We start from the raw sequence: 57,671 nt of genomic DNA, 5'->3' as shown, positions 1-57,671 counted from the left end.
ATTCCTGATGACGATGGTGGTGGACGTAGCCGATGCCAGGATTTTGTTGGGCAGGGGGTGCGTGCGCAAACGAAGAATCTTCAGGACTTCATTCTGCAAATGAATGAGATGACGTGAATATGACAAAAAACCGCCAACGAAGAATTTCATTTTCCGACGGTTTTCCTAACTAATTCTTCACGGAGTCGGCCCCATCCGGCATGAAAGAATCGTCACGTTCGCAGGGATGAAAACGCCGTTTCGCACATCACACACATAAAAAAATGTTCAGGGGCCGTCGTTAATGAAAATTTCTACACTGGCGTTATCCATCACCGCCGCCGTTCTTGCACAACAGGCTTGGGCAGATGATTTCGGGCTCGGTTCGCTGGGCACCGGCAACGGACACAGCGGTTTCCTTGAGGACAGCCATGCGTCCGTGAGTTCGCGGACCATGTACTACAGCGCCGATAACCGTTCGGGGACCAACAACGATCTGCGTGAAGCCGCCACCGCGCTGCGCTTTGACTACAAGTCCGGTTTCACCCAGGGCACCGTTGGTGTCGGTTTCGACGTGATGGCCTTTGGCGCCCTGCGTCTGGACGGTGGCGATGGCCATACGGCGGGCGCAGGCCTGGCGGGCAATGGCAACAGCTTCTTCCCGACCAAGAACAACGGCACCGAACCCGCCGATGCGTTTGGACGCGCGGCAGGCAATGTGAAGTTCCGCATTTCCCAGACCGAGTTGCATGTCGGTGGCGGCCTGGCGCCGGTGTTGCCGATCCTGGTGTCCAACGATAGCCGTGTGGCCCCGCAAACCTTTGACGGCGGCATCCTCACCTCCAGCGATATTCCCAACGTCACCTTCACCGGGGGTGAACTGAACCGCGTCGAAGGCCGTGCCTCCAGCAATTCCACAGGTTTGAGCGTGGCGGGTGGCCAGCGCGACAGCGACAGCTTCAAGTTCGGTGGGGTGGACTACAAGCCGTTTGGTTCCTCCGACAACGTCATCGCGAAAAACCTGACGCTGCAGTACTACTACGCCCAACTCCAAGACTTCTACAAACAGAACTACTTCGGCCTGGTCCACGTATTGCCGCTGGGCAATGACCAATCGTTCAAGACCGACCTGCGCTACTTCGACAGCAGCAGTGACGGCAAGAACGGCCAGAGTGGCTACCAGTTCAACAACAACGGTGGCTACGCCAAGCACGCCAATGAAGTGGACAACAAAACCTACAGTGCGGCCTTCACCTACCAACTGGGCGGCAGCAGCCTGATGCTTGGCCATATTGGCGTGGGCGACGACGGCGGCTTTGTGTGGGTGAACCAGGGCAGCCTGGCCGACCCGCATGCGCAGGGTGCTGGCGGCAGCGATTTCTACCTGTTCACCGACGCCGTGGTCGGCCAGTTCTCCCGTGCGGGCGAGCAGGTCAACTTTGGTCAGTACTCGTATGACTTCAAGGCCTACGTGCCCGGCCTGAAGGCTTCCGTGGCTTACCTGGATGGCCGGGACATCAAGTCCAAGGTGGCTGGTGGCCCTGACCAGAAAGAAAACGAAGCCGACTTCCGTCTGGACTACGTTGTGCAGGCCGGTCCTCTGAAAGGTTTCGGGACGACTTTGCGGACTGGCACCTACCACGGCAAGAACACTGGTACTGCCGATCAGGATCAAACCCGCCTGATCTTCAACTACACCTACGCGATCTTCTAAACCTTCATGTGCACACGGGTGTGGATGGGTCCTACACTGCTCCCTACCTTGTAGGCGCCGGAGGACCGCATGACGGCCACGCCCGTAACCCGAATAACCGACACCACCGAAGGCCAGCGCCTGGCGACTCAGGACGCCGAGCGCTGGCGCGAGTGGGGCCCGTATTTAAGCGAGCGCCAGTGGGGCACGGTACGCGAGGACTACAGCGCCGACGGCGACGCCTGGGCGTATTTCCCACACGAACATGCGCGCAGCCGCGCCTACCGTTGGGGCGAGGATGGCCTGGCCGGTTTCAGCGACAACGCGCAACGCTGGTGCCTGGGCCTGGCGCTGTGGAACGAGCGCGACGCGATCATCAAGGAACGTCTGTTCGGCCTGAACAACGCCGAGGGCAACCACGGCGAGGACGTCAAGGAACTGTACTTTTTCGTCGATGGCGTGCCGAGTCATGCCTACATGCGCATGCTGTATAAATACCCGCACGCGGCCTTTCCCTACGCCGACTTGATCGCCGAGAACGCCCGCCGTGGGCTGGGCGATGCCGAATACGAAATCCTCGACACCGGGGTGTTTGAAGACAACCGTTACTGCGATGTCAGCGTCGAATACGCCAAGCATCAGCCCGACGATATTTTCATGCGCGTCACCGTGCACAACCGTTCGGATCAGCCGACACGCTTGCAGGTATTGCCCCAGGTGTGGGCGCGCAACGACTGGAGCTGGACCTTTGATGCGCCAGTGCCGCGCCTGGTACTCGACGGCGAACAGGTGCTAGCGCGTCATCATGAGCTGCCGGATCGTTACCTCAGTGCCTGGGGCCAGGATGGGGTGGAGTGGTTGTTCTGTGAGAACGAGAGTAACCACCCACGTTTGGATGGGCTACCGGCGCCGGGGCCGTTCAAGGACGGGATCAACGATTATGTGGTGGGCGGCGTCCAATCGGCGATCCGGCGGGACAGCGGCACCAAGGTCGCTGCGCGGTTCGTCCTCGAATTGGCAGGCTTGCAAAGCACAACCCTCTACCTGCGTTTTGCGCCGGTGGCCGCGCCTGAGGTCAATGCGCGCAAGCTGTTTGAGCTGCGGCGCCAGGAGGCCGACGATTTCTACGCAGCCTTGCAACAGGGCATCGCGTCTGAGGATGCACGCAACGTACAGCGTCAGGCATTGGCCGGTTTGTTGTGGTCCAAGCAGCTGTATTATTTCGACGTCAACCAATGGCTCGACGGCGACCCAGCCCAGCCCGCGCCGCCGGCCGAGCGGTTGCATATCCGCAACAGCCATTGGCGGCACCTGTCCAACTTCGACATCCTGTCCATGCCCGACACCTGGGAGTACCCCTGGTATGCCTCCTGGGACCAGGGCTTCCAGGCGGTGGCGATTGCGCTGATTGATCCGGCCTACGCCAAGAAACAATTGCTGCTGCTGGTCAAAGACCGCTTCATGCACCCCAATGGCCAGTTGCCGGCGTATGAGTGGCGCTTCGACGACGCCAACCCACCGGTACATGCCTGGGCCAGTTGGCGCGTGTATCAGCAGGATAAGGCGCTGACCGGCGTAGGCGACATGGACTTCCTGGAGCGGATCTTCCACAAGCTGCTGTTGAATTTTTCCTGGTGGGTCAATCGCAAGGATGCCGAGGGGCGCAACCTGTTCCAGGGTGGTTTCCTCGGCTTGGACAACATTGCCTTGTTCGACCGCTCGGCCGCGCTGCCGCCGGGGTATCAGCTGGATCAGGCGGATGGCACGGCGTGGGTCGCGGCATATGCCCTTGACTTGATGCGCATGGCTCTGGAGCTGGCCAGGCGAAATGTGGTGTACGTCGACATCGCGGTGAAGTTTTTCGAGCACTTCCTGTATATCGCTGGCGCCATCAATCGCGTGGATGACAGCGCCGAAGGTCTGTGGGATGAGCAGGACCTGTTCTTCTACGATGTGCTGCGCCGCCCAGACGGCAACAATGAACCGGTGCGCCTGCGTTCGATAGTCGGGCTGATGCCGCTGTTTGCGGTGCTGGTGCTGGAGCAGCGCGAGCATGAAGGTCTGGAAGGGTTGCGCGAGCGTTTGTTGGGCTTTATGAAGCACCGCCCGGACCTGGCCAAATTGGTCTCGCGGTGGAACGAGCCGGGGCAGGGCAATCGCCTGTTGCTGGCACTGCTGCGCGGCGAACGTACCAAGGACCTGCTGCGGCGCATGCTGGATGAACGTGAGTTTTTGTCGGCGTTTGGTGTGCGCTCCCTGTCCAAGGCGTTTGCCGAGCAACCGCTGGCCCTGAAGATGAATGGCAACACCCTGTGTGCCAGCTACCAGCCTGGTGAATCCGATTCGCGGTTGTACGGCGGAAATTCCAACTGGCGCGGGCCGTTGTGGATGCCGGTGAATTACATGCTGATCGAATCGCTGCGGGAATTTCACCGCTACTACGCCGACAACTTCTCCGTGGAGTACCCCACGGGCAGTGGTTATCTGGCGTCGCTTGAGGACGTGGCTGACGGGCTCAGTGAGCGGCTGACGGGGTTGTTTCTACGCGATGAAAATGGCCTGCGGCCATCGATGGCGGGGTATGCGCAGTTGCAGGCGGACCCGGCGAGTTGTGACCTGGTGTTGTTCCATGAGTATTTCCATGGAGAGACAGGGCGCGGCCTGGGGGCGTCGCATCAGACGGGGTGGAGTGCGTTGGTGGCGTTGTTGCTGCAACCGAAATCCTAAGGTCTGTGGTGGAGCAAAATGTGGGAGCGGGCTTGCTCGCGAAGGCGGTGTATCAGTCACAGATCGATCAACTGATAGTCCGCATTCGCGAGCAAGCCCGCTCCCACACAAGCACGCCCGCACAGGGATTCAGGGTTGCCCGTGAATCAGGAAGGGAACAGCTCGCTCAACTTCATTGCCAGCATCATGTCGCCTTCGGTGCGCAGCTTGCCACCCATGAAGGCCTGCATGCCGTCGGTGGAACCGTCAACGATGCCTTCCAGGGTTTCGCTGTCCATGACCAGCGTTACTTGTGCGTCTGGGTTTTCGCCTTCCTGCAGTTCGCAGGTCTTGTCTTTGACGATCAGCGAGAAGTTCTTGGTGTCGTCGATGCGGAAACCGAATACCAGGTCCAGGCCGTCAGCGGCGCTTGGGTTGAATTTGGCTTTCATTGCTTCTACAGCTTTGGCTACGTCAGTCATGGTTTCGATCCTTTTATGGTGAGTCCAGTGACCTTGGGGTCACGGTTGGCCGCAGCTCATCGGAAGGTGATGAGTTGCGGCGCCTTCAACAGTTGCAAGTGGGAGTGGCTGTTGAAGGAAGCCAGGGCCACCTCGCGACCGCGGAATTTCAGCTGGTTGAGCGAGGTGTTAACAATTTGCCAGTTCAGTTCGAAGGCCTGGGCAGCGGGCATCCGGGTAATCAGGTGGAGCAGGGCGGTGATGGTGCCGCCGGAGGTGAACACGGCGATTTTCTGCGCGTTGTCCGCCGCTTCAAGAATGCGCTGCAGGCCACCCTGGACCCGCTCGACAAACCCCAGCCAGCTTTCCAGGCCCGGCGGATCATAGGTGCCGGCCAGCCAGCGCTCGATGATCAGGGCGAAGATGCGCTGGAATTCGCTGCGGTTCTGCGCGGCATTGCGCAGGATCTCCAGGGCTTCGGGTTCGGTGGTGAGCAGGTCGGGGAGCAGGGCGCGGATGATCGCATCGGCGTCGAACTCGTTGAAGGCGCTGTCTACCTCCAAGGCCGGCACCGGCAGGCCGAGGGCGCTGTATTGATCGAACGCGGCGCTGGCGGTGTGCTGCTGGCGACGCAGGTCGCCGGCGATGCAGCGGTCGAACGTCAGGCCCAGTTCGGCCAGGTGGCGCCCGAGCACTTGCGCTTGTTCCACGCCGACGGGCGACAGGACGTCATAGTCGTCTGCACCGAAGGAGGCTTGGCCATGTCGAATCAGATAGATGCTGCCCACGTCCGTTTTCCCGGTACGTTGAAAGTCTGGCGAGGTTATGGGGATGCCTGCGAGCTGTCAATGGAAAAACATACGCTTGTTTTAAAAGCTCGTTGGAACGCTCCGTTGCTGGCGGTTTGATCACTGGCTCGAACGCGGTGCCGCCGGTATGCTTGGGCAATCCGCGCCTGGCGCACTGCACTTGTAAGGAGAAACATGGATTTCCTGGCCGAATACGCGAGCTTTCTGGCGAAGACCGTCACCCTGGTGGTCGCTATTCTGGTGGTACTGATCAGCTTCGCGGCATTGCGCAGCAAAGGTCGTCGCAAGTCCGCCGGCCAATTGCAGGTCAGCAAACTCAATGATTTCTACAAGGGCCTGCGTGAGCGCCTGGAATCAACCCTGCTCGACAAGGACCAGCTCAAGGCCCTGCGCAAGTCCGAAAGCAAAGCCGAAAAGAAGAACAGCAAGAAAAAGCCCGAGGCCAAGCCACGGGTGTTCGTGCTGGATTTCGACGGCGACATCAAGGCCTCGGCCACCGAGAGCCTGCGCCATGAAATCACCGCGTTGCTCAGCCTCGCCACGCCTAAGGACGAAGTGGTCCTGCGCCTGGAAAGCGGCGGCGGCATGGTGCACAGCTACGGCCTGGCCTCGTCGCAACTGGCGCGGATCCGCCAGGCGGGCGTGCCGTTGACCGTGTGCATCGACAAGGTTGCGGCCAGCGGCGGCTACATGATGGCGTGCATCGGCGAGAAAATTATCAGCGCCCCGTTTGCCATTCTCGGTTCGATTGGCGTGGTGGCGCAGTTGCCCAACGTCAACCGCCTGCTGAAAAAACACGACATCGACTTTGAAGTGCTGACCGCCGGCGAGTACAAGCGCACCCTCACGGTGTTTGGCGAAAACACCGAGAAGGGCCGCGAGAAGTTCCAGGAAGACCTGGACATCACCCATCAACTGTTCAAGAACTTCGTGTCGCGCTATCGCCCACAGTTGGCGATTGATGAAGTCGCGACCGGAGAGGTGTGGCTGGGTGTTGCAGCGCTGGACAAGCAACTGGTCGATGAGCTGCAAACCAGCGACGAATACCTGGCGACCAAGGCCAAGACCGCCGAGGTGTTCCACCTGCACTATGCCGAGCGCAAGAGCTTGCAGGAACGTGTCGGCCTGGCGGCCAGCGGTTCCGTGGACCGGGTGCTGCTGACCTGGTGGAACCGTCTGACCCAGCAGCGGTTCTGGTAACCCGACCCCTCGGATCCAAGTGATCCCTTGTGGGAGCGGGCTTGTGTGGGAGCGGGCTTGCTCGCGAAAGCGGTGTACCAGTCACCGGATTTAGCGACTGACACTCCTCATTCGCGAGCAAGCCCGCTCCCACGCACGCCCGCTCCCAGATTGATCGGGTGTCGCATCAACATGCCCACCACCAGCGCCCCTAGCAACCCCAATAATCCTGCGACCCACAGCACCCCGCCAAACCCACCGACAAACGCCTGCCGGGCCAACGGTTGCACACTGGCGCGTGCTGGCTCCGGTAACAGCGCCATCGCCGCCGGCATATCGCCCGCCACCACCCGCGACGCTATGCCGGCCACTTGCGCCTGCCACTGCCTACCGATGCTCGTGCTCAACAACTGCTCGCTCTGACTATTGAGCAGCGCGCCATATACCCCAATGGCCAGCATGATCGCGCTGAAACGCATGGTGGTACTCATCCCCGAGGCCATCCCGGCGCGGTCGCGCGGCACGCAGGCCATGATGTTTTTCTGGGTGTCGCCATTGAGCAAACCCGCGCCGGCGCCAGTGATGGCAATCGCCAGGGCGAAGGGCAGGTAGCCCCCCACATTCACCGCCCAGGCGCTGAGCAGGTTGCCGCAGCCCACCAGGGTCAAACCGATGGCCATCATGGTCGCAGGCGCAAAGCGTCCGGCCAGGCGTGCGCCGATGCGTGGGCACACCAGCATAGTCAGGGCAAATGGCAGCATGCCCAGGCCCGAAGTGATTGCGGAGAAACCCAGGCCGTTCTGCAGGTAGAACGGCAGTAATGTCATCATCACCTGGGCACAACCGGCGTAGGCAAACATCCCCAGCAACGCGCCGATAAAGCGCGGATGACGAAACAGTTGCAAGTCCACCATCGGTCGCTGTTGCAAGCGTTCGACCAGCACAAACACGCCCAACAGCACTGCACCACCCAGCAGGCGTGCATAGGTCAGCGGACTGTCCCAACCTATGCGGTTCGCTTCGATCAGTCCCCAGATCAGGCACAACAGGCTGGCACTGAAGGCCAGGCTGCCCCACGGATCGAGCCGGGCCGATTGGGTATCGCGGGATTCCGGGATCGCGCGCAGCACCAGAGCCATCAGCGCCAGGCCCACAGGCAGGTTGAGGTAGAAAATCCAGCGCCAGCCCAGGTACTCGGTGATCAAGCCGCCCAGGGTCGGCGCGGTGGTCATCGCCACTCCCATGCACGCACCCCAGAACGCCCAGGCCTTGGCACGCTCCACTTCATCGTGGAAGGTATGGCCGATGGACGCCAGGGCCGCGGTCAGCAACAGCGCGGCGCCGACGCCTTTGACAGCACGTGCGACATCCAGCAGCAACGCGGTCGGGGCGGCGCCACAGCCTAGGGAGGCGAGGATAAAAATACCCAGGCCCCAGACCAGCGAGCGTTTGCGCCCGAAACGGTCGGCGAGGCTGCCGGCCGGCAACAGCAGCGCGGCGAAGGCGAGCATGTAGGCGCTGACCACCCATTCGATGTCGGCGAAGTTGGCCCCAAGGTCGCGGGCGATACTCGGCAGGCTCACGGCGACGATATTGGTGTCGAGCACAATCAGCGAGCAGACGCCGGAAGCGGTCAACAGGGTCAGGCGCGGGCTGACCGGGTTCATGATCCGATTACCTTGCAGGCAATGAGTGGTTTGAAGTGGATATGCATCGCAAAGGCTCTGTGCTGTTAGGATAGTCCCAGCTTATCGCCAGCACTTGGCGCCTTTGTTAGGCGCCAGGTACAACTTCATTACCTTTGAGCTAACCCTGCGATGGACATCCGCCATTTCCGCTATTTCCTGGCTGTTGCCCGGCACTGCAACTTCACCCGCGCCGCCGAACAACTGGGGATCGCGCCGCCGACCTTGAGTCGGCAGATCCAGGACATGGAAACCGCTCTGGGTACGCGCTTGTTTATCCGTCAACAGCGCGAGGTCAGCCTGACCGAAGCGGGCGCGGCCCTGATGCCGGAAGCCGAAGCTACCGTGCGCCAATTCGAGCTCGCTCAGCGTAAGGCCCAGCGAGCCGGGCGTGGTGAAATCGGCCATATCGAGTTGGGCTATGTGGCGTCCGCGGTGTATAGCGGGCTGTTGCAACGGCAGATGCAGGCGTTCGGCCAGGCATTTGCCGATGTCAGTGTGAATGTGCGCGAGTGCGCCATGGCTACGCTGCCGGGCGCGGTGGCGGATGGGCGCTATGACATCGGCTACGTTCGTTCGCCCATGACCCTGCCCGATGGCGTAGAAGCGGTGCGCCTGGACAGTGAAGGTTTTGTCCTCGCACTGCCCCAGGATTCCTGGCTGCTGGGCCTGAAGGCCATCGGTTGTGAACACCTGCAAAATGAAACCTTCATCTTGCCCGAGCAGATCAGCGGCACGCTGCATGTCGCGACCCAGGGCGGTTTTGCGCCACGCCTGGGCCCGCAGCCAGGTGGTTTGGTCGCGGTGTTGGCGCTGGTTTCGCTGGGGCAAGGGGTGGCGGTGGTGCCGTCATCGGTGGTGGGGCATGTGGCCTTGCCGAACGTGGTCTACCGGCCGATTCAAGGCAGTGAGGCGTCTTCGTGGTTGTCGCTGATCCACCGGCGCTTCGAAAAAGCCCCCGCCGTGGCGCGGTTTATCCAGTTGGCCAAGGCGGCCGGCCGGACATGATTACAGATCTTGTAATAGTTTTGCGCTGTAGGAAATTTGCTTTGCGGTTGTACGATTCAAGTCCTTTTCTTGTCGCAGGACTTGCATGAACACCCTCTCGGAGCCCCCCAGTCGTCTTTCCCCAAGACATCCGCTGCCGCCGTTTCCGCTCAAGCACCCCGTATTTCGACTGCTAGTCTTGTCCCGGTCCACTGACCGCGCATTGCCGTGTCCGGCATTCTGATAATCGAACAAAGAGACTCTATAAATGGAATGGTTAGCGGATCCAACGGCCTGGCTCGGCCTGTTGACTTTGATTGTGCTGGAACTGGTGCTGGGTATCGACAACCTGGTGTTTATCGCCATCCTGGCAGACAAACTGCCGCCGGAGCAGCGTGACCGTGCGCGGTTGATCGGTTTGTCCCTGGCGTTGCTGATGCGCCTGGGCTTGCTGGCAAGTATTTCGTGGTTGGTGACGCTTACCCAGCCGTTGTTCGAAGTGTTCGACAAGAGCTTCTCCGGTCGCGACCTGATCATGCTGTTTGGTGGTGTGTTCCTGTTGTTCAAGGCCACCATGGAATTGCATGAGCGCCTCGAAGGCCATGTGGCCCAGCGTACGGGCAATGTGGCCTACGCGATGTTCTGGCCGATCGTGGCGCAGATCGTGGTGCTCGACGCGGTGTTCTCCCTCGATGCGGTGATCACCGCCGTGGGCATGGTCGATGAGTTGGCAGTGATGATGATCGCGGTGATCATTTCCATCGGCCTGATGATCGTCGCGAGCAAGCCGTTGACCCGCTTCGTCAACGCGCACCCGACGGTGATCATGCTCTGCCTGGGCTTCTTGATGATGATCGGTTTCGCTCTGACCGCCGAAGGCCTGGGCTTCCATATTCCCAAGGGCTACTTGTATGCGGCCATCGGTTTTTCGATCCTGATCGAGGTGTTCAACCAGATTGCCCGTGCCCGCCGCAAGAAGTCGGCGCAAGGCGTGCTGCCGGTGCGTGAGCGCACCGCCCATGCGGTAATGCGTTTGCTGGGCGGTCGCAGCCTGGCGGTGGAAGAGGTTGGTGAAGAGGTGGCCGACTTGCTTGGTGAGCCCGATACCGCCCAGGGCCCGCTGTTTGATCGCCGCGAGCGCGTGATGATCAGCGGTGTGCTGCAATTGGCCGAGCGGCCGATTCGTACGCTGATGACGCCGCGCGCCAAGGTTGATTACATCGATCTGGCGGACGATGCAGAGACGATTCGCCTGAAACTGATGCATTCGTCCTACTCGCGTCTGCCGTTGATCCGCAACGGCGCGGTGGATGAACCGCTGGGTTTTGTGCACAAGAAGGAACTGCTCAAGGAATACCTGGCCGGCAACCAGCCGAACCTGGAACACCTGGCACGCCGGGCGATCAACCTGCTGGAGAGTTTTTCGATCCTCAACGCCCTGGAGCAGATGCGCCAGGAGTCCACCCACATCGCCTTCGTGATCAACGAGTTCGGTGACTTCATGGGCGTGTTGAGCATGACCGACATCCTTGAATCCATCGCCGGTGAATTGCCGGATGCCAGCGAAATCGAGGGGCCGGATATTGTCGAGGAGGGCGCCGGGTTCCGTGCCAATGGCGCAATGAACCTGAACCAACTGCGCCAGCGTACCGGCTTTCAGGCAGTGGCGACCGAGGATTACCAGACCCTCGCCGGCCTGGTGATGAGCCTGCTGGACCGCTTGCCAATGGTCGGCGACAGCCTGGCGTACGAAGGCTGGCGCCTGACCGTGGCCGCGGTCGAAGAGCGACGGGTCACTCAGGTGACGATGGTGCGTGAACCGTAAAGCAGTCCTTGCCTGCGTGTGTTGACACATACAGCGCCCGGTTGGCCTTGAACGGCACCGGGTTGAGGATGTCGCCATCCTTACCCGGGTTCGGTCGAGACTGCCTTGAGCCGCGTAGATGGCCATCAGGGGTGTGCAAGGACTAGCAGGCGTAGCGGGCGAACGTGTCTTCAACGAATTGGTCTTGACCTTCTGGGGCGCCTAAACCCTTGAATGCCTCTTTCAACTCTCCGTTGAGGTAGATCAACCAGGTCGGGGTGCCCTTTACCTCCGGGTGGCGAGGAGTGTTTTCACAGTCAAGCACCATGCTCACGACCTCGGGGTAGTTGGCGGCAACCCTTTCAAACAGCGGCACGGCCTGAGAACAAGCGGGGCAGCGGGCTGAAACAAACAGCAAAAATACTGGGCGTGAGCTGCTCAGTACCTGTCGGTAGTCCTCGGCATTGGCAATCGTCGCAGTGGCAAGTCCCATGACAGCCTTCCTCTTGCGCGGCGGTAGTTGTCGCCAACGCTAAATCGAGGATTGAGCAGCGTCTACTGTCAATCTTCACAGGTCCCGGTCACGCTCCAAGCGCTCGCGGGCCTTGCGCGCCTGGCTCGCGCATTTCTTGTATTCCAGATTGTCCCGCGAGGCCTTGGCCTGGCGATAGCCGTGGTGGTTCTGGCTGGTGTAGTTGGTGCTCAAGGTGTCCTTGAGCTTGCGCAGTTCTTCCTTGCAGTCGCGGCGATCGTTGCTGGCGCAGGCGCTGCCGGCCACCAGCAAGGAAAGCAAAACCAGGGTAAGACGAAACTTCATCAGGGCACGGTCCTTGTAGGCGGGCATGTGCAAAGGCTAGCCGAGCATGGGGATTTTTCCACGGTGCGCGCGCACCGCAACGGTGCGCGGTAACGCTGTTTTGGCGCGCCCGACTGGGGCCTGTCACCGCAGTGTGTGGCCTGGGGTAGCACGGTGGGCGCAGATGCTGGCGTATCGCCGTATTGCCCGCGACGATTTATCTGGCTGATTTATAAAGAATTTATTCCCCGCGTATTTTTCTATTTCGGCGTGTGGCACACTTTCTGCTGTCTATTCCGTTGTTACATACTAAGTTCCGGTATAGCGGAATACACAACTCCTGGAGTGCTTGTCATGCATCACCGACCTTCCGTATTCAAAGCGTGTGTTTTTCTCTTCGCCGCCTCGGCGTCCCTCGCAAGCCAAGTGCAGGCGGCGGACAGCAAGCTCGATGATGTGCTCAAGCGTGGGCACTTGATCGTGGGTACAGGCAGTACCAATGCGCCGTGGCACTTCCAGGGAGCGGATGGCAAGTTGCAGGGGTTTGATATCGACATCGGCCGCATCGTGGCCAAGGGGTTGTTCAACGACCCGAGCAAAGTCGAATTTGTGGTGCAGTCGTCCGACGCACGGATTCCCAACCTGCTGACCAACAAGGTCGACATGAGTTGCCAGTTCATCACCGTCACCGCCAGCCGCGCTCAGCAGGTCGCGTTTACCCTGCCGTACTACCGCGAAGGCGTCGGCCTGCTATTGCCGAACAACAGCAAGTACAAAGAGATTGAAGACCTGCAAGCCGCTGGCGACGGCGTTACCGTGGCGGTGCTGCAAAACGTCTACGCCGAAGAACTGGTGCATCAGGCCCTGCCAAAAGCCAAGGTCGACCAATACGACAGCGTCGACCTGATGTACCAGGCTGTGAACTCCGGCCGCGCCGATGCCGCCGCCACCGACCAGTCCTCGGTCAAATACCTGATGGTGCAGAACCCTGGCCGCTATCGCAGCCCGACCTACGCCTGGAGCCCGCAGACCTACGCGTGCGCGGTCAAGCGTGGCGACCAGGACTGGCTGAACTTCGTCAACACCGCCCTGCATGAAGCCATGACCGGTGTCGAGTTCCCCACCTACCAAGCCTCGTTCAAGCAGTGGTTCGGCGTCGATCTGCCATCGCCGGCGATTGGTTTTCCTGTCGAGTTCAAGTGATTCGTGACAACCGGGGCGCCGCGAACGGCGCCCCTATTAGGTATTGCTGACCATGAACTATCAGTTGAACTTTGCCGCCGTGTGGCGCGATTTCGACACTTTGCTGGCGGGGCTCGGCCTGGGCCTACAGCTGGCACTGCTGTCGATCGCCATCGGTTGCGTGATCGGCCTGCTGATGGCGTTTGCCATGCTGTCCAAGCACCGCGCGTTGCGAATCTTCGCCTCGGTGTACGTGACAGTGGTGCGCAACACGCCGATCCTGGTGCTGATCCTGTTGATCTACTTTGCGCTGCCGTCGTTGGGCATCCGCCTCGACAAAATCCCGTCCTTCATAATCACGCTGTCGCTGTACGCCGGTGCCTACCTGACCGAAGTATTCCGTGCCGGGCTGTTGAATATTCCCAAGGGGTTGCGTGAAGCCGGCCTGGCCATCGGCCTGGGCGAGTGGCGCATCCGTGCCTACATCACCGTGCCGGTGATGCTGCGCAACGTGCTGCCGGCGCTGTCGAACAACTTTATTTCGCTGTTCAAGGACACCTCGCTGGCCGCTGCCATTGCGGTGCCGGAGCTAACCTATTACGCCCGCAAGATCAACGTCGAAAGCTACCGGGTGATTGAAACCTGGCTGGTCACGACAGCGCTCTACGTGGCTGCCTGTTACCTCATTGCCATGCTGCTCCGTTACTTGGAACAGCGTCTGGCGATCCGTCGTTAAGGAGGGTTCCCATGTACGAGTCCCCCAGCTGGTTGCATGAGTTGTGGATCGCCCGGGATACCCTGTGGGCGGGCTTTCAAGCCAGCGTGTATGTGTCAGCGCTGGCGATTATCTTCGGCACCCTGATCGGCATCGTCGCCGGGTTGATCCTGACCTACGGCAAGTTCTGGATGCGGGCGCCGTTTCGCCTGTATGTGGATCTGATCCGTGGCACGCCGGTGTTTGTGCTGGTGCTCGCGTGTTTCTACATGCTGCCGGCGCTCGGTTGGCAAATCAGCGCGTTCCAGGCCGGTGCGGTCGGGTTGACACTGTTTTGCGGTTCTCACGTCTCGGAGATCGTGCGCGGCGCGCTGCAAGCCATCCCCCGTGGGCAACTGGAAGCGGGCAAGGCGATTGGCCTGACATTCCAACAGTCCCTGGCCTACGTGCTGCTGCCACAGGCACTGCGGCAGATCCTGCCGACGTGGGTCAATTCCTCCACGGAAATCGTCAAGGCCTCGACTTTGCTTTCGGTCATCGGCGTGGCCGAGTTGCTGTTGAGTACCCAGCAAGTCATCGCGCGTACCTTCATGACCCTGGAGTTCTATCTGTTCGCCGGGTTTCTGTTCTTTGTCATCAACTACGCCATCGAGTTATTCGGGCGCTACATTGAAAAGCGGGTGGCCTTGCCATGAACCAACCTCAAACAGAGCAAGCACTGCTCAACATTCGCGGCCTGCGTAAACAGTACGGCGACGTGGAAGTACTCAAGGGCGTCGACCTGAGCATGCAGCGCGGCAACGTGGTCACGTTGATCGGCTCCAGCGGCTCGGGCAAGACCACGCTGCTGCGCTGTGTCAACCTGCTGGAAGAGTTTCAGGGCGGGCAGATCACGCTTGACGGCGAGTCCATCGGCTACAGCGAAATCGCCGGCAAGCGCGTGCGTCACCCTGAGCGCGTGATCTCCCAGCACCGCGCAATGACCGGCATGGCGTTCCAGCAGTTCAACCTGTTCCCCCATTTGACCGCGTTGCAAAACGTCACCCTCGGCCTGCTCAAGGTCAAGAAGATGGGCAAGGACGAAGCCGTGGCATTGGCGGAAAAATGGCTCGACCGCGTAGGCTTGTTGGAGCGGCGCAACCATTTCCCCGGCCAGCTTTCCGGCGGCCAGCAACAGCGCGTGGCGATTGCCCGGGCGATTGCGATGAACCCCAGCCTGATGCTGTTCGATGAAGTCACCTCGGCCCTCGACCCGGAACTGGTTGGCGAAGTGCTCAGCGTGATCAAGGGCCTGGCGGAAGAGGGCATGACCATGTTGCTGGTCACCCACGAAATGCGCTTCGCCTATGAAGTGTCCGACAAGATCGTTTTCATGAACCAGGGCCGCATTGAAGAGCAGGGCTCGTCGAAGGACATCTTCGAGCGCCCGCAATCGCCGCGCCTGGCGGAATTTCTCAAGAACATTCGTTTTTAATCAGGAGGCTATTTTTATGAGCATTACTCGTTACGGCACCGGCAGCACTGCCGGCGGCGGCCAGCCACGTCCTTTCGCCCGTGCGGTGGAAGCGGACGGCTGGCTCTACGTCTCGGGCCAAGTGCCAGCGGTGGACGGTGAAATCATCAACGGTGGCATCGTCGAGCAAACCCGGCAGACCATGCGCAATGTGGTAGCGATCCTCGAAGAAGCCGGCTACGAACTCAAAGACGTGGTCCGCGTTGGCGTATGGCTGGAAGACCCACGGGACTTCTGGAGTTTCAACAAGGTGTTCGGCGAATACTTCACCCCGGAACACGCACCGGCGCGCGCCTGTGTGCAGGCCAATATGATGGTCGATTGCAAGGTGGAGATCGATTGCGTGGCCTACAAGAAAAAAGGCTAAATGCAGCGATCTGAAGACCCCCGCAGCGCCAATGTGGGAGCTGGCTTGCCTGCGATGACGGAGTGTCAGGCAACCCATGCCTGACTGACCCACCGCTTTCGCGGGCAAGCCCGCTCCCACAGGGGTTCACTGTGCAGCATTACTACTATGACCGGACCGAAAACTGCCATGACCGAAGACACCATCAAACGCCGCGCCAAAGGCCTGGACCGGGCGTTCGATATTCTTGATTTCCTCAAGGAAATCGGCCAGCCCCTGCGCCCGAATGATATTGCCAGCGGCATCGGCAGCCCCAAGTCCACGGTCTACGAACTGGTCGCCTCGCTGCTGGAGCGACGCATTCTGGAGACGGTAGGCAAAGACGGTCACGTCTACCTTGGTCGCCAGCTGTATTTTCTCGGCCAGGCGCACCTGCGCCACTTCGACCTGACCCGCGAGGCCGACCACGCCTTGCAGGAAATCGTCAGCCAGACCCACGAAACCGCGCAGATGTGCCTGCTCAACGGGCGCAAATACACGGTGGCGCTGATGCGCGAGGGCGAGCGGCATTTCCGTATTTCTTCGGACATCGGCGAAAACGCGCCGATCCCCTGGACGGCCTCCGGGCGCCTGCTGCTGGGGCATCTGAGCGACCAGCAGATCATCGACCTGATCGACCAGGACGATTTCATCCTGCCGGACGGTGAGCGCTTGCCGCTGGAGACCTTCCTGGCACAGATCCGCCAGGCCACCCTCGATGGCTTCTTCTCCTTTGACAGCGTGGCCGACACCTTTACCCACTGTTTTGCCGCCCCGGTGCGGGACGCGCAAGGCATCAGCATTGCGACCCTGTGCATCGTCGCCCCAAGGGCCGATGCGCTGAAAAACTACAACGACTATCGCCGGGTGTTGATCGACAGCGCCAACAGCCTGGCCCGTCGCATCAACGAATAGGAGCATTTCATGTCTGCCATCAATGCCGTTGAAAAAGGCGCCGCCGCCGTCGGTGCCCATCTGGTCCGTGACGTCAGCCTGCCGGCCCTGGTGCTGCACCGCGACGCCCTGGAACACAACATCCGCTGGATGCAAACGTTCGTCAGCAACAGTGGCGCCGAGCTGGCGCCCCATGGCAAGACCAGCATGATGCCGGCGCTGTTCCAGCGTCAGATCGCCGCCGGTGCCTGGGGCATTACCCTGGCCAACGCCGTGCAGACCCGTGCTGCCTACGCCGGTGGCGTTCGCCGCGTATTGATGGCCAACCAACTGGTGGGTGCGCCGAACATGGCGTTGATCGCCGACCTGTTGGCGGACAAGGATTTCGATTTCCACTGCATGGTCGATCATCCAGACAACGTCGCCGACCTCGGGCTGTTCTTTGCCGCCCGTGGCCTGCGCCTCAATGTGATGATCGAATACGGCGTGGTCGGCGGCCGTTGCGGCTGCCGCAGCGAGCAGCAAGTGCGCGACCTGGCCAAGGCGATCCAGGCCCAGCCGGCCCTGGCGCTGACCGGTATCGAAGGTTATGAAGGGGTGATCCACGGCGAGCACGCTATCAGCGGTATCCGCGACTTTGCCGCGAGCCTGGTGCGCCTGGCGGTGGATTTGCAGAACAACGGTTCTTTCGACCTGGCCAAGCCGATCATCAGCGCATCGGGGTCGGCCTGGTACGACCTGATCGCCGAGTCGTTCGAAACACAAAACGCCGCCGGCCGCTTCCTCAGCGTGCTGCGTCCCGGCAGTTATGTGGCCCACGACCACGGTATCTACAAAGACGCGCAATGCTGCGTACTCGAGCGTCGCAGCGACCTCAACGAAGGCCTGCGCCCGGCGCTGGAAGTCTGGGCCCACGTGCAATCGCTGCCCGAGCCGGGCTTCGCGGTGGTTGCCCTGGGCAAGCGCGACGTGGCCTACGACGCCGGGTTGCCGGTGCCGCTCAAGCGCTACAAGGCCGGGATCGTGCCCGCCGAGGGCGAGGATGTGAGCGGGTGCAAGGTCACGGCGGTGATGGACCAGCATGCGTTCATGAGCGTGGCGCCGGGGGTTGAGTTGCGTATTGGTGACATTATTTCGTTCGGTACTTCGCACCCGTGCCTGACGTTTGACAAGTGGCAGGTGGGTTGCCTGGTGGATGAGCAGTTGCAGGTGGTCGAGAGCTTGCATACCTGTTTCTAGACCGAGTCGAGCCCTTCGCGAGCAAGCCCGCTGCCACAGTTGACGGTATTCACAAATAGAAATCTGTGAACCCAATCCAATGTGGGAGCGGGCTTGCTCGCGAAGAGGCCATCAGCCACACCCGAGACCCCATCATGACTGCTCACCCCCACATCGCCCTCATCGGCGAATGCATGATCGAACTGCAACACCGCGCCGACGGCAGCCTGCACCAGAGCTTCGGCGGCGACACCCTCAACACGGCGGTGTACCTGCGCCGCGAGCTGGGCAGCCTAGGCCGCGTCGATTACGTCACCGCCCTGGGCGATGACAGCTTCAGCGACGCCATGTGCCAGCAATGGCGCGACGAAGGCCTCGGCCTGGACATGGTCCAGCGCCTGCCGGGACGTTTGCCGGGGTTGTACTGCATCCAGACCGACGCCAGCGGCGAGCGCAAATTTCTTTACTGGCGCAACGAAGCCGCCGTGCGCGACTGCTTCACCACGCCTGCCGCCGCGCCGATCCTGGCGGCCTTGCCGGGCTACGACGTGGTGTATTTCAGCGGCATCACCCTGGCGGTGCTCGGCGAAGTCGGCCGCGAGCGCTTGTTGCAAGCCCTGGTCGAAACCCGCCGGCGCGGGGGCAAGGTGGTGTTTGACAACAACTACCGGCCGCGTTTATGGGCCAGCGTCGAAGCGGCGCGTGTGGCCTATCACAAGGTATTGGCCGAGGTGGATATGGCCTTGCTGACCGAAGATGACGAGCGCGGGTTGTTTGGTTATGCCAGCAGTGAGCAGGTGTTTGCGGCGTATCCGGGGATTGACGAAGTGGTGCTCAAGCGTGGCGCGCAGGAATGCCTGATCCGTTTCAAGGGCGAGCACTTTGCCGTGCCGGCGCTGAAGGTTGAGAAGGTGGTGGATACGACGGCGGCAGGGGACTCGTTCAGTGCGGCGTATCTGGCCAGTCGCTTGAAGGGCGGCTCGCCGGAGCAAGCGGCGGTGGCGGGGCATGGGTTGGCGAGTCGGGTGATTCAAGTACCAGGGGCGTTGATCCCTCGGTGAATGGCCGCCTGCGGCGGATCGCGGGCAAGCCCGGCTCCCACATTCGACCGCATTCCTTCAAACAAAACGCGGTCACCTGTGGGAGCTGGCTTGCCTGCGATAGCGGCCTCAAGCCAACCCTCAATCCCGGTAAAACACCTGCACCAGGTGATACCCAAACTTGCTCTTGACCGGCCCATGCACCACCCGCAGCGGCTTCTTGAAGATCACCGCATCAATCGCCCCGACCATCTGCCCCGGCCGGATCTCGCCCAAATCCCCACCGCGCTTGCCCGATGGGCAGGTGGAGTACTTCTTGGCCAGCACGTCAAAGGCTTCGCCCTTGGCAATGCGCTGTTTGAGTTGTTCGGCTTCTTCGCTGGTTTTCACCAGGATATGACGGGCTTGGGCTTTCATTGATCTCTACCAGGTACGTGCAACGGCGCGCGATTATGCCTGAACTCACTCGACGACGCTGATCATGCTGCGGATTTTCGTGGCCAGCAGGTCGATGGAAAACGGCTTGGCCACCATGTCCATGCCGTCCTCCAGGAAGCCTTGGCGCTCGGCGGCTTTTTCCGCGTAACCGGTCATGAACAACACGCGCAGGCCCGGGCGGTGCTGGCGGGCGATCTCGGCCAATTGCCGGCCGTTCATGCCCGGCAGGCCGACGTCGGTGACCAGCAGGTCCACGCGCAGATCCGATTCCAGCAGCGGCAAGGCGGTGCGTGCATCCGCCGCCTGATGCGCGGTGTAGCCCAATTCGCCGAGCACATTGACCACCAGCATGCGCACCGCCGGGTCATCTTCGACCACCACCACGGCTTCACCCGCCAGGGCCACCGGCGCTTCACCGACGCTGGCCGGCAGGCTGCTTTCCAGCGCGGTGCCATGCAGGCGCGGCAGGTACAGACGCACGCAGGTGCCCTGGCCCGGTTCGCTGTGGATGGTCACGTGCCCGCCGGACTGCTGGGCAAAGCCGTAGATCATCGACAGCCCAAGGCCGGTGCCCTGGCCGATGGGTTTGGTGGTGAAGAACGGGTCGAACGCCTTGGCGAGGATTTTCGGTGCCATGCCGGAGCCGTTGTCGCATACGCCGAGCATCACGTAGTCACCGGCTTTGACTGGTTCCAGGGTGGTGATGTCGGTGCCGTCGAGGTAGCTGTTGGCGGTTTCGATCAGCAGTTCACCACCGTCGGGCATGGCGTCGCGGGCGTTGATCACCAGGTTGAGCAGAGCGTTTTCCAGCTGGCTGGCGTCGGTGTTCACCGGCCAGATGTCGTGGCCCAATTGCACCTTGAGGTTGATATGGGCGCCCTTGGTGCGGCGGAACAACTCTTCAAGGGACGCCACCAGCTGGTTCGGGTCGAGCGGGCGGCGGTCCAGGGATTGGCGCCGCGAGAAGGCCAGCAAGCGGTGGGTGAGGGCGGCGGCGCGATGGGCGGAGGACACGGCGGCATCGGTAAAACGGCCGATGTCTTCACTGCGCCCGGCGGCGATGTAACGCTGCATCAGGTCCAGGCTGCCGATGATGCCGGTGAGCATATTGTTGAAATCGTGGGCAATGCCGCCCGTGAGCTGGCCGACCGCTTCCATCTTTTGCGCATGGCGCAGCGCATCTTCGGCGCGCTCGCGTTCGAACATTTCGTTTTGCAGGCGCTGGTTGGCCTCGGCCAATGCCTGGGTGCGCTGGGCCACGCGCTCTTCGAGGTTTTCGTTGAGGTGGCGCAGGGCTTCCTCGGTGAGTTTGCGTTCGGTCTCGTCGATCACAAAGATGTAGAAGCCGTTCACCGAGCCGTCGTTGCTGAAGCGCGGCAGGTACTTCATCAGCGCATGGCGCGGGCGCCCGTCGCGGTGTGGAGTGATGGTCAGGAAACTGCATGCCTTGCCGTTGAGCGCGGCGTTGATCTGGTCCTGGCGCCCGGCATACACCTCGTCGCCGAGCACTTCGCGGATGGTCTTGCCGTACAGCTCCTGGGGCGTCATGCCGTACCAGTCCAGGTACGCGCTGTTGTTCAGGCGAAAGCGTTGCTCGTGGTCGACATAGCCGATCAGCACCGGCATGGCGTTGATGATCAACTGCAGCTCGGTCTGGCTTTGGCGCAGGGCCTGTTCGGTGTGCTTGCGTTCGGTGAGGTCCAGGGCGGCGCCGAGAAAGCGCGCCGGGCGGCCCTGATGGTCCTTGTAGCAACGCCCGCGGGCGAACACCCAGCGCACGGTGCCGTCGGCTTGTTGCAGGCGGTATTCCTCGGCGTACTCGGTGCCGAAGGTGATGCAGTGCTTGATGCTGCGCGTCACCATGCCACGGTCTTCGGGATGCACGCCGTGCAGGTAGTCGCTGATCGGCAGCAGCTCGGCCGTATCCGGGTCGACGCCGTGCAGGTAGGCGAAGTGGGCGTCGGCAATAAAGCGGTCTTCGGCGATGTCCCAATCCCAGGTGCCGACGGCGTCCGTCGCTGCCAGCGCCAGTTGCAGGCGTTGCTCGGTGTTGTGCTGAGCCTTGCGGCGCTCGTTGGTTTCGATGGCGGTGACCAGGATGCCGGCCACGCTGCCACTTTCATCGCGGATCGGGCTGTAGGTCAGGTCCAGCCAGATTTCCATGTCGCGGTTGTTGCGTTGCAGGACGAAGGGCTGCTCGCTGAACGTGCGTACCTGGCCGCTGAGCACCGCGTCGTAGATCGGTGCGGTAAAGCTGTGCAATTCCGGCCAGGTCTGGTGCGCCGGCTGGCCGAGCGCCTGTGGGTGCTTGTTGCCTGCCAGGGCGGCGAAGCCGTCGTTGTACAGTTGGGTCAGTTGGCTGCCCCACAGCAGGAGCATCGGCATCGGCGAGTGGACGACAATATCCACCGCCGTACGCAGGCTTTGCGGCCAGTTTTTGGCTTCACCGAGAGGGCTTTGCGCCCAGTCCAGCCGTGCGATCAATGCGCCGGCTTCGCTGACGGTGGATGTTCCATTCATGAAAAAGCCCTGAGCGTAACGCTTTGAAATATGACAAACGCCGATTATCCCGTGACAAGGGAACGGCTGACTACCCCTCGAAAAATAGCATGCATTGGGGTTTTGTCTTCAAATGAGTGGCTCAGGGCTGAAACCTTTCATCTATCAAGCCAGTTCAGGCCGGTCGCGAAACTGCTCCAAGGCCTCGGGATTGGCCAGCGCATCGGTGTTTTTCACCGGCTCGCCGTGTACCACATTGCGCACTGCCAATTCGACGATCTTGCCGCTGATGGTGCGCGGGATGTCGGTGACGGCGAGGATCTTCGCCGGCACATGGCGCGGCGTGGTGTTGGCGCGGATGACGTGGCGGATCTGCTGCTCCAGCGCCTCATCCAGGGCGATGCCGTCGCCCAGGCGTACAAACAGCACCACCCGTACGTCATCCTGCCAACGTTGGCCGATGGCCAGGCTTTCCATGACTTGCGGGACTTTTTCCACCTGGCGATAGATCTCTGCCGTGCCGATTCGCACGCCGCCGGGGTTGAGCACGGCGTCGGAGCGCCCGTGGATCAGCAGGCTGCCGTTCGGGCGTTGCTCGGCGTAGTCGCCCTGGGCCCAGACGCCAGGGAACTGGCTGAAATACGAGGCGCGCAGCTTCGTCTGGTGCGGATCGTTCCACAAGCCGATGGGCATCGCCGGGAAGTGCCGGGTGCAGACCAACTCGCCTTTTTCACCGATCAACGGCTGGCCGCGGTCGTTCCACACCTCAATGGCCATCGCCAGGCTCTTGCACTGCATCTCGCCCCGGCGCACCGGCAGCACCGGGTTGCCGATCACAAAGCAGGACACAATATCGGTGCCGCCAGACATGGACGACAGGCACAGCTCGCCCTTGATCTCGCGGTACACGTAGTCGTAGCTCTGTGGCGAGAGGGGCGAGCCGGTGGAGATCAAGCCTTTGAGGCTGCGCAAATCGTGACTCAAGCGCGGTTGCAGACCGGCCTTTTCCAGGGTGGCGAGAAACTTGGGGCTGGTGCCGAACACGCTGATCTGTTCGGCATCGATCAAGTCGAGCAAGCGCTCGGGCCCAGGGTGGAACGGCGAACCGTCATACAGCACCGCTGTGGCGCCGATGGCCAGTACCGACACCAGCCAGTTCCACATCATCCAGCCGCAGGTGGTGTAGTAGAACAGGCAATCCTCACGGCACAGATCGGCATGCAGGCCGTGTTCCTTGAGGTGCGTGAGCAGCACGCCGCCGGTGCCGTGGATGATGCACTTGGGCACCCCGGTGGTGCCGCTGGAATAAAGGATGTACAGCGGATGATCGAACGGCACCGCGACGAATTGCGGATCGCCGCCGGGTCGGTAGAAGTCGTCCCACAGGGCGACGTTGGCCGCGCTCCGGTAGTCCTCGACCCGCGCCTGGGGCTTGGCGTACGGCACCACGATCAGTTGCTCCAGGGACGGCAGGCGTTCGAGGATTTCATTGAGCTTGGCGCTTTGATCGATATCTTTGCCCGCATAGCGATAACCGGCGCAGCTGATCAGCACCTTGGGTTCGATCTGGCCGAAGCGGTCGATTACACCCTGGGTGCCGAAATCCGGCGATGAGCATGACCAGATCGCGCCAAGGCTGGTGGTGGCAAGCATGCCCACCAGGGTTTGCCAGGTATTGGGCATGCACGCGGCGACGCGGTCGCCCTGGGTCACGCCGATGGCCCGCAGGCTTGTTTGCAGGCCCGCGACGTGTGCGGCCAGTTCGGCGTAGGTCAACTGCTCGCGCTGGCCGTCTTCGCTGATGGCGACCACGGCGGGGTGATCGTCGCGGCGGCGCAGCAGGTGCTCGGCAAAATTCAGGGTGGCGCCGGGGAACCATTGGGCGCTGGGCATGGCGCTTTGTTCAATCAGTACGGCGCTGGGCGGGCTGCGAAACTGCACGTCGAAAAAGCTGACGATGGCCTGCCAGAAGTCGGGGCGCTGGTCGATGCTCCACTGGTGCAGGGCGGGGTAGTCGTTGAGTTGCACGTTGTAGTGGCTGTTGATGTAGCGGCGGAACTGGTCCATGCGCGTATTGGCGATGCGTTCCGGGGAGGGTTGCCAGAGGATGTCGGACATTGCGAGATCTCTTGTTCTTGTTTGAGTCTGCCAGGCAACACAGGCCCAATGTGGGAGCGGGCTTGCTCGCGAAGGCGGAGTATCAGTCACAGATGCTTGGGCTGAACCACCGCCTTCGCGAGCAAGCCCGCTTCCACACAAGCCCTTGCCTACATTTGTATCTCCAGTGTTGTCTAGGTTTGCGTTTATTGGGCCAACCAGCCGCCATCGATGTTCCACGCCGCACCACGCACTTGGCTGCCGGCTTCGCTGCACAGGAACAGCACCAACTCACCCAACTGCGGCGGCGTCACAAATTCCAGCGACGGCTGCTTCTCTGCCAGCAAATCATGCTGCGCTTGCTGCGGGTCCACGCCCGTGGCGATGCGATCATCAATCTGCTTCTGCACCAGCGGCGTCAATACCCAGCCCGGGCAGATGGCGTTGCACGTCACGTTGCTGGTCGCGGTCTCCAGGCCCACCACCTTGGTCAGGCCAATCACGCCGTGCTTGGCCGCCACATAGGCCGCCTTGCCCACCGAACCGACCTGGCCGTGTACCGAGGCGATGTTGACGATGCGCCCCCAGCCCTTGGCTTTCATGCCCGGCAGGCTCAAGCGCGTGCTGTGGAACACCGACGACAGGTTGATGGCGATGATCGAATCCCAGCGCTCGGTGGGGAAGTCTTCCACCGCCGCCACATGCTGGATGCCGGCGTTGTTGACCAGAATGTCGACGCCGCCGAACTCGCGCTCGGCGTAGGCGAGCATGTCGGCGATCTGCGCCGGGTCGCTGACGTCGGCCGGGTGATGCCCGACCTTGCCGCCGAACGCCTGCACCTGGGCGATCACCGCGCTGGCGTCGCCGAAGCCGTTGAGGATCAGGTTGGCGCCGGCTTTGGCCAGGCTCAATGCGATGCCCAGGCCGATACCGCTGGTGGAACCGGTGACCAGGGCGGTCTTGCCGTTCAATGTCGTCATGAAAACCTCACACAATGCCAGTGGCGTAGAAAGTACCGATCACCACGAACACCGCGAGGGTCTTGATAATCGTAATGCCGAAAATGTCCTTGTAGGCTTCGCGGTGGGTCAGGCCGGTGACCGCCAGCAGCGTGATCACCGCGCCGTTGTGGGGCAGGGTGTCCATGCCGCCGCTGGCCATGGCGGCGACGCGGTGCAGCACTTCAAGGGGGATATTGGCCGCATGGGCTGCTGAAATAAAGCTCTCGGACATGGCCGCCAGCGCAATGCTCATGCCACCCGACGCGGACCCGGTGATACCGGCCAGTAGCGTCACGGTGATCGCTTCGTTGACCAGCGGGTTGGGAATGCCCTTGAGCCAGTCTGCCAGTACCAAAAAGCCCGGCAGCGAGGCAATCACCGCGCCGAAGCCGTATTCCGACGCGGTGTTCATCGCCGCCAGCAACGCGCCGCTGACCGCGCTTTTGCTGCCTTCGGCAAGCTTGCTTTTGATCGCGGAGAAGCCGAACACCAGCACCACGATAATCCCCACCAGCAACGCAGCCTGCACCGCCCAGATCGCAGTGAGCTTGGCGATCTCGGTGGTCACCGGCGCGCTCATGCCCGGCAGCGCGAGGCTGTGGGTCTTGCCGTACCACTGCGGGATCCAGTGGGTGAACAGCAGGTTCATCACCCCCACCAGGATCAGCGGCGACAGCGCGATCCACGGGTTGGGCAGCGCCAGGTTTTCAGCGGTTTCCGGCTCATTGCGCAACTCGGTGCCATACCCTTCACCGGCGCGCTGCGCCTTGTTGCGCTGGCGCGCGAGGTAGAGCATGCCGGCGCAGAACACGAAGACCGTGCCAATCAGGCCCAGCCACGGCGCAGCCCAGGCGGTGGTGTTGAAAAAGGTGCTGGGGATGATGTTCTGGATCTGTGGCGTGCCGGGCAGGGCGTCCATGGTGAACGAAAAGGCGCCGAGGGCGATGGTCGCCGGGATCAGGCGCTTGGGGATATTGCTTTGGCGGAACATCTCCGCGGCAAATGGGTACACCGCAAACACCACCACAAACAGCGACACACCGCCGTAGGTGAGCAGGGCGCAGACCAGCACGATCACCAGCATTGCCTGGCGGGTGCCGAGCAAGCGGATCGCGGCGGCCACAATCGAACGGGAAAAGCCCGACAGCTCGATCAGCTTGCCGAACACCGCACCGAGCAGGAACACCGGGAAATACAGTTTGATAAAGCCGACCATCTTCTCCATGAACACCCCGGTAAAGGCAGGCGCGACGGCGGACGGGTCGGTGAGCAGGACGGCGCCGAGGGCGGCGATGGGGGCAAACAGGATAACGCTATAGCCACGGTAGGCAGCCAGCATCAGCAGCGCGAGGGCTGCCAGGGCGATGATTACACTCATGGAGTGTCTCCAGATCGAATTGTTATTTTTGTGGGTGTTGCGGTGGGGAGAAGCTATAGCGAGATGCGTGCCAAGATATTAAGTTATTGAAATATAAGGATAAATTATTTCTTTCTGGTGGCTGCTGCGAGTATTGTCTCGAATTTGAGACGGGCGCGGAACAAATGTGGGAGCGGGCTTGCTCGCGAAGGCGCAGTATCAGTCACAGATGCGTCGGCTGCACCACCGCCTTCGCGGGCAAGCCCGCTTCCACAGGCGAGTGTCTTGATAGGGAGAGTGCTGTCTCTGTTTTGAGACTAGGCGATGCCGAGGGCCAGCATCTTTTTGTACAGCGTCGAGCGGCCAAGCCCCAGCCGCTTGGCTGCCTCCACCACATTCCCGCCACAGGCCGCCAACGCCGCCGCAATGATCTGCCGGTCAAAGCGCTCCCGCGCCGCGCTGAAGCTTTCGCCCGCTACCGTCGCCACGGCAGTGCGTTGCACCGGGGTGAAGGTGCCGATGGCTGCGCGAATTTCCTCGGCGTTCAACACCAGGTCATCACTGAGCAACGCCGCCCGTTCCAGCACATTGCGCAGTTCGCGAATATTCCCCGGCCACGCATGTTGCGCCAGCAGCGCCAGGGCTTCGCGATCCAGTTCGTGCTGGCTGCGCAACTCCTCCAGAATCGCTTCGCTCAACGCTGGGATGTCCTCCAATCGTTCACGCAACGGCGGCACCTGGATCGGCAATACATTCAGGCGGTAATACAGGTCCGCACGAAACTCGCCACGCTTGATCGCTGCCTCCAGGTCCATGGACGTGGCGGCAATCACCCGTACATCGCTGTGCAGCATCTCGTTGGAGCCTACCGGCTCGAACTCCTTTTCCTGCAACACCCGCAGCAATTTGCTTTGCAGGGGCAGGGGCATATCGCCGATTTCGTCGAGGAACAAGGTGCCGCCCTGGGCAATCTGGAACTTGCCGGGACGGCCCTTGCGGTCGGCGCCGGTAAATGCACCCGGCGCGGTGCCGAAGAACTCGGCCTCCAGCAGGTCGGCCGGAATCGCCGCGCTGTTGACGCTGACAAACGCCTTGTGTGCCCGCTTCGATGCGCCGTGAATCGCCTGGGCCAGCAGCTCCTTGCCGGTGCCGGTTTCGCCGAGCAGCAACACCGGCGACTCGGCACTGGCACTGCGCCGCGCACGGCGCTTGACTTCGAGGCTGGCGGCGCTGGTGCCGATAAAGTGCGCGAAGTTGTATTTGCTCTGTCGCGAACGCAGCAACGAGCGGGTCGAAGCCAGTTCCTGCTGCATGCTCAGGTAGCGTTCGATCAGCGGCGACAGGTTGCGCAGCTCATCAAACAGCGCAAAGCCAATCGCACCAATGACCGCGCCGGCATCGTTGTGGATCGGCAGGCGCATCACCACCAGCGGGCCTTTGGGTGTGTCCTGTATATCCAGCAGGATCGGCTGGTCATTGCGCACCACCTGGCGTAGCAGGCTGTTGGAGATCACCTGTTCGCACGGCTGGCCGATGGCCTCGTCGGCGCTTTTCAAGCCGAAACGCTTGGCGTAGCGCTCGTTCATCCAGACGATATTCGCGTCGCGGTCGACAATCACCGTGCCTTCACTGGACTGCTCGATGATCTCGAACAGCGACTGGATGGCCAGGCCGCGCACCTGTTGGTAATCCTTGAGGCTTTCGTTGGTGTTCATGCTTATGTCGCCAACACAAAATGGGAGTGGGAGTGCGGTCCTGTGGGAGCAGGCAAGCCATCTCCCACAGGGGGATGGGTTTACAGGGGGATGTGCGCGGCGGCCAGCAGCTCCTGGGTGTAGGCGTGCTGGGGCGCTTCGAATACCTGCTGGCTTGCGCCGCGCTCCACGACCTTGCCGTCCTTGATCACGATCATGTCATGGGCCATTGCCCGCACCACCGCCAGGTCATGGCTGATAAACAGGTAGGTCAGGCCGTACTTCTCCTGTAACTCACGCAACAGCGCTACCACCTGCTTCTGCACCGTGCGGTCGAGGGCCGAGGTCGGCTCATCCAGCAACATCAATGCGGGCTTGAGCACCAGGGCGCGGGCGATGGCGATCCGTTGACGTTGGCCGCCAGAGAATTCATGGGGGTAACGATGCCGGCTGGCAGGGTCGAGGCCGACGTCCTTGAGCACCTGGATCACCTGCGCGTCACGGTCTGCAACGCTGCACGGCGCATGCACTTCGAGGCCTTCGCTGATGATCTGCTGTACTGTCATGCGTGGGCTGAGGCTGCCGTAAGGGTCCTGGAACACCACCTGCATCTGCTTGCGCCACGGGCGCATCTGCTGATGATTGAGCGGGTCGAGGGCTTCGCCCTGGAAGCGGATGCTGCCGGTGGAGTCGAGCAAGCGCAGGATCGCCTGGCCCAGGGTGGATTTGCCCGAGCCCGATTCGCCGACAATCCCCAGGGTCTTGCCGCGCTGCACACTGAGGCTGATGCCGTCCACCGCGCGCAGGTAGGTTTTGCGCTGGAACAGGCCGCCGCCGAGGGGGAATTGCACGGTCAGGTCGTCAACCTGTAACACGGTCTCGCGCTCCTCGCTGCACAGCGTTTCACCCGCCGGCTCGGCATCCAGCAGCAGGCGGCTGTAAGGGTGCTGCGGTGCGTTGAACAAGGTCTGGCAATCGGCCTGCTCGACGATCTCGCCGGCATGCATCACGCACACGCGCTGGGCAATGCTGCGCACCAGGTTGAGGTCGTGGCTGATCAGCAGCAACGACATGCCCAGGCGTTGTTGCAGGGACTTGAGCAGCAGCAGGATCTTGCGCTGCACCGTCACGTCCAGCGCGGTGGTGGGTTCGTCGGCGATCAGCAGTTCCGGCTCGCAGGCCAGGGCCATGGCAATGATGACCCGTTGGCGCTGGCCGCCGGAGAGTTGGTGCGGGTAGGCCTTGAGGCGTTCCCGGGGGTTCTGGATGCCCACCAGATCGAGCAATTCGAGGATGCGCGCCTGCGCCGCCTTGCCGCCCAGGCCCTTGTGCAACAGCAGGGTTTCGCCGATCTGTTTTTCAATGCTGTGCAGTGGGTTCAGGGACGTCATTGGCTCCTGGAAGATCATTGCAATGCGGTTGCCGCGCAGCTTTTGCAGAGTCGAGGCTGGCGCGCCCATCAGCTCCTGGCCGCGGTACTGGATCGAGCCTGTGGTTTGCGTGCCGGCTTCGGGCAGCAATTGCAGGATCGAGTGGGCCGTCACCGACTTGCCCGAGCCCGATTCGCCCACCAGTGCCAGGCACTCGCCGGGGCGTACGTCCAGGCTCAGCTTGTTCACTACGGTCTGGCCACTGAAGGCGACGCTGAGGTCGCGGATTTCGATCAGGTTCATCTGCAGTCACTCATGAACGGGGGTCGAAGGCATCACGTAATGCCTCGCCGATAAACACCAGCAGCGACAGGATCAGTGCCAGGGTGAAAAACGCCGTCAGGCCCAGCCACGGCGCTTGCAGGTTCTGCTTGCCCTGGGCGATCAATTCACCCAGCGAGGCGCTGCCGGCGGGCATGCCGAAGCCGAGGAAGTCCAGGGCGCTGAGGGTGGAAATCGCACCGGTCAGAATAAAAGGCAGGTAGCTCAAGGTTGCGGTCATGGCATTCGGCAGGATGTGTCGGCGGATGATCTTGGCGTCGCTCAGGCCCAGTGCGCGAGCGGCCTTGACGTACTCCAGGTTGCGTCCGCGCAGGAACTCGGCGCGTACCACGTCCACCAGGGCCAGCCAGGAAAACAGCGCCATGATCCCCAGCAACCACCAGAAATTCGGCTCGACAAAGCCCGACAGGATGATCAACAGGTACAGCACCGGCAGCCCCGACCACACCTCCAGCACCCGCTGGCCGATCAGGTCGACCCAGCCGCCGTAGTAACCCTGCAACGCACCGGCGGCAATGCCGATGGCGGCACTGATCGCGGTGAGCGCCAGGGCAAACAGGATCGAGACCCGCGCGCCAAAGATCACCCGCGCCAGCACATCCCGCGACTGGTCATCGGTGCCCAGCCAGTTCACGGCCGAAGGCGGGCTGGGGGCAGGGCGGGTCAGTTCGTAGTTGGGCGTATCGTCGCTGAACGGGACCGGCGGGAACAGCATCCAGCCGCCGTCCTGTTTGATCAGTTTTTGCACGTAGTCACTGCGGTAGTCGGCCTGGAACGGCAGCTGGCCGCCGAACTGCTGCTCGGTGTAGCGCTTGAACACCGGGAAATACAGCTCGTTCTTGAAGCTCAGCACCAGGGGCTTGTCATTGGCGATCAACTCGCCGCCGAGGGTCAGGATGAACAGGCCGATAAACAGCCACAGCGACCACCAGCCACGGCGGTTTTTCTTGAACCGTTCGAAGCGTCGACGGGCCACGGGAGACAGGTTGAACATCAGGCGTTCCTCGCGGCGAAGTCGATACGCGGGTCGACCAGGGTGTAGCAGAGGTCACCAATGAGTTTTATCAAGAGGCCGAACAAGGTGAAGATAAACAGCGAGCCGAACACCACCGGATAATCCCGCGACACCGCCGCTTCGTAACTCATGCGCCCGAGGCCGTCGAGGGAGAAAATCACCTCGATCAGCAGCGAACCGGCAAAGAATACGCTGATAAACGCCTGGGGAATCCCCGAGATCACCAGCAACATGGCGTTGCGGAACACATGGCCGTACAGCACCCGCCGTTCGCTCAAGCCCTTGGCGCGCGCGGTGACCACGTATTGGCGCGTGATTTCATTGAGGAACGAGTTTTTGGTGAGGATGGTCAGGGTGGCGAAACCGCCGATCACCAGCGAAGTGACCGGCAACACCAGGTGCCAGAAGTAGTCGGCGATCTTGCCGACGGTGCTCAGTTCCTCGAAGTTTTCCGAGACCAACCCGCGCACCGGGAACCAGTTCAGCGAGGTGCCGCCGGCGAAGACCACGATCAAGAACATCGCAAACAGGAACGCTGGCATGGCGTAGCCGATGACGATGGCGGTGCTGCTCCACACATCAAAGCTGCTGCCATGGCGCACCGCCTTGCGAATCCCCAGGGGGATCGACACCAGGTAGGTGATCAGGGTGGCCCACAGGCCGAGGGAGATGGTGACGGGCATTTTCTCCAGGATCAGGTCGATCACTGTTTTGCCGCGAAAGAAGCTGTTGCCGAAATCCAGCTTGGCGTAGCTGGTCAGCATCAGCCACAGGCGTTCCGGTGCGGGCTTGTCGAAACCGTATTGTTTTTCGATGTCCTTGATCAGCTTCGGGTCCAGGCCGCGACTGGCCCGGGAGCCGCCGCTGATGCCGTCACCGCCCGAGCTGCCGACCGCGCCGCCGCCGATGCCTTGCAGGTGGGCGATGGCTTGTTCCACCGGGCCGCCGGGGGCGGCCTGCACGATGACGAAGTTGACCAGCAGGATAATCACCAGCGTGGGGATGATCAGCAGCAGGCGCCGTACGATATAAGCAAGCATCAGTGGCGGCCTCCGCGTTTTTGCATCTGCTCGTTTGTCAGCGGTGTAGGGCTGATTTCCCACCAGCTTTCCAGGGCTTCATCGTTTTTCGCCTCGACGGCAGGGCGGCCGAAGCGGTTCCACCATGCGGCGGACGTGCCGGGCGGGTAGTAGTTGGGAATCCACAGGTAATTCCATTGCAGCACCCGGTCCAGGGCGTGGGCGTAGGTGAGCATCTGCGCCTGGGTGTCGGCCTTGACCAGGCCCTTGATCAAGGTATCGACCGCCGGGTCCTTGAGGACCATGTAGTTGTTGGCGCCGGGATCGAACGCGGCGTCTGAGCCGAAGTAGTTGTACAACTCCATCCCCGGCGAAGTAGTGACCGGGAAGCCGACCACGATCATGTCGTAGTCGCGCGCCATCATCCGGTTGACGTACTGCGAGGAGTCGATACGGCGGATATTCAAGGTGATGCCGATTTGCGCGAGGTTGCGTTTGTACGGCAGCAGCAGGCGCTCAAGGCCGTTCTGGGTGTTGAGGAAGGTGAACTCCAGCGGCTCGCCGTCGGCGTTGACCAGGCGGTCGCCGTCGGGTTTCCAGCCGGCTTCTTCCAGCAGGGCCAGGGCTTGCAGTTGTTTGTCGCGGATCATGCCGCTGCCGTCGGTGACCGGGGCCTTGAACACTTGCGTAAAGACTTCGTCGGGAATTTGCCCGCGCAAGGGTTCGAGGATCGCCAGTTCCTCTGGGGTCGGCGGTTGGCTGGCGGCCAGCGGGCTGTTGGAGAAGAAGCTCTGCTGGCGGATGTACATGTTGCGCATCATCTGCCGGTTGGCCCATTCGAAATCCCACAGCATCGCCAGGGCTTGGCGTACGCGGCGGTCCTTGAACATCGGTTTTTGCACATTGAACACGTAGCCCTGGGCCGGTTGCGGCATCTGCTTGGCCAAATGCGCGCGTTGCAGGCGACCGTCGTCGAGGGCCGGGCCGTTGTAGCCGATGGAATAGCCGGTGGCGGAAAACTCGCGGTTGAAGTCATAGGCGCCGCCGCGCAAGACCTGGCGCGCTACTTCGGTATCGCCGAAATATTCCAGGCTCAGGTGATCGAAGTTGTACAGGCCGCGGCTGACGGGCAGGTCCTTGCCCCACCAGTCGGGGTCACGGGTAAAGGTGATGGTGCTGCCGGAATCGATCTTGCTGACTTTATACGGGCCGCTGCCCAGTGGTGCCTCGTAGCCGCCGCCGTTGGCGAAGTCGCGGGTTTTCCACCAGTGCTCGGGCAGCACCGGCAGGGTCGCGAGGTCGAGGGGCAGGGTGCGGTTTTCATTGCTGGAGAAATCGAAGCGTACCTGGCGCTCACCTTCGACTTCGACGTGCTTGACGTCGGCGAACAGCGTGCGAAAGCCAAGGCGGCCTTGGGTCATCAGCAGGTTATAGGTGTAGCGCACGTCTTCGGCGGTGATGGGCGTGCCGTCGGCGAAACGCGCCTTGGGATTGAGGAAGAAGCGCAGCGACAGGCCGTCTTCGGCGCGCTCCATCTTCTCGGCAACCAGGCCATACACCGTGTAAGGCTCATCCAGGGAGCGCTGGGCCAGGGGCGAATAGAGCCAGCCGTCGACCTGGGACACACCGATGCCTTTGTCGATGTAGGGCAGCACATGGTCAAAGCGCCCGATCTCAATGGCCGAGCGCCGTAGGTTGCCGCCCTTGGGCGCATTGGGGTTGACGTAGTCAAAGTGGTGGAAGCCGGCGGGGTACTTGGCCGGCTCGCCATAGACCGTGAGGTACGGCAGCGGTGCCGCGATCACGGCGCTGCTGGCCAGCAGCAGGGCCAGGGTAGAGCTAAGCAGGGTAGAAAAAGCCAGTCGCATTATCAGCCTTGAACGCCGCGTATAGAAGAATAGGGATTTGTACGCTAACGACGGCAGCGTCGCCAGTCATCACATGCACAACGGCCCACCAAAAGGCGGGCCGTTGTGTAGGGCATCAGCGCAGACCGGATCAGTCCTGGCGGCTGGTGACTTCCAGCAGGTGGTAGCCGAACTGGGTCTTCACAGGGCCTTGCACGGTGTTGACCGGGGCGCTGAAGACGACGGTGTCGAATTCCTTGACCATCTGGCCTGGGCCGAACGAACCCAGATTGCCGCCGTCGCGGCTGGATGGGCAGCTGGAATTGGCTTTGGCGATTTCTGCGAAATCAGCGCCGCCTTCGATTTGGGCCTTGAGTTCGTTGCACTTGTCTTCAGTGGAAACGAGGATGTGGCGGGCGGTGGCTTTGGCCATGGGGATTAACTCCTTGAATAAAAAGGGTGAGCCTACCGGATTCAGGCGGTTATTTCCCGGCAAAGTTCCGCTGGTGTTCCGACACGCCTGACCAACGCCCCATGCCACCCAACCGCGACCGCGCCATGTAGTGAGCGGGCTTGCCCCGCGCCGGGTGGCGAAGCCGCCCCAAATCCAGATACCTCAATCTTCCTGACCCACCGCAGCGGACCGTTTGATGTGTCAGGGCAGCACGATGTAGTCGTTGTGCTGCACGATCGGCCGGTGTGGGGCTTGTTCAAGGTGAACATAGCGCCCATCCACCAGATCGATCGGCAGGCAGTCGTCTATATCCATCACGGCATCGGTATGCGCCTGGGCCCAGTGTCGCAGCATCTGCTGCTTGCCCAACGCTTTCGCCTCCCGCGCAGTGCGTGCCACAACCAGCACATACTGATGCGCCTCGCCAAACACGTTGGCTGCATAACCACCGAGGTTGATGAAATACAGGCGCGGGGCATCGGCCTGGGGGGCGAGGTGACTGAGTTGGACCTTCCAGCCATCCACGCCGTCTACCGCCATCCACGAATCGATGTGCACGCCCTTGGCGCTGCCAAACCAGGCGTCGCGCAGTTGCGGGTAGGTGGCTTGCAGCGTGTCCGCCACGGCGAACACCACATCGTGCACTTCAATCCGGGCCCGTGGGTGCTTGCCCCCGAGCATGACGACAAACAGCATTGCAGGTACTTCCTGGCGAGTTGGCAGGCGCCAACCATACTGCGATTGAACCCTTTTGTCCGGCCAATGCCACACTGTTTATCCGCGAACTCATCAGGAGGTTGTCATGCGTACCATTGATCTGGCCGGTGTTCCGGTCCCTGTTATCGGCCAGGGCACCTGGCGCATGGGCGAAGACCCCGGCCAGCGCCGCGCTGAAGTTGCCGCGTTGCAACTGGGGATCGACGAGGGCATGACCCTGATCGATACCGCTGAAATGTATGGCGAAGGCGGCGCCGAAGCAGTCGTCGGCGAAGCCATTCGCGGCAGGCGTGACCGGGTGTTCCTGGTCAGCAAGGTGTATCCGCACAACGCCAGCCACAAAGGTGTGCCGCGCGCCTGCGACGCCAGCCTGCAACGCATGGGCACGGACTACATCGATCTGTACTTGCTGCACTGGCGTGGCCAGTATCCCCTTGAAGAAACTGTCGAAGCCTTCGAGCGCCTGCGCGAAGCCGGCAAGATCGGCCGCTGGGGCGTGTCCAACTTCGATGTGGCAGATCTCCAGGAGCTCGCCGCCCCGGCATGCGCCACCAACCAGGTGCTCTACAACATCGAAGAGCGCGGCATCGAATTCGACCTGTTGCCCTGGTGGCAACAACACCATCTGCCGCTAATGGCTTATTGCCCGATTGCCCAGGGCGGCGCATTGCTGGACAGCAGCACACTCAAGCAGATCGCCCGACGCCATGACGTCACCCCAGCCCAGGTGTGCCTGGCCTGGGTGCTGCGCCAGGACGGTGTGATCGCGATCCCCAAGGCCGTTACTCCCGAGCACGTGCGGCTCAACGCCAGCGCCGCGCAACTGGTGCTGGATGAGCACGACCTGGACGCAATCGATCGGGTGTTTGGCGCACCCCAGCGCAAGCACCCGCTGGCGATGGTCTAGTCACGGCTGCCGTCCCTGGCGGCCGCGACCCGTGACGTCAGCCGGAGACTGGTGTGCGCCAGTCATCCGAGCCAGAGGTGCCGGCTACTTCGTGGGTCCAGACGATCTTGCGATAGGTGAAATACACGTCCTCCAGATGGGTGAAGTGCGCGTTGGCCGGGTCCTGGCAGTTCGGCATGCGCGACTGGATGTCGACGATGGTCGCGCCTTCCAGCTCGATGGTGAAGTAGTGCTCCTGGGTGCCGGCCGACGAGGTGCGGAACCACTCCAGGCGACATTTGACCTCTTCGCCGCCAGTGAGCGCACTGAAGAGCAGCGGTGACGACTTGTCGAAGATCTTGCTGATCATCAGTGGTTTGTGCACGCGCTGGCCGGTCGGCTGGCCACAGCAAGGCTGCTGGGCGGTGGCCGATGGCATGGGTGGGCATCAGGCCGGCGATGTTGCCAGCCAGGCAGTCATCGACACTCTGGCCAGGTTGAACGAGTGCGGCACGTTTGAGCAACGGATCGAGTCGATGCGCCGCTGCCTGCAACGGCTCGACCGGCAGTTGGGCGTGCAGCGCGCACACGGCCGGATGGGCAGCACGGTCGTCGCGTTGCTGCTGGAGGGCCGTCGCGCCGCCTGCGTGTGGGCGGGCGACAGCCGTTGTTACCTGTGGCGCGGGCAGTGTTTGTACCAGTTGTCGCGGGATCACTCCTGGCAGGAGCGCTTGATGATCGAGCAGCAGCTCAACCGCCAACAGGCCCAGGCGCATCCGGATGCGAGAGCCTTGACCCGTGCGGTGGGCGGGCGCGAGCCGTTGGCGCTGGAGGTCCTGGAACTTTGCACGCGTCCCGGTGATGTATTCCTACTCTGCAGCGATGGCTTGTACCAGGCGCTCAGTCACTGCGAACTGGGCAGTGCCATGGGCCACGGTTCGCCGCAACAGATGGTGGACCGTTTGTTCAGCCAAGTGTTGCGCGGGCCCGCCCGGGATGACCTGACGGCCGTTGTGGTGCAGGCATGAACGAGGCACGCCTGCTCGCCGGGCGGTATCAGTTGGAGCGGGAGCTGGGCCGCGGTGGCATGGGCGTCGTGTATCGCGCCCGCGATCTGTTGCACGAGCAATTTGGCGAGCCGTGTTCCCGTGTGGCGTTGAAGTTGCTGGGCGACTGTTTGACCCAGTCCAGCGATGCGCATGTGCTGTTGTACAGCGAGTTTGCGTTGACCCGCAGCCTGCGCCATGAGCGGATCGTCCGCGCGTTTTCGTTCGAGGTCGATACCGCCAGCCAGGTCGCGCTTTTTACCCTGGAGTTGCTGCACGGGATGACTTTGGACCGCCTGCTGTTGGAGCGTCCCGGCGGACTGCCCTGGCGGGAGTTGCAGCCAGTGGCGGTGCAATTGCTCGATGCGTTGGTTTACGCCCACGGGCAGGGCGTGCTGCACGGTGATTTGAAGCCGGGCAATGTGATGCTTGGCGAGGAGGGGGTTCGCTTGTTCGATTTCGGTCTGGGCCATGGCCAGAAACGGGGCTTGCCGAGTCTGAGCCGCAACCGTTTCAACGCATGGACCCCGGCGTACGCCGCACCGGAGTTACGCGACGGCGCTGTGCCGACTGTCGCTGCCGACCTGTATGGCGTGGCGTGCCTGTTGTACGAACTGGCGCAGGGCAGTCGCGCTACCGATATTCAAAACCGCCCCCGGCAATGGCCGAGGCAATGCTGGCCGGCGCTGAAGAACGCACTGACCGCCGACCCCGTGCGTCGCGCCATCACGGTCGCCGAATTGCGCAACGTGATCCGCCGCACACCACGTCATGGATGGCTGTAACCCGCGGTCTTGCTGAAACACCGCGGCGGCCCGTTTGGGGCGGCTTCGCCCCCCAGCGCGGGCCAGCCCGCTCACTACAGGTCGAGTTGTCGGCGGCGGGAGTGTTTGCGCAGGCGCCGGTCATTCCAGTGCCTGATGGGTTTGAGCGTAAACAGCAGCACGTACGCGACCAGTACGGTGGCCAAGTCCATCGAATCGTCACCGAGTTGACCGGTAAATTGTTCCACCACGTCCTTGAACATCAACATCAATGAAACCCCACACAGCCACAGCAATACGTAGAGCAGTATCGGGCGCACGGTTCCTGATGGTTTTTCTGACATTTTGACCCTCTTTTCCCTGAAGCCGATTTCCTCGCAGATATTACCGATCGACCCGGGCTCAGGGACGCTCCCCAGTCAAAAATCCAATTAATGGTAGTGCTCAGGCTCATTACGGCGAGACCAAAGAAACGCGGTAATACCTGCCCTTGGATTGACTATAGCGGGCTTGAGCAGATTCGCCTGGAGGGCCATGGCAGGAGAGCGGGCGACAGGGGGGGAGGATGAATTGTTCGAATGAGTGGGGCGGGTGCAATAAGGCAATTCAAACGACAACTCAATAATTGGCGTTGCCGTGCTAAAAAACTTTCGCTCCCGGCCTAAGGACGTGTAGCGTTAGGCGGTATTTTCGACCCTGTTTTCCAGGGGCGTGGAGCGATGGACAGAGGGATGGGTCATGGCGCAAACGCTGTTCAAGCTGTTCTTCACCCAGCGTCTGGCCGCCTTGGCCAGCACCGAGTCATTGCGTGCTATCCGCGAGGGATTGTTGTGGATCCTGCCATGCCTGCTGGTATCGGCGGGGTTTCTGATCCTGTCCGAATGCGCCCGGGTACTGGGTTTCGATGCGCAGGTGGTGAGTTTACTGGCCGGGTTGCATAACCAGATCAGCTCGGTGATTCCGCTGCTGGTGGCTGCTTCCATTGGCTACATGCTGGCGATCCAGTACCGCTTGCCCCAGCTTCCCGTTGCGTTTCTGTGCCTGGCCCACGTGGTGATCGCGACTTTCATCCTGCGTGAGTACCCTCGGGCATCGGCCACGTTTGTGTTGTTTATTGCGATTGCTTCGCCCCTGATCAATGTGCCGGCAATTGCCTGGTTGCACCGTTTGCGCTGGACACGCCTGGTCAACGAGGACCTGGTGGGGCACAACCTGCGAGGCACCATCAATATGGTGGTGCCCGGTGCAATCACCGCGCTGGCCTTGGTGCTGGTGTTGTCGTTGCTTTTGCAGATTCCCTATGTCGCCCAGTTGCAGGGCCCGCAAGTGCTTGAAGCCCTGGATTCGCCCTACCGCAGCGGCCTGTTCGTGACGCTGACGAATTCGCTGCTGTGGTTTTTTGGCATCCACGGCGTGTACGCCATGCAACCGCTGTTCGATGTGCTCGACCAGGCCGTGGTGCTCAATGGCACGGCGTTGGCCGCCGGGGAGCCGATCAAGTATCTGCTCAACAGCGGACTGCTCGGCAGCTTCGCCTTTATCGGCGGTTCGGGCGGTGCGCTGTGCCTGTTGCTGGCGATCCTGCTGTTCTCCAAGAGCCAGTCCATGCGGTTGCTGGCGATTGCCAGTCTGCCGCTGTCACTGTTCAACGTCAGCGAGGTGCTGTTGTTTGGCTTGCCGATCATCCTCAACCCGCGCTTGTTCATTCCGTTCCTGGTGGTACCGGCCCTGAATGGGATGGTCGCGTTGGCCGCAGTGCAACTGGGCTGGGTGATGCCGGCGGTGGCCAGTGTGCCGTTCACCTCGCCGGTGCTGCTCAACGCCTACCTCAGTACCCACGGCGATATGGCGGCCGTGGTCCTGCAAGTGCTGCTGCTGGGCCTGGGCACGCTGGTCTACGCCCCCTATGTGCGAGCGATCCATCGTCAGCCAGCCGAAGGCGGGACGGTGTACCTGCGTTCGATGGACATGACCTTTCGCGGCCTTGAAGAAAAGGGCCGCCTGCTCGAAGCCGACCCGGTGCTCGCATCCCACAAGGCCCTTGCACGCCAGGCCAGTGAGCTGAGTCGTATCCAGCAGATCAGCGACTACGAGTTCTACCTCGAGTACCAACCCCAAGTGTCGACCCTGACCGGCTTGTGCACCGGCTGCGAAGCCCTGATGCGCGCGCGTGACAGCCACGGCACGGTGCATTCGCCGTGGGAGTTCCTGCAGTGGCTGGCGCAGGCGCGCCTGATGCCGGACGTGGATGTGTGGGTGGCCTCCGAGGCGGTGCGCCAGTACCAGAAATGGCACGCCCTGGGGTTTGCGTTACCGATGACGATCAATATTTCCAGCGCGACCCTGACCGACCCGGCCTACGGCAACCGCCTGGTGAAGATCCTCGCCCAGGCCCGGGGCCAGGTGTCGGTGGAAATCACCGAGGACGCCCTGGTCAGTGACATCCAGGCCACGCGCCAGACCATCCAGAAGCTGCAGGCCATCGGCGCCAAGGTGTATATCGATGATTTCGGTACCGGGTTTTCCGCTCTGAGCTACCTGCACCAGTTTCCGGTGGATTTCATCAAGATCGACCGCAGCTTCGTCGTTGCCCAACACGACCCCAAGGGTGCTCAAGTGTTGACCGGCATGTTGCGCTTCTGCGAGGCGTTGAACCTGGGGGTGGTCGTCGAAGGCGTTGAGACCGCCGAGCAGTTGGCGTTCTTGAATACCGGCAGCGAGCTGTTTATCCAGGGCTGGTATTTCAGCAAGGCGCTGCCGGGCGATCAGTTGCCGGGGTTTGTACGTGAGCGCGCCGCCCTGGCCGAGCCCTAGGTGGATGTGTAGGTACGCTCGATCTCTTCGATCAGTCCATCGATGCGTTCCAGACGGGCGCGGTTGTCGTGGTCCCAGGGGTGAAACCCTGGCCGGAAGTAATCCAGCCAAGGCCGCAGCATCCGTGGGAATACGCCTTTTGGCCCATACAGAAACTTCAGCATGCGCCAGAAGCCCTTCAGGTGCCCGCCGGCCTTGCGGTCGGCAATCAGCAGGCGCAGGTGAAAATCGAACACCACCAGCCAGAAGAACAGCGTGGTCGTCAGCATGGTCCCGGTGCGCAGCAGGTAGCGCTTGGGGCCGGGCTTGATTACGCGGGACCACACGTCGAAGGCCACGGCCTTGTGTTCGGTTTCTTCGAGGGCGTGCCAGTACCACATCTGTTGGTAACCCTTGAGTGAGTTGCCAAAACGCGACGGGTCACTGAGCAGGATCTCCGCGAGCATCGCGGTGTAGTGCTCAAGGGCGATGGTGATCGCCAGGTTGAATGACGGCGGGAAGTGTTTCTTCTGCCAGTCGAGGATGAGCTTGAGGCGTCGGTCCAGGGTGTGCGCGGGCAGGCCGGCGGCTTGCAGCAGGTCGTTGTAGGCCACGTGTTCGCGGCTGTGCATGGCTTCCTGGCCGATAAAACCCTGGATCTGCTGTTTCAGCTCTGGATCGTCGATGCGCGAGCGGTAGTGGCGCACGCTGTCCATGAAAAACAGTTCGCCCTGGGGAAACAGCAGTGACAGCGCATTGAAAAAATGCGTGATGAACGGGCCTTGTTCATGCCAGTCCTTGATGTGTTCGGCGGGCAAGGCAAAGCGGATGTCGCGACGGATCGGCAGCATGGTGTGTGCTCCTGTTCAGAGACGGGGCTCGTCGTTGGTTTCCAGGACCGGCGTGCGCGGTTTGGGGGCCATGCGTTTGCTGGCGAACACCACCAGCGCTTGGTAGGCCGCCGGCAGGCAGCGGGCGAGCAGGTCGAGAAAGTAGGCGTCTCGACCGATCAACACGCGGCGCTTATTGCGGCGTACGCCTTGCAGGATCACCTTGGCGGCCGTGTCGGCGTCGGTGATAAACAGCTTCTCGAAGTCGGCGCGGGCCTGTTGCTCGCTGTGAATCAGAAAGCCGGTCATGTTCGCGTCGATGCGGCTGCTGCGGCAGATGTCGGTGCGGATGCCGCCGGGGTGCACGCAGGTCGCCGAGACACCGCAGCGTTGCAGGTCGAGTTCCTGGCGCAGGGCTTCGGTAAAGCCGCGCACGGCGAACTTGGTGGCGTTGTAGCCGCTCATGCCCGGCTGGGCGAACAGGCCGAACACGCTCGAGGTGTTGATCACATGCCCATCGCCACTGGCTTTGAGGTACGGCAGGAATGCCTTGGTGCCGTGCACCACGCCCCAGAAATTGATGCCGACGATCCATTCCAGGTCGGTGTAGTCGACCCCTTCCACGGTGCTCGACAGCGCCACGCCGGCGTTGTTGAAGATCAGGTTGACCTGGCCGTGCCGGGCGAACGTGTCGCTGGCCCAGGCTTGCATGGCCTCGCGGTCGGACACATCCAGCACCTGCGTGGTGAGCGTGATCGGCGCCAGCGTCATGGTCTTGATGATTGCCTCGGTCTGCGCCAGGCCCTGGGCATTTTTGTCCGCCAGTGCCAGGTGGCAACCTTCCCGTGCCAACGCCAGGGCCAGCGCACGGCCCATGCCGGAGGCGGCGCCGGTGATTGCGGCCACGCGGCCGTTGAAAGATTTCATGACAGGCTCCCTTCGACGGTGGCGTGGGGCGCAGTGACGGCGCACGCCTGGATCGGCAGCAACTGGGCGACGTAGTCCTTGAGCGCGAAATGCCGGGTGACCTGCTTGAATCGCCAGGTCGAAGCGGGCCACAGGGTGGTGTTCTTGCCGGTGCGCGGGTCGAGGTACCAGCTCTGGCAGCCGCCGGTGTTCCAGATGGTGCGCTTGAGCCGGTCTTGCAGTTGGCGGTTGTAGACCTCTTCCACGGCGGGCTTGACGTCGACGCTGGCGATGCGATGACGCTGCATTTGCCGCAGGGCGTCGAGGATGTAAGTCACCTGGGCCTCGATCATCAGAATCATCGAGTTGTGCCCCAGGCCGGTGTTGGGGCCGACGATCAGGAACAGGTTCGGATAGCCCGGCACGGTGGTGCCTTTGTAGGCATGGGCGCCATCGCGCCAGGTGTCCAGCAGGTCGATGCCGCCACGGCCGATGATGCAGTCGCGCGGCAGTGGGTCGGTGGCCTGGAAACCGGTACCGAAGATCAGGCAATCGGCCGGGTGCTTGATGCCGTTGGCGGTGACTACGCCATCGGCTTCGATGCGCTGCACGGTGTCGGTGATCACCTCGACGTTGCTGCGGGACAGCGCCGGGTAGTAGTCATTCGAGATCAGCACGCGCTTGCAGCCGATGGTGTAGTCCGGCGTCAGGGTCTTGCGCAGGGAAGGGCGGGCCACTTGCCGGTGCAGGTGGCGCTGGGCGATTTTTTGCACCATGGTCATCAACCGTGGATGCAGGGCAAAGCCCACCACACGGCCTTCCAGCGCCCAATAGAAGGCGCCGCGGACCAGACGCTGGGTGAACGGCAGGTGCTTGAACAGCCAGCGTTCTAGCGATGAGATCGCCCGGTCCGGCTTGGGCATGATCCATGGCGGCGTGCGCTGGAACAGGTCCAGATGGGCAACCTGCGGCGCAATCTGTGGCACGAACTGGATGGCACTGGCGCCGGTGCCGATCACCGCGACGCGTTTGCCTTTGAGTGAGTAGTCGTGGTCCCACTGCTGGGAATGGAAGCGTTTGCCCTTGAAACTCTCGAGCCCCGGGATCGCTGGCAGTGCCGGACGCGACAACCCGCCCATGCCCGACACCAGCACGCGCGCGCTGACCTGGCGGCCGTTGCTGAAGCGCAGTTGCCAGCGTTGTTGCGCCTCGTCGAACACGGCGCGCTCAAGGCCCATGCCAAAACGCAGGAACGGCGCCAGTTCATAACGCCGGGCGCATTGTTCCAGGTAGGCGCGGATCTCGGCTTGCGGCGCGAACTGCCGGGTCCAGTCCGGGTTGGGGGCAAAGGAAAACGAATACACGTGGGATTGCACGTCGCAGGCGCAACCGGGGTAGCTGTTGTCACGCCATGTGCCGCCGAGGGTGTCGGCTTGTTCGGCGATAAAGAAGTCGCGCCAGCCGGCTTCCTTGAGCTTGATGGCCATGCACAAGCCGGCAAAGCCGGAACCGATGATGGCGATGTCGATGACCTCGTCGTGGGCATTCATAGGCAGTCCTTCGTGGGCATCTGCGGTGCTCCTGTTTTTGTTTTGTCTTTTAGATAAAACACCATTGCAAAGGAAAATTGAATTATTTATTTTAAAAAAGATTTTAAATAATCTACCTGAAAATATCGCCTACGCTACGACCTTGTTCCTCAGGCGCGATCTGTCCGACGGACGCGCACGTTATGTAGAGAGTCTAGGTCCAGGGTGGACGGTGGCTGAGGCCTTGACCAATCCCGGTCGGGTCGCCAGCAGCAGGGAAGCAGAGGACCGAGCTATGGCTGTCGAGTGGGTTGTCGCTGCGGCTGTGTTGGCAGGGGGGAGTGCGCTGTTATGGCGATTCAGTGCGCGGATGACGCGGCGCATTGAAGCGGCGGTGCCGATTGATGGGCGCTTCGTCGAGGTCGATGGCGAGCGCTTTCATTATGTGGAGGAGGGCAAGGGCCCGCCGCTGGTCATGATTCACGGGCTGATGGGCAGCAGTCGTAACCTGACGTATGCCTTGTCCGCCCCGTTGCGTGAGCAGTTCCGGGTGATCAGCGTTGATCGACCAGGATCGGGGTATTCCACGCGGCATGCGGGTACCCCGGCCGACCTGCCGGGCCAGGCGCGGCAAATCGCCGGGTTCATCAAGGCGCTGGGTCTTGAACGACCATTGGTGCTGGGTCACTCCCTCGGCGGGGCGATTGCCCTGGCGTTGGCCCTCGATCATCCCCAGGCTGTGGGCGGGTTGGTACTGGTGGCGCCGTTGAGCCATCCGCAGCGGATGTTGCCGTTGGTATTCCTGTCGCTGGCCGTTCGTCCGGCGTGGCTGCGACGTTGGCTGTCACACACGTTGACCGTGCCCATCGGGCTGCTGACCCAAGGTTCAGTGGTCAAGGGCGTATTCGCGCCGGACCCCGCGCCCGAGGATTTTGCCACCCGTGGCGGCGGCATGCTCGGCATGCGCCCCGCCAACTTCTACGCCGCCTCCACCGAGATCAATCGTGTCAACGATCACCTGCCAGCCATGGTCAAGCGCTACCCGCAACTGCGCCTGCCCATCGGCCTGATCTATGGCGCACGGGATCAGGTGTTGGACTTTCGCAAACATGGCCAGGCCCTGGCCGACAAGGTGCCGGGGTTGAAGCTGCAATTGGTGGAAGGGCGCGGCCATATGCTGCCGATCACCGCCGCCGCGCGTGTGGTCGAGGTGGTGCAGCAGGTCGCCAAACGCGCCCGAGCGCCGCAAACCGCCACGGTTTTGCACCCGCCATTTGCCATGGCGAACAAATAAACGTGGCCCTCGTTGCGGGGTGGATCGGCGCAAATGCTTGCTCTAGAGACCTGACCAAACAGCTAAAAAACAGACTGTGCGGTCACGTAAAAAAGCCCTCGAAAAAGTAGTTGACGACCTATCGATTCCGCGTTATTTATTTAAAAAAATATTTCAATTTATATTTTGAAATGATTTTTGAAATGCCTAAGAGCGAATAAAAATGAAAAAAACGCCTTTTATCGCATGGTCAATTTCCTGGAGCATTCCACGCTCCACGAACCTGTTTCGGGTCTCCCTGTCGCGGAGGCTGCCATGAACCAGACCCTCGCAGCGCCAAGTGTATGGACCGACGGCAAGCGCCACCTGTGGTGGTTGGGCATCATGCCGCTGGCCACGCCGCTGTTGTCCGGCGCGCTTGCCATCAGTACGGGCATCCAGCAATTGTGGTGGGTCGGTGTACTGGTGATCTTCGGCCTGATCCCACTGATCGACGGCCTGCTCGGCGAAGACGTCAGCAACCCGCCCGAATCCGCCGTCAGCCAGCTTGAATCCCAACGCTACTACCGCTGGATCGTCTACACCGGCGTGCTGTTCGTGATCTCATCGGTGGTGATCACCGGCTGGCTGGCCGCCGGCGGCATCGACTGGATCATCGGGGGCGGCCTGTTGCACGCCGTCGCCGATCTCGACCCCGCCAGCTGGCCGGCCCGCGCCGCCGCCTACATCACCGCGCGTACGCAGTTGCATGGCGAGCTGAGCTGGTTCACCTACCTGGGCATGGCCATGTCGACCGGCGCCGCCACCGGCATCGCCATCAACACCGCCCACGAACTGGGGCACAAACCCAATGCGTTGGAAGTGTTTCTCGCCAAGGTCACCCTGGCGCCGACCTTCTACGGACACTTCTACACCGAACACAACCGTGGCCATCACGTGCGCGTCGCCACCCCGGAAGACCCGGCCAGTTCACGCCTGGGGGAAAGCTTCTGGGCCTTCCTGCCGCGCTCGGTGTGGTTCAGCGCCCGTTCGGCCTGGAACCTCGAGCGCGAACGCCTGCGCAAACTCGGCCTGCCGGCCTGGCACTGGCGCAACGGTGTGCTCAGCGCCTGGATGTACAGCGTGGTGTTGTGGGGCGCGATGATCGCCTGGTTGGGGGCAGCGGTGATTCCGTTCCTGCTGATCCAGGGCATCTACGGGTTCTCGCTGCTTGAAGTGGTCAACTATGTCGAACATTACGGCCTCAAGCGTCAGAAGTTGCCCAATGGTCGTTATGAACGTTGTTCGCCACGCCACTCCTGGAACAGTAATCGGATTGTCACCAATATCTTCCTGTTTCAACTGCAACGGCACTCCGATCACCATGCCAACCCCACTCGTAGTTATCAGTCGTTGCGCCACTTTGATGAATCACCGCAACTTCCTTATGGCTACGCGAGCATGATTGTGTGGGCCTATGTTCCCTACTTGTGGCGGCGCCGCATGGATCATCGGGTACTCAATCACTATGCCGGGGATATAACCCTGACCAATCTTCAGCCGTCGCAACGCTTGAAGTATCTGGAGAAGTACAGCGGCAGTGCCAAGCCGTTCTGATGTGAACTGATAGATCAACAGTGGACTCGGGATCTGTGTATCACGCAGGTTTTTATCGCCCGAATTACGCTGAACGTTAGTTGCAAGAAGTTTGTTTGACCCGAACAACAATAATTTCAAGGGAAGGACGTACACCATGCACACACCTGCCAGGTTCACCAGCCACCTCGTATTGGCCGCACTTGGGTTGATTGCCTATCAACAGGCCCAGGCCGCACGCATCGAGCCCGCCGGCAGCGCCTTTACGGCCCAGGGCCCGATCAGCTTTTCCAAGGGCGCGCTGATCAGCGCCGACTGCACCATCAAGGTCGCCGGCAAAGTTGCGGCCGACGGCACTTCGGTGAATGTCGATAAAGTCGAGTTCGACGGCGGCCTCAAGTGCAGCCGCGTCGAAGCCATCAACTTGCCGTGGGTCTTGATCGCCAAAGACACCAAGAGTGGTTCCATGTCGAAGATCAGCGTGGATGTGCACGCCTTTGGCCTGGGCGGCAAGTGCGGGCCATCAACGGCCGATGGTACGTGGGATAACGCCACCGGCAAGTTGGAAGCCAGCAATGTACCGATTGGCGAAGACTGCAAGATCAAAACGGTATCGATCAAGATGCCGCCAAACTTCAAGGTTGTTGAATAAGCATCAGATGTTGTTGTGGTAATCGAATTGAGATTTGGCTGGAAAGGGAAGTTCTGCAGTTTCACCGTGACCTCTCGTTCATGGCCATTACCCCCTGGCGAAATGAATTCGCCATAACATGTGAGGAAAAACAATGAAAAGTTTGAAAACCCTCGTATCGTTGTCTGCTTTGGCTGTTTGCATGGGTGCTGCGTCGATGGCCAATGCCAGCACCATTACCCCTAACCCAACAGCGTTCACCACGCCGGGCGGTACGATTGCCGTGAGTTCGCCAGCGTCTCTTGGCATCCCTGTGAACTGCGGCATTGTTTTCACCGGCTCAGTTGCCGCTGGGGGGGCTTCAGCGTCGATCACCGGCGCCACTGTTACCGGCGGCGGCTTGTGTGGCGTTCCGGTTCTGCTGGGCCTGCCTTGGACACTGACGCCTGGCGCCGGTACGTCGGGCGTGTACACCGGCACGGTGTCTGGCGTTAACTTCAAGATCGTAAATGATTGCGCCACTGCCCCTGCCACGATCGATGTGAAGTTCGATAACGCGACCCATGCCCTGACCATCGGTACTGCGCAAACAGTCGGCAAGTGCAAGATCACCGCGCTCAATGTCACACCGTCTCCGCAATTCACGCTTAACCCTTAATGCAACTGGCTGATTTGACGTGGTGATCACACGTTGAAAAAAAGCAGGTGTCTTGCAAAAGGCACCTGCTGCTTCAGGCCATATCGGCGCAACCGATCATGGTTGAAAACAATAATAAGGAGTGGAGCATGAACAATAAGAAACAGCAGGCGCACGCATTCCTCGGTCTTGCGTTGTTGGGGGGCTTGATTGCGACTGCCGGCTCGGCACAGGCCGGTGGCTTCTCTACTCCGACCTTCGGGGCAGAAGGTTGGGGTCGGGCTTTTGGTGGTGGTTCGATGTTTAAGAATGACCCGTCATCGGCCTTTAACAACCCTGCCGCCATGGCGTTTATTGATCACAACATTGCGCAGTTCAATGTTGACTACGCACGCATCAATATCAAATACAAAGGCACGGCCAAGGACTATGCCGGCAACCCTACGTCATCCACGACCCTTGACCCCGATACCTTTGAGCCCGTTTCAGTGCCGCGCACCGGTGATGGTGGCCAAGGCGGTTTTACGGCCTGGCTGCCGACTGGGTTCATGGTCATGCCTATCGGTGATCGTTTCGCCTTTGGCCTGAGCCAAGTCGTGCCCATGGGCGCGCGTACCACCTGGGACAATGACTGGAAGGGCCGGGATTTCGCGGTTGACACACGGATCGAAACCGTTGGGTTGACCGGATCGCTGTCGTTCAAGGTCAATGATCAATTCTCTATCGGCGCTGGTGCAATTGTTCAGCACACCAAAGGTTTCGTCAGCCAGAACGTTGACTTGTATGCGGCGGCGGCACTTGCGCCGAATTCGATTCCATTTCCGGCGGGCATTGGCTATTCGCTGATGCGCGTCAAAGTCGACAACACCTCGGTGGGTTGGTTTGCCGGCCTGGCCTGGAAACCAACACTGCAGGACACTGTCGGTTTGAACTACCACGCCAAGATCAAGAACAAGCTTGAGGGCAAATACAATATCTACGCCGATGAAGGGTCGACGGGGCTGATCGAGGGTGGGTTGCCGGGTCTTTTGTATCCTGGCCTGAACCTGCAAATGAACGGTAAAGCCTCGACGCAGTTGGATGTGCCTGCCAACGCTTCCATCGACTGGGTACACAGTTTCACCGGCAGCCTGGACCGCCTGACCCTCGGCGCCAGTGTCACTTGGACCCAATGGTCATCGTTCAAAAACCTGACGTTGAAGTCTGAGGGTTCGACCATCGTCGCCATCCCTTACAACTACAAGGATGCCTGGATGGTCTCCCTCGGTGGCGACTACAAACTCACCGACGACTTCACCTTGCGCGCCGGTGTGGCGACTGACCAGACACCGACCCGCAACTCCACCCGCGACCCGCGTATCCCGGACGGCGACCGGATCTTCACCTCCCTGGGCTTTGGCTACAAAGTCCGCGCCATCCCCGGCCTGGGCATCGACGGTTCCTACTCCCACCAGTTCGTGGAAAAGGCCAAATTGAAAACCCACAACCAGGACCGTCTTGGCGGTGCATCGCTGGACGGTAAAGCCGACGCCTACGGCGATGTCGTCAGCCTGGGGGTGACCTACGAGTTCTGATCCCGCGTAACGTCCCGCAATACCGGTATGAGTGGGCAGTCAGCGCATCTTTCTGTCGTATTCCATGCCGGTCATGCATCGACGGGTCGCACGCGACCCGTTCCGATTTCCTACTCAATCAACGTATCTGGCTGACCCTGTTCAGTCGGTGATTTTTTCGCCCAAGCATTAAATAAAAATTTCAAAACAAAATTTGAATTTATCTTTCCAAGTTTGTAGTGTGGCTTTACGCCGCAGGTCTGTAGGACCTGTCGCGTCACAGCCGTACCCTGAATCGAGTAGAGGTATCCCTATGGTTATCTGGTTATTGATGGGTTTCGCAGCCGCGATTGCTTTGGCGTATCGACAAGCTGCCGCCACCCTGTGGCTGGGCGCCGGCCTGCTCTGGCTGGCAGTGGGCTACCTGTTCAACGTAGTGGCTGCTGTTGGCGTGACGGTCGCAGCGCTGCTGGTGCTGGCACCGGCTGCGCTGCTGAGCATCAAGCCCTTGCGCCGCGTGTTGTTGACCAACAAGGCCCTCGGCCTGTTTCGTACAATCATGCCGGCAATGTCCGACACCGAGCGCGCGGCCATCGAGTCTGGCACGGTGTGGTGGGACGCCGAGCTGTTCAGCGGCAAGCCCGACTGGCAACGTCTGTTGCACGCCGCGCCAGCGCGCCTCAGCGCAGAAGAACAAGCCTTCCTCGACAACGAGGTGGAAACCCTCTGCGACATTGCCAATGACTGGGAAACCACCCAGGTCTGGCAGGACATGTCCCCCGAGGGCTGGCAGTACACCAAGGACGCCGGTTTCCTCGGCATGATCATCCCCAAGCAGTACGGCGGCAAAGGCTTCTCCCATTACGCGCATTCGCAGGTGGTGATGAAGCTGTCGACGCGCTGCTCGGCGGCGGCGATTTCGGTGATGGTGCCCAACTCCCTGGGCCCGGCCGAGCTGCTGCTGCATTACGGCACCGATGCCCAGCGCAACTACTACCTGCCGCGCCTGGCGCGGGGCGAAGACATCCCGTGTTTTGCCCTGACCAGCCCCTACGCGGGCTCCGATGCCGGGGCGATTCCGGATCTCGGCATCGTCTGCAAAGGCAGGCATGAGGGCCAGGAAGTCCTGGGTTTTCGCGTGACCTGGGACAAGCGCTACATCACCCTGGGCCCCATCGCTACCGTGCTCGGCCTGGCGTTCCGCGCCGAAGACCCGGACGGTTTGCTCGGCGCCGCCGGCTCCCTGGGCATCACATGTGCGTTGATTCCGACGTCCCATCCCGGCGTCAACAGCGGTCGGCGCCACTGGCCGCTGAACGCGGTATTCCAGAACGGCCCGACCACCGGCAAAGACGTTTTTATCCCACTGGAATGGGTAATCGGCGGCCGCGAGCAGATCGGCAATGGCTGGCGCATGTTGATGGAATGCCTGGCAGCAGGGCGCGCCATTTCCCTGCCGTCGGCCAACGTCGGCCTGGGCAAGGTGGCGGTGCGCGGCACCACGGCGTACGCGGCGATGCGCAAACAGTTCGGCCTGCCCATCGGTAAGTTCGAAGGCGTGCAGGCACCGCTGGCGCGCATGGCCGGGCACCTGTATGCCTGCGATGCGGTGCGCAAGGTGTCGGTGGCGTCCCTCGATGCGGGGGAGAAGCCCTCGGTGATCTCGGCCATCGCCAAGTACCACGTGACAGAGCGTGCGCGGATTATCGTCAACGACGGCATGGACATCGTCGCCGGCAAGGGTATCTGCATGGGGCCGAACAACTTCCTCGCCCGTGCCTACCAGCAAAGCCCGATTGCCATCACGGTAGAAGGCGCGAACATCATGACCCGCTGCCTGATCATCTATGGCCAGGGCCTGATCCGTTGCCATCCCTATGTGTTCCGCGAGATGGAAGCGGCGCGCAACCCTGACCGGCGCAAAGCCCTGGAAGAGTTCGACAGCGCAATGTTCGGCCATGTGAGCTTTGTGTTGGCCAACACCGTACGCGCGGCGGTGCATTCCCTGACGGGTGGGCGACTACTCTCCGCACCAGCCAAGACCGACCCGGCGCTGGCGTCCTATTACCGCCAGGCTAATCGGCTGTCGGTGGTACTGGCGTTGGTCTCGGACATTTCCATGGGGGTGCTCGGCGGTGCGCTCAAGCGCAAGGAAAGTATCACCGGACGCCTGGGGGATATTCTGTCGCAGCTGTACATTTTGTCCTGCGTGCTCAAGCGCTTCGAGGACGACGGTCGGCCGCAGGCGGACCTGCCCCTGGTGCACTGGTCGGCCCAGGACGCCTTGCTGCGAGCGCATGAAGCGTTGGCCGAAGTGCTCGCCAACTACCCGTCGCAAGCGGCTGCGGCGGTGCTGCGCGGCTTGAGTTTTCCGTTCGGGATTCCATCGCGCAAACCGTCGGATCACCTGCTGGCCCAAGTGGCCGAGGTGGTGCAGACCCCCGGCGAAACCCGCGACCGTCTGCTGGCCAATTCCTACATCCCACGGCCGGAAATCGACAAGTTGGCGTATGGCGAACTGGGGTTCCGTTTATTGCCACAGGTGGAGTTGATCGACGCACGGCTCAAACCTGCGATCAAACAAGGCCTGATCGAACCCCTGCCGATTTCCGCCACGGCCTTCACCGCCTGGCGCGTCAAGGCGCGGGCGCTGGATTTGATCAGCGACGACGAAGACAGCTTGCTGGCGCGGTATGTGGAATACGCCGACCACGCGATCCAGGTCGACGACTTCCCGCAGGACTTCGGGCTGCTGGAAGCGTTGCAGCAGCGCAAGCAAGCGCTGGAACCGGCGACCAAGCGCCGTAGCAGCCAAGGCGAAAACGCCTCGGTGAATTAGCTGCAACGCGGCCAATGTGGGCGTCGGGCTTGCCGGCGCCCACAGGGGCCGGGTTTACAGGTCAAGACACTGTGAGTGGATCTTTCTATGAGTGACAGCTACTTATCTTTTGTTAACTCCCCCTGGGGCCGTCGCCTGGCCCAGGCCATCGGCTTGCCGCAGCCCTTGGCGCTGCAACGCCACCGCAGCGGCCAACCCGGCCTGGCCAACCCGGTGATCGTCGCCGGGGCAGGGCGCCTGACCGCACAAGTGCAACAGCTGTTCAGCGCCACCGACACGGTCACCGCCACCGCGGCGACCCTCACGGCGCCGTCCACCGGCAAGGTGCAGGGTGCGGTGTTTGATGCCAGCGACATCAGCGGCCTGCAACAACTTGATGAGCTCTATGTGTTTTTCCACGCCAACGCCAAGCGTCTCGGCCAGCACGGCCGTGTGGTGGTGCTCGGCACCGCGCCGGAACACTGTGCGGACTTGCCCCAGGCCATCGCCCAGCGTGCGCTGGAAGGTCTGGTGCGTTCGCTGGCCAAGGAACTGCGCCGCGCGATCACCGTGCAATTGCTCTATGTTGCGCCGGGCGCCGAAGACGCGCTGGACAGCAGCCTGCGCTTCTTCCTGTCGCGCCGTTCGGCCTACGTCTCGGGGCAAGTGGTGCGCCTGGAGCCGCCGGTCGATGGCCACGTTGCCGTCAACTGGGACAAACCCTTCACCGGCCGTCGCGCACTGGTCACCGGCGCGTCCCGTGGCATCGGCCTGGCGATTGCCCAGGTGCTGGCCCGCGACGGTGCGCACGTGGTGTGTGTGGATGTGCCCCAGGCCCAGGAATCCCTGCAACAGGCGGCCGACAGCGTAGGCGGTTCTGCGTTGCCGTTGGACATCACCAGCGCCGACGCAGCCACCTTGTTGCACGCCCATGTCAGCCAATACGGCGCTTTCGACGTGGTGGTGCACAACGCCGGGATCACCCGCGACAAAACCATCGCCAAAATGACCGAAGCCGCCTGGCGCAGTGTGCTGGCGGTCAACCTGGAAGCGCCGTTACACCTGAGCAATGCGCTGCTGGACAACCAGGGCGTCAATCCTGGTGGGCGCATCGTGTGTGTGTCGTCGATCTCCGGCATCGCCGGCAACCTCGGGCAGAGCAACTACGCCACCTCCAAGGCCGGGGTGATCGGCCTGGTGCAGGGCCTGGCGCCGCAGGCGGCGGCGCGCCAGGTCACGGTGAATGCGGTGGCACCGGGGTTTATCGAAACCCAGATGACCGCGAAGATCCCGCTGATGATCCGCGAGGCGGGGCGACGCATGAATTCGTTGTCCCAGGGCGGCCAGCCGATAGATGTGGCCGAGACGATTGCCTGGCTGGCGCATCCGGCGTCCGGCGCGGTCAACGGCCAAGTCGTACGGGTGTGCGGGCAAAGCCTGCTGGGAGCTTGAGCCATGGACTACGTGACACAGATTATCGATCCACCGCCGTCGCGCAGCCAACTGCTGATGGATGGCCTGCGCGGCCTGCGTAAACCAGAGCTCGATGGGCCGCCCGCGCTGCCCGTGGAACGTCTGGTGCGCTCGGCGGTGGTGTTGTCGGCTGCCGAGATTGGCGCCTATGGGCGTGCCTGCGGTTTTCGCCATGAGCAGGGCGTGCCGCTGTCGTTTCCCCATGTGTTGGCGTTCCCGCTGCACTTGATGCTGCTGACGCGGCCAAGTTTTCCGTACCCGGCCAGCGGCATGGTGCACTTGGCCAATCGCATCCGTCAGCACCGGCGCCTGCACGAGGGCCAGGCCTTGCGCCTGGAAGTGTTCTGCGCGCGCTGGGTCGCGCATCCCAAGGGCCAGGCGCTGAGCATCGCCACCCGTGCCTACAGTGAAGGCCGCCTAGTGTGGGAAAGCGACAGCCTGTACCTGCGCCGGGAGGTAAAAAATCCGGTCGGTGAGCCGTGGAATGATGGTTTGCCGTTGCAGGAAGAAGGCCTGCTGCGCACCCAGCGCTGGGTGTTGCCCGCCGACCTTGGCCGGCGTTTTGCCAGGGTGTCGGGGGATTTCAATCCGATCCACACCTCGGTGATCGGCGCGAAGCTCTTTGGCTTTCGGCGCGCCATTGCCCACGGCATGTGGACCCTCGGCCGCGCACTTGCAGCCCAGCAACCGCCCGGCGGGCTGGACCAGGCCGAGGCCCATTGCGACTTCAAGCTGCCGATTTTCCTGCCTGGCCAGGTCGCCCTGTGGAACCACCCCGCAAGCGGCCCGCGCCGTGAGTTTGAGGTGCGCAATTTTGCCGGTGATAAACCGCACATGCGCGGGCTCTTTGTCTGGAATGAGAACCGTCGATGACTGACTACAGCTTCAACCCGGCTCCGACTCGCCGTGTGGCGATTATCGGCGGCAACCGTATCCCGTTTGCTCGCTCCAACACCGTGTATGCCCACGACAGCAACCAGGACCTGCTGGTGGCGGCGCTGCAAGGTCTGGTCGACCGCTATAACCTGCACGGCCAGCGTCTTGGCGAGTTTGCCGCCGGGGCCGTGATCAAGCATTCGCGGGATTTCAACCTGGCGCGGGAGTCGCTGCTGTCCACCACCTTGTCCCCGGACACACCGGCCTACGACGTGCAACAAGCCTGCGGCACTGGCCTGGAAGCGGCACTGCTGGTGGCGAATAAAATCGCCCTCGGCCAGATCGAAGTGGGTATCGCAGGCGGCGCGGACACCACCTCCGATGCGCCCATCGGCATCAACGAAGCCCTGCGCCACACCTTGCTCGCGGCCAATCGCGCCAAAGGCCTGGGCGACAAGGTGAAGAGCTTGCTCAAGGTGCGCCCGTCGATGTTTTTCAAACCATTGCTGCCGCGCAATGGCGAGCCGCGCACCGGGCTGTCCATGGGCGAGCACTGCGAGGAAATGGCCAAGCGCTGGCAGATCAAGCGCCTGGCCCAGGATGAGCTGACGCTGACCAGCCATCAACGCCTCGACGCCGCCTACCGGCGGGGCTTTTTCGATGACCTGATCAGCCCCCATCGTGGCCTGGCGCGGGACAACAACCTGCGTGCCGACACCAGCCTGGAGAAACTCGCCAGCCTGGGTCCGGCCTACGACCGCCAGAACGGTACGCTCACGGCGGGTAACTCCACGCCGTTGACCGATGGCGCCTCGGTGGTGCTGCTGGCCAGCGAGCAATGGGCTGCCGCCAATGGCTGGCCGGTGCTGGCGTATCTACGCACTGGCGAAACAGCGGCGGTGAATTTTGTCGACGGCACCGAGGGCCTGCTGATGGCCCCGGCCTACGCCGTGCCACGCATGCTTCAGCGTGAGGGCCTGAGCTTCAAGGACTTCGATTTCTTTGAAGTCCACGAAGCCTTCGCCGCCCAGGTGCTGTGCACGCTCAAGGCCTGGGAAGACGCCGACTACTGCCGCGAACGCCTGGGCCTGGACGCGCCGCTGGGCGCCATCGACCGCGCCAAAATGAACGTCAACGGCGGCTCGCTGGGCTGTGGCCATCCGTTTGCCGCTACTGGCGGCCGGCAACTGGCGACGCTGGCCAAGACCATCCATGCGAACGGCGGCGGGCGCGGCCTGATTTCCATCTGCGCTGCAGGCGGGCTGGGCATTACCGCCATCGTCGAAAAGTAGCTCTATCAAAAACAACAACAAGGAGACTGCCATGAGCACTGTAAGCCTGGAACACACCGAACGGATCTGGCTGAACGCGTACCTGCCTGGCGTGCCGGCGGACATCGATGCCGGGATCGAGGATTACCCGTCGCTGCGCGAAGTGTTCCTGGAGCACCTGGAAAAATTCCGCGAGCGTGTGGCCTATGTGAGCATCGGCACCGAAATGACCTACGCCGACTGGCACATCCAGGGCATCGCGTTCGCCGCCTGGCTGCAAGGGCAGGGCGTGCAGAAAGGCGACCGCGTGGCGCTAATGATGCCCAACTGCTTGCAGTACCCGATCTGCCTGTTGGGTACGATTTTGGCTGGTGCGGTGGTAGTCAACGTCAACCCGCTGTACACCGCCCATGAACTCAAGCATCTGCTCAAGGACAGCGGTGCCGAGACGGTGGTGATCTTCGAGAACTTCGCCCACACCCTGGAAAAGGCCGTGGCTGGCAGCAACGTCAAGCGCGTGGTGGTGGCAGCCATCGGTGACTTGCTCGGTACCTTCAAGGGGGCAGCGATGAACTTCATCCTGCGTCACGTGCAAAAGCAGGTGCCGCGGTTCAATCTGCCGGGTGCGTTGCGCTTCAACCGGGTGCTCACGCAAGGGCGCGCGCTCAATCACTTCCCGGTGCCCATGGGCCTCGACGACCTGGCCTTCCTGCAATACACCGGCGGTACCACTGGCGATGCCAAGGGCGTGATGCTCAGCCACCGCAATATCATCGCCAACCTGCTGCAAGCCAAGGCCTGGGTCGGTGACCAACTGGACCAGGACAAACAGGAAACCAACGTCACCTTGCTGCCGCTGTATCACATCTTTTCGCTGACGGTGAATTGCCTGATGTTCATGTGCCTGGGCGGGCGCAACATCCTGATCGCCAACCCGCGTGATGTGAAGCGGGTGCAGATGATCCTGCGCAAGGAACGCTTCAACGGCATTGCCGGGGTCAACACCTTGTTTAACGGTTTGCTGGAGAACAAGGAGTTCTGCGCGCGGGACTTTTCCGATTTGCGCATGGTGATTGCGGGTGGCATGGCCACTCACACCGCGGTGGCCAAGCGCTGGAAGGAGGTCACCGGGCTGCCGATTATCGAAGGCTACGGCCTGACCGAATGCTCGCCGGTGGTGAGTATCAGCCCGATCAACATTGCGCGCATGCGTGAGATGGACTTTACCGGCAGCATCGGCGTGCCGTTGCCGTCGACCTGGGTGCGCTTTATCCGCGAAGACGGTGAACTGGCCGACATCGGCGAGCAGGGCGAACTGCAAGTGCGTGGCCCGCAGGTGATGCAGGGCTACTGGAAGCGCCCGAAAGAGACGGCCGAGGTGCTGGATGCCGAGGGGTGGTTGTCGACCGGGGATATTGGCGTGATGGACGAACGCGGTTACATCCGCTTGGTGGACCGCAAGAAGGACATGATCCTGGTTTCGGGTTTCAACGTATATCCCAACGAGATCGAAGACGTGGTGGCGCTGCACCCGGGCGTCGCCGAAGTGGCAGCCGTGGGCGTCGAGGATGCGGTGACCGGGGAGAAGGTCAAGATCATCGTGGTGCGCAAGGACCCGAACCTGACGCAGGAACAGATTCTCGCCCATTGCCGGGAATACCTGACGGGGTACAAGGTGCCCAGGTACGTGGAGTTTCGGACTACCGAACTGCCCAAGACCACAGTCGGCAAGGTGCTGCGCAGGGCCTTACGCTGATAAACAGGCGGGGGACTCGATGATTGAGGCCGACACCTCTACCAACAGTACCGCCGCCTTCGCAGCCTCGCTAAAGCTCGACAGCTCCCACAGGGGATTGGCGGTGCCCGGGGGATCTCCAGCCGAGCGCTGACAGCCCAGCAACACAGCTCAAATGT

Annotated in this window: 48 protein-coding genes and 1 pseudogene; 27 read left to right on the top strand and 22 right to left on the bottom strand. The window is 61.7% G+C overall.

All coding sequences use genetic code 11. From position 1 onward, the window contains the following. Positions 1-283: 283 nt before the first annotated feature. Together OPU96_RS24225 and OPU96_RS24220 are read left to right on the top strand one after the other, a co-directional pair. Positions 284-1,693, top strand: a complete 1,410-nt coding sequence (locus OPU96_RS24225) for an OprD family outer membrane porin (protein WP_226457308.1) — start codon at positions 284-286, stop codon at positions 1,691-1,693. A gap of 69 nt (positions 1,694-1,762) precedes the next feature. Continuing rightward, the gene (locus tag OPU96_RS24220) at positions 1,763-4,399 is read left to right on the top strand and encodes an MGH1-like glycoside hydrolase domain-containing protein (protein WP_498559831.1); all 2,637 of its coding nucleotides are present in this window, start codon (positions 1,763-1,765) and stop codon (positions 4,397-4,399) included. A gap of 146 nt (positions 4,400-4,545) precedes the next feature. Here the strand turns inward: OPU96_RS24220 and OPU96_RS24215 are convergent, their stop codons facing one another. After that, positions 4,546-4,860, bottom strand: coding sequence for an SCP2 sterol-binding domain-containing protein (locus tag OPU96_RS24215; RefSeq protein WP_192300815.1), 315 nt, complete (start codon positions 4,858-4,860; stop codon positions 4,546-4,548). 56 nt (positions 4,861-4,916) lie between these two features. After that, complete coding sequence (locus OPU96_RS24210; RefSeq protein WP_226457310.1) at positions 4,917-5,627, bottom strand: histidine phosphatase family protein; 711 nt, start codon at positions 5,625-5,627, stop codon at positions 4,917-4,919. A 195-nt stretch (positions 5,628-5,822) separates the two neighbouring features. On the opposite strand from OPU96_RS24210, the gene sohB reads away from it, so the two are divergent. Then, positions 5,823-6,848: a protease SohB gene (sohB, locus tag OPU96_RS24205; protein ID WP_226457311.1), complete on the top strand. Its 1,026-nt coding sequence runs from the start codon at positions 5,823-5,825 to the stop codon at positions 6,846-6,848. Between the two features lie 107 nt (positions 6,849-6,955). Here sohB and OPU96_RS24200 read toward each other — a convergent pair whose 3' ends face one another. Beyond that, positions 6,956-8,494, bottom strand: a complete 1,539-nt coding sequence (locus tag OPU96_RS24200) for an MFS transporter (protein ID WP_498559830.1) — start codon at positions 8,492-8,494, stop codon at positions 6,956-6,958. A 150-nt stretch (positions 8,495-8,644) separates the two neighbouring features. Here OPU96_RS24200 and OPU96_RS24195 point away from each other — a divergent pair, with 150 nt between their 5' ends. Together OPU96_RS24195 and OPU96_RS24190 are read left to right on the top strand one after the other, a co-directional pair. Next, complete coding sequence (locus tag OPU96_RS24195) at positions 8,645-9,520, top strand: LysR family transcriptional regulator (protein ID WP_226457313.1); 876 nt, start codon at positions 8,645-8,647, stop codon at positions 9,518-9,520. A gap of 247 nt (positions 9,521-9,767) precedes the next feature. Beyond that, positions 9,768-11,324, top strand: a complete 1,557-nt coding sequence (locus OPU96_RS24190; protein ID WP_192300820.1) for a TerC family protein — start codon at positions 9,768-9,770, stop codon at positions 11,322-11,324. A 142-nt stretch (positions 11,325-11,466) separates the two neighbouring features. Here OPU96_RS24190 and OPU96_RS24185 read toward each other — a convergent pair whose 3' ends face one another. Next, complete coding sequence (locus OPU96_RS24185) at positions 11,467-11,796, bottom strand: thioredoxin family protein (protein ID WP_498559829.1); 330 nt, start codon at positions 11,794-11,796, stop codon at positions 11,467-11,469. Between the two features lie 75 nt (positions 11,797-11,871). Further along, a complete protein-coding gene (locus tag OPU96_RS24180) occupies positions 11,872-12,120 on the bottom strand; it encodes a hypothetical protein (RefSeq protein ID WP_226457315.1) in 249 nt (82 codons plus the stop codon). Between the two features lie 333 nt (positions 12,121-12,453). Here OPU96_RS24180 and OPU96_RS24175 point away from each other — a divergent pair, with 333 nt between their 5' ends. The 8 genes from OPU96_RS24175 (at position 12,454) to OPU96_RS24140 (ending at position 19,067) form a co-directional block, all read left to right on the top strand. After that, a complete protein-coding gene (locus OPU96_RS24175; RefSeq protein ID WP_192300823.1) occupies positions 12,454-13,302 on the top strand; it encodes a transporter substrate-binding protein in 849 nt (282 codons plus the stop codon). Positions 13,303-13,354: 52 nt separating this feature from the next. Beyond that, positions 13,355-14,017 carry an amino acid ABC transporter permease gene (locus tag OPU96_RS24170; RefSeq protein WP_124526745.1) on the top strand — a complete coding sequence of 221 codons (663 nt, stop codon included), beginning with the start codon at positions 13,355-13,357 and terminating at the stop codon, positions 14,015-14,017. An 11-nt stretch (positions 14,018-14,028) separates the two neighbouring features. Further along, a complete protein-coding gene (locus OPU96_RS24165) occupies positions 14,029-14,691 on the top strand; it encodes an amino acid ABC transporter permease (protein ID WP_017737241.1) in 663 nt (220 codons plus the stop codon). After that, positions 14,688-15,470: an amino acid ABC transporter ATP-binding protein gene (locus OPU96_RS24160; protein ID WP_226457317.1), complete on the top strand. Its 783-nt coding sequence runs from the start codon at positions 14,688-14,690 to the stop codon at positions 15,468-15,470. The genes OPU96_RS24165 and OPU96_RS24160 overlap by 4 nt, the downstream gene beginning before the upstream one ends. A gap of 16 nt (positions 15,471-15,486) precedes the next feature. Beyond that, positions 15,487-15,876 (top strand): RidA family protein, encoded by a 390-nt coding sequence (locus OPU96_RS24155; protein ID WP_078742925.1) that lies wholly within the window; start codon positions 15,487-15,489, stop codon positions 15,874-15,876. Between the two features lie 168 nt (positions 15,877-16,044). Next, positions 16,045-16,809 carry an IclR family transcriptional regulator gene (locus tag OPU96_RS24150; protein WP_226457318.1) on the top strand — a complete coding sequence of 255 codons (765 nt, stop codon included), beginning with the start codon at positions 16,045-16,047 and terminating at the stop codon, positions 16,807-16,809. 9 nt (positions 16,810-16,818) lie between these two features. Continuing rightward, positions 16,819-18,027 (top strand): amino acid deaminase, encoded by a 1,209-nt coding sequence (locus tag OPU96_RS24145; protein WP_192300827.1) that lies wholly within the window; start codon positions 16,819-16,821, stop codon positions 18,025-18,027. Positions 18,028-18,161: 134 nt separating this feature from the next. Then, the gene (locus tag OPU96_RS24140) at positions 18,162-19,067 is read left to right on the top strand and encodes a sugar kinase (RefSeq protein WP_226457319.1); all 906 of its coding nucleotides are present in this window, start codon (positions 18,162-18,164) and stop codon (positions 19,065-19,067) included. Between the two features lie 120 nt (positions 19,068-19,187). Here the strand turns inward: OPU96_RS24140 and OPU96_RS24135 are convergent, their stop codons facing one another. The 12 genes from OPU96_RS24135 to OPU96_RS24080 form a co-directional block, all read right to left on the bottom strand. Then, positions 19,188-19,463 (bottom strand): peptidylprolyl isomerase, encoded by a 276-nt coding sequence (locus tag OPU96_RS24135; RefSeq protein WP_046383114.1) that lies wholly within the window; start codon positions 19,461-19,463, stop codon positions 19,188-19,190. Between the two features lie 45 nt (positions 19,464-19,508). Then, a complete protein-coding gene (locus tag OPU96_RS24130) occupies positions 19,509-22,004 on the bottom strand; it encodes a hybrid sensor histidine kinase/response regulator (protein WP_226457320.1) in 2,496 nt (831 codons plus the stop codon). A 144-nt stretch (positions 22,005-22,148) separates the two neighbouring features. Then, positions 22,149-24,101, bottom strand: a complete 1,953-nt coding sequence (locus OPU96_RS24125) for an acetoacetate--CoA ligase (protein ID WP_498559828.1) — start codon at positions 24,099-24,101, stop codon at positions 22,149-22,151. A 185-nt stretch (positions 24,102-24,286) separates the two neighbouring features. Then, positions 24,287-25,060: a 3-hydroxybutyrate dehydrogenase gene (locus tag OPU96_RS24120; protein ID WP_192300831.1), complete on the bottom strand. Its 774-nt coding sequence runs from the start codon at positions 25,058-25,060 to the stop codon at positions 24,287-24,289. Positions 25,061-25,067: 7 nt separating this feature from the next. After that, on the bottom strand, positions 25,068-26,459 hold the full coding sequence (locus OPU96_RS24115; RefSeq protein ID WP_192300832.1) for a GntP family permease: 1,392 nt from the start codon (positions 26,457-26,459) through the stop codon (positions 25,068-25,070). A gap of 296 nt (positions 26,460-26,755) precedes the next feature. Next, on the bottom strand, positions 26,756-28,153 hold the full coding sequence (locus OPU96_RS24110) for a sigma-54 interaction domain-containing protein (RefSeq protein ID WP_226457322.1): 1,398 nt from the start codon (positions 28,151-28,153) through the stop codon (positions 26,756-26,758). Between the two features lie 80 nt (positions 28,154-28,233). Beyond that, on the bottom strand, positions 28,234-29,805 hold the full coding sequence (locus OPU96_RS24105; RefSeq protein WP_498559827.1) for an ABC transporter ATP-binding protein: 1,572 nt from the start codon (positions 29,803-29,805) through the stop codon (positions 28,234-28,236). A 10-nt stretch (positions 29,806-29,815) separates the two neighbouring features. Continuing rightward, positions 29,816-30,838 carry an ABC transporter permease gene (locus OPU96_RS24100; protein WP_226457324.1) on the bottom strand — a complete coding sequence of 341 codons (1,023 nt, stop codon included), beginning with the start codon at positions 30,836-30,838 and terminating at the stop codon, positions 29,816-29,818. Then, the gene (locus OPU96_RS24095; RefSeq protein WP_498559826.1) at positions 30,838-31,899 is read right to left on the bottom strand and encodes a microcin C ABC transporter permease YejB; all 1,062 of its coding nucleotides are present in this window, start codon (positions 31,897-31,899) and stop codon (positions 30,838-30,840) included. The genes OPU96_RS24100 and OPU96_RS24095 overlap by 1 nt, the downstream gene beginning before the upstream one ends. After that, positions 31,899-33,746 (bottom strand): extracellular solute-binding protein, encoded by a 1,848-nt coding sequence (locus OPU96_RS24090; RefSeq protein ID WP_226457325.1) that lies wholly within the window; start codon positions 33,744-33,746, stop codon positions 31,899-31,901. Before OPU96_RS24090 ends, OPU96_RS24095 begins: the two co-directional genes overlap by 1 nt. Positions 33,747-33,876: 130 nt before the next feature. Next, positions 33,877-34,158 (bottom strand): peptidylprolyl isomerase, encoded by a 282-nt coding sequence (locus OPU96_RS24085; RefSeq protein WP_010210937.1) that lies wholly within the window; start codon positions 34,156-34,158, stop codon positions 33,877-33,879. Between the two features lie 222 nt (positions 34,159-34,380). Further along, a complete protein-coding gene (locus tag OPU96_RS24080; RefSeq protein WP_226457326.1) occupies positions 34,381-34,875 on the bottom strand; it encodes a DUF1543 domain-containing protein in 495 nt (164 codons plus the stop codon). Positions 34,876-34,981: 106 nt separating this feature from the next. On the opposite strand from OPU96_RS24080, the gene OPU96_RS24075 reads away from it, so the two are divergent. After that, positions 34,982-35,803 carry an aldo/keto reductase gene (locus OPU96_RS24075; protein ID WP_226457327.1) on the top strand — a complete coding sequence of 274 codons (822 nt, stop codon included), beginning with the start codon at positions 34,982-34,984 and terminating at the stop codon, positions 35,801-35,803. Positions 35,804-35,840: 37 nt separating this feature from the next. On the opposite strand, the pseudogene OPU96_RS24070 reads toward OPU96_RS24075, so the two are convergent. Then, positions 35,841-36,203: pseudogene (locus OPU96_RS24070) on the bottom strand (Hcp family type VI secretion system effector); the annotation flags it as partial. Between OPU96_RS24070 and OPU96_RS24065 the strand changes: the two are divergent. Then, the gene (locus OPU96_RS24065; protein WP_498559825.1) at positions 36,130-36,810 is read left to right on the top strand and encodes a PP2C family protein-serine/threonine phosphatase; all 681 of its coding nucleotides are present in this window, start codon (positions 36,130-36,132) and stop codon (positions 36,808-36,810) included. The pseudogene OPU96_RS24070 and the gene OPU96_RS24065 sit on opposite strands and share 74 nt — an antisense overlap. After that, the gene (locus OPU96_RS24060; protein WP_498559824.1) at positions 36,807-37,613 is read left to right on the top strand and encodes a serine/threonine-protein kinase; all 807 of its coding nucleotides are present in this window, start codon (positions 36,807-36,809) and stop codon (positions 37,611-37,613) included. The genes OPU96_RS24065 and OPU96_RS24060 overlap by 4 nt, the downstream gene beginning before the upstream one ends. A gap of 74 nt (positions 37,614-37,687) precedes the next feature. Here OPU96_RS24060 and OPU96_RS24055 read toward each other — a convergent pair whose 3' ends face one another. After that, positions 37,688-37,936: a hypothetical protein gene (locus tag OPU96_RS24055; RefSeq protein WP_498559823.1), complete on the bottom strand. Its 249-nt coding sequence runs from the start codon at positions 37,934-37,936 to the stop codon at positions 37,688-37,690. A 394-nt stretch (positions 37,937-38,330) separates the two neighbouring features. On the opposite strand from OPU96_RS24055, the gene OPU96_RS24050 reads away from it, so the two are divergent. Then, positions 38,331-40,406 carry an EAL domain-containing protein gene (locus OPU96_RS24050; protein ID WP_498559822.1) on the top strand — a complete coding sequence of 692 codons (2,076 nt, stop codon included), beginning with the start codon at positions 38,331-38,333 and terminating at the stop codon, positions 40,404-40,406. Here OPU96_RS24050 and OPU96_RS24045 read toward each other — a convergent pair. From OPU96_RS24045 to OPU96_RS24035, 3 genes are read right to left on the bottom strand one after another with little or no spacing between them, the layout of a single operon-like run. After that, positions 40,403-41,236: a metal-dependent hydrolase gene (locus OPU96_RS24045; protein ID WP_498559821.1), complete on the bottom strand. Its 834-nt coding sequence runs from the start codon at positions 41,234-41,236 to the stop codon at positions 40,403-40,405. The two genes, OPU96_RS24050 and OPU96_RS24045, sit on opposite strands and share 4 nt — an antisense overlap. A gap of 15 nt (positions 41,237-41,251) precedes the next feature. Further along, entirely contained in the window at positions 41,252-42,142 is an 891-nt protein-coding gene (locus OPU96_RS24040) for an SDR family NAD(P)-dependent oxidoreductase (protein WP_226457344.1), read from the bottom strand. Further along, complete coding sequence (locus OPU96_RS24035) at positions 42,139-43,671, bottom strand: flavin-containing monooxygenase (RefSeq protein ID WP_498559820.1); 1,533 nt, start codon at positions 43,669-43,671, stop codon at positions 42,139-42,141. Before OPU96_RS24035 ends, OPU96_RS24040 begins: the two co-directional genes overlap by 4 nt. Before the next feature lie 274 nt (positions 43,672-43,945). Here OPU96_RS24035 and OPU96_RS24030 point away from each other — a divergent pair, with 274 nt between their 5' ends. The 10 genes from OPU96_RS24030 (at position 43,946) to OPU96_RS23985 (ending at position 57,513) form a co-directional block, all read left to right on the top strand. Next, positions 43,946-44,944 (top strand): alpha/beta fold hydrolase, encoded by a 999-nt coding sequence (locus OPU96_RS24030; protein WP_498559819.1) that lies wholly within the window; start codon positions 43,946-43,948, stop codon positions 44,942-44,944. 294 nt (positions 44,945-45,238) lie between these two features. Beyond that, on the top strand, positions 45,239-46,519 hold the full coding sequence (locus OPU96_RS24025) for an alkane 1-monooxygenase (protein ID WP_226457347.1): 1,281 nt from the start codon (positions 45,239-45,241) through the stop codon (positions 46,517-46,519). Between the two features lie 136 nt (positions 46,520-46,655). Further along, positions 46,656-47,150, top strand: a complete 495-nt coding sequence (gene praA, locus OPU96_RS24020; RefSeq protein WP_192300863.1) for an alkane oxidation protein activator PraA — start codon at positions 46,656-46,658, stop codon at positions 47,148-47,150. A 133-nt stretch (positions 47,151-47,283) separates the two neighbouring features. Then, positions 47,284-47,787: an alkane oxidation protein activator PraB gene (gene praB, locus OPU96_RS24015; RefSeq protein ID WP_192300864.1), complete on the top strand. Its 504-nt coding sequence runs from the start codon at positions 47,284-47,286 to the stop codon at positions 47,785-47,787. A 128-nt stretch (positions 47,788-47,915) separates the two neighbouring features. After that, a complete protein-coding gene (locus OPU96_RS24010) occupies positions 47,916-49,340 on the top strand; it encodes an outer membrane protein transport protein (protein WP_305390966.1) in 1,425 nt (474 codons plus the stop codon). A gap of 292 nt (positions 49,341-49,632) precedes the next feature. Then, complete coding sequence (locus OPU96_RS24005) at positions 49,633-52,158, top strand: acyl-CoA dehydrogenase (protein WP_226457350.1); 2,526 nt, start codon at positions 49,633-49,635, stop codon at positions 52,156-52,158. A gap of 87 nt (positions 52,159-52,245) precedes the next feature. Continuing rightward, the gene (locus OPU96_RS24000; protein WP_498559818.1) at positions 52,246-53,589 is read left to right on the top strand and encodes a 3-oxoacyl-ACP reductase; all 1,344 of its coding nucleotides are present in this window, start codon (positions 52,246-52,248) and stop codon (positions 53,587-53,589) included. Between the two features lie 3 nt (positions 53,590-53,592). Next, positions 53,593-54,483, top strand: a complete 891-nt coding sequence (locus tag OPU96_RS23995) for a MaoC/PaaZ C-terminal domain-containing protein (RefSeq protein WP_498559817.1) — start codon at positions 53,593-53,595, stop codon at positions 54,481-54,483. Next, entirely contained in the window at positions 54,480-55,778 is a 1,299-nt protein-coding gene (locus OPU96_RS23990; protein ID WP_498559816.1) for an acetyl-CoA C-acetyltransferase, read from the top strand. Before OPU96_RS23995 ends, OPU96_RS23990 begins: the two co-directional genes overlap by 4 nt. Positions 55,779-55,809: 31 nt before the next feature. After that, positions 55,810-57,513 carry an AMP-binding protein gene (locus OPU96_RS23985; protein ID WP_498559815.1) on the top strand — a complete coding sequence of 568 codons (1,704 nt, stop codon included), beginning with the start codon at positions 55,810-55,812 and terminating at the stop codon, positions 57,511-57,513. Positions 57,514-57,671: the final 158 nt, after the last annotated feature.

This window comes from Pseudomonas sp. RP-B7, from assembly GCF_059803535.1.
The sequence above is the reverse complement of the archived record's forward strand: the minus strand, read 5'-3'. Positions and strand labels throughout refer to the sequence as shown.

Bases quoted from the DNA above. Each gene is read 5' to 3' on its own strand.
- OPU96_RS24165 (WP_017737241.1), top strand. From the start codon at position 14,029: ATGTACGAGTCCCCCAGCTGGTTGCATGAGTTGTGGATCGCCCGGGAT.
- OPU96_RS24060 (WP_498559824.1), top strand. From the start codon at position 36,807: ATGAACGAGGCACGCCTGCTCGCCGGGCGGTATCAGTTGGAGCGGGAG.
- OPU96_RS24080 (WP_226457326.1), bottom strand. From the start codon at position 34,875: ATGCTGTTTGTCGTCATGCTCGGGGGCAAGCACCCACGGGCCCGGATT.
- OPU96_RS24200 (WP_498559830.1), bottom strand. From the start codon at position 8,494: ATGAACCCGGTCAGCCCGCGCCTGACCCTGTTGACCGCTTCCGGCGTC.
- OPU96_RS24085 (WP_010210937.1), bottom strand. From the start codon at position 34,158: ATGGCCAAAGCCACCGCCCGCCACATCCTCGTTTCCACTGAAGACAAG.
- OPU96_RS24180 (WP_226457315.1), bottom strand. From the start codon at position 12,120: ATGAAGTTTCGTCTTACCCTGGTTTTGCTTTCCTTGCTGGTGGCCGGC.
- OPU96_RS24175 (WP_192300823.1), top strand. From the start codon at position 12,454: ATGCATCACCGACCTTCCGTATTCAAAGCGTGTGTTTTTCTCTTCGCC.
- OPU96_RS24050 (WP_498559822.1), top strand. From the start codon at position 38,331: ATGGCGCAAACGCTGTTCAAGCTGTTCTTCACCCAGCGTCTGGCCGCC.
- OPU96_RS24090 (WP_226457325.1), bottom strand. From the start codon at position 33,746: ATGCGACTGGCTTTTTCTACCCTGCTTAGCTCTACCCTGGCCCTGCTG.
- OPU96_RS24130 (WP_226457320.1), bottom strand. From the start codon at position 22,004: ATGAATGGAACATCCACCGTCAGCGAAGCCGGCGCATTGATCGCACGG.
- OPU96_RS24075 (WP_226457327.1), top strand. From the start codon at position 34,982: ATGCGTACCATTGATCTGGCCGGTGTTCCGGTCCCTGTTATCGGCCAG.
- OPU96_RS24120 (WP_192300831.1), bottom strand. From the start codon at position 25,060: ATGACGACATTGAACGGCAAGACCGCCCTGGTCACCGGTTCCACCAGC.
- OPU96_RS24185 (WP_498559829.1), bottom strand. From the start codon at position 11,796: ATGGGACTTGCCACTGCGACGATTGCCAATGCCGAGGACTACCGACAG.
- OPU96_RS24035 (WP_498559820.1), bottom strand. From the start codon at position 43,671: ATGAATGCCCACGACGAGGTCATCGACATCGCCATCATCGGTTCCGGC.
- OPU96_RS24055 (WP_498559823.1), bottom strand. From the start codon at position 37,936: ATGTCAGAAAAACCATCAGGAACCGTGCGCCCGATACTGCTCTACGTA.
- praB (WP_192300864.1), top strand. From the start codon at position 47,284: ATGAAAAGTTTGAAAACCCTCGTATCGTTGTCTGCTTTGGCTGTTTGC.
- OPU96_RS24125 (WP_498559828.1), bottom strand. From the start codon at position 24,101: ATGTCCGACATCCTCTGGCAACCCTCCCCGGAACGCATCGCCAATACG.
- OPU96_RS24100 (WP_226457324.1), bottom strand. From the start codon at position 30,838: ATGTTCAACCTGTCTCCCGTGGCCCGTCGACGCTTCGAACGGTTCAAG.
- OPU96_RS24225 (WP_226457308.1), top strand. From the start codon at position 284: ATGAAAATTTCTACACTGGCGTTATCCATCACCGCCGCCGTTCTTGCA.
- OPU96_RS24160 (WP_226457317.1), top strand. From the start codon at position 14,688: ATGAACCAACCTCAAACAGAGCAAGCACTGCTCAACATTCGCGGCCTG.
- OPU96_RS24150 (WP_226457318.1), top strand. From the start codon at position 16,045: ATGACCGAAGACACCATCAAACGCCGCGCCAAAGGCCTGGACCGGGCG.
- OPU96_RS24170 (WP_124526745.1), top strand. From the start codon at position 13,355: ATGAACTATCAGTTGAACTTTGCCGCCGTGTGGCGCGATTTCGACACT.
- OPU96_RS24140 (WP_226457319.1), top strand. From the start codon at position 18,162: ATGACTGCTCACCCCCACATCGCCCTCATCGGCGAATGCATGATCGAA.
- OPU96_RS24005 (WP_226457350.1), top strand. From the start codon at position 49,633: ATGGTTATCTGGTTATTGATGGGTTTCGCAGCCGCGATTGCTTTGGCG.
- OPU96_RS24030 (WP_498559819.1), top strand. From the start codon at position 43,946: ATGGCTGTCGAGTGGGTTGTCGCTGCGGCTGTGTTGGCAGGGGGGAGT.
- OPU96_RS24145 (WP_192300827.1), top strand. From the start codon at position 16,819: ATGTCTGCCATCAATGCCGTTGAAAAAGGCGCCGCCGCCGTCGGTGCC.
- sohB (WP_226457311.1), top strand. From the start codon at position 5,823: ATGGATTTCCTGGCCGAATACGCGAGCTTTCTGGCGAAGACCGTCACC.
- OPU96_RS24110 (WP_226457322.1), bottom strand. From the start codon at position 28,153: ATGAACACCAACGAAAGCCTCAAGGATTACCAACAGGTGCGCGGCCTG.
- OPU96_RS24190 (WP_192300820.1), top strand. From the start codon at position 9,768: ATGGAATGGTTAGCGGATCCAACGGCCTGGCTCGGCCTGTTGACTTTG.
- OPU96_RS24195 (WP_226457313.1), top strand. From the start codon at position 8,645: ATGGACATCCGCCATTTCCGCTATTTCCTGGCTGTTGCCCGGCACTGC.
- OPU96_RS24135 (WP_046383114.1), bottom strand. From the start codon at position 19,463: ATGAAAGCCCAAGCCCGTCATATCCTGGTGAAAACCAGCGAAGAAGCC.
- praA (WP_192300863.1), top strand. From the start codon at position 46,656: ATGCACACACCTGCCAGGTTCACCAGCCACCTCGTATTGGCCGCACTT.
- OPU96_RS23990 (WP_498559816.1), top strand. From the start codon at position 54,480: ATGACTGACTACAGCTTCAACCCGGCTCCGACTCGCCGTGTGGCGATT.
- OPU96_RS24025 (WP_226457347.1), top strand. From the start codon at position 45,239: ATGAACCAGACCCTCGCAGCGCCAAGTGTATGGACCGACGGCAAGCGC.
- OPU96_RS24105 (WP_498559827.1), bottom strand. From the start codon at position 29,805: ATGAACCTGATCGAAATCCGCGACCTCAGCGTCGCCTTCAGTGGCCAG.
- OPU96_RS23985 (WP_498559815.1), top strand. From the start codon at position 55,810: ATGAGCACTGTAAGCCTGGAACACACCGAACGGATCTGGCTGAACGCG.
- OPU96_RS24095 (WP_498559826.1), bottom strand. From the start codon at position 31,899: ATGCTTGCTTATATCGTACGGCGCCTGCTGCTGATCATCCCCACGCTG.
- OPU96_RS24220 (WP_498559831.1), top strand. From the start codon at position 1,763: ATGACGGCCACGCCCGTAACCCGAATAACCGACACCACCGAAGGCCAG.
- OPU96_RS24045 (WP_498559821.1), bottom strand. From the start codon at position 41,236: ATGCTGCCGATCCGTCGCGACATCCGCTTTGCCTTGCCCGCCGAACAC.
- OPU96_RS24155 (WP_078742925.1), top strand. From the start codon at position 15,487: ATGAGCATTACTCGTTACGGCACCGGCAGCACTGCCGGCGGCGGCCAG.
- OPU96_RS24215 (WP_192300815.1), bottom strand. From the start codon at position 4,860: ATGACTGACGTAGCCAAAGCTGTAGAAGCAATGAAAGCCAAATTCAAC.
- OPU96_RS24000 (WP_498559818.1), top strand. From the start codon at position 52,246: ATGAGTGACAGCTACTTATCTTTTGTTAACTCCCCCTGGGGCCGTCGC.
- OPU96_RS23995 (WP_498559817.1), top strand. From the start codon at position 53,593: ATGGACTACGTGACACAGATTATCGATCCACCGCCGTCGCGCAGCCAA.
- OPU96_RS24010 (WP_305390966.1), top strand. From the start codon at position 47,916: ATGAACAATAAGAAACAGCAGGCGCACGCATTCCTCGGTCTTGCGTTG.
- OPU96_RS24115 (WP_192300832.1), bottom strand. From the start codon at position 26,459: ATGAGTGTAATCATCGCCCTGGCAGCCCTCGCGCTGCTGATGCTGGCT.
- OPU96_RS24040 (WP_226457344.1), bottom strand. From the start codon at position 42,142: ATGAAATCTTTCAACGGCCGCGTGGCCGCAATCACCGGCGCCGCCTCC.